Raw genomic sequence first — 53,974 nt, 5'->3', positions numbered from 1 at the left:
GTCTGGCCCGCGGTTTCGGTCTTGCCGACGGCGACGCCCGCGGCCTTGCCGGCGGCTTCCTTCGGAAAGGTCTTGCACGCATCGAGCGCCCAATCGGCCGCCTTTTGCGAACCGCCGCCGGCCAGGCCGCCTCCCCCACAACTCGCCGTGAGGCCCGCCAGCGTCACTGCGGCAAACGAACGCGCAACAATCCCGGTCATCGATGTCCCCCTTTGGCGAGCTTATTTGGTCGCGATATATTTGAACTCGTGCTGGCTATCCCGCACGATCAGCGACGGCTTGCCGCCCTCGCTCCCGACGACGAGCGGGAACAGGAGCAAGGTCGGGTCGAGCATGACGAAGCTGATCGTGCCGTCGTCGTTCTTGCGCGTACCAACGACGCTGGAGAATGTCCGGAAAGCAAACGTCACGCCGCTACCCTTCTTGGTGACGGTCAGCGGGCCGAGATCGGTGCTGTAATATTTGGGTGCCAGCGCCGCCACGGCCGCAGCGTCGGGAACCACCGACACGCGCTCGCGCTCCTTCGCCAGCTCGGCCTTGATCCGCGCGGCGGACGAGGCGACATCCGCCGCCGCCTCGGGCTTGCCGCCGTACATGATCTCGAGCAGCCGCCGCATGAACGGCCGCAACAACAGCTGACCGTTACCGGAATTGGTCAGCAGTACCGCGCCGATCCCAGCCTCGGGAATGACGATGATGTCGCTCTTATACCCGCCCAGGCTGCCGCCATGGTGGACCACCGTCACGCCCCAGGTCTTGTCGACCTCCAGCCCCATGCCATAAGTCTGGTCCTCGCCGATCGGCACGTTGGGCACGCGCCGCTGCAGCAGGTTCTTCGCGGTGACGTATTGCGTGCCGTTGTCGAGCTTGCCCTCGTTCAATTCGAACCGGACGTACTTGATCAAGTCGTTGGCGGTCGACCACGCCCCGCCGGCGCCCGCGTAGCGCGTGAAGGCGTAGTTGAGCTTCATCCCCGTATCGAGGATCGGCGCAGGGTTACCGTCGAGCGCGTCCGAATGCGGCCGCGCCCAATTGCCGCCGGTCACGCGATCGAAGTCGAACGTGGTCGCAGTCATGCCGAGCGGATTCAGGACCTTTTCGTCGATCGAGCGATAGAAGGCCGCGTCGAGCGACAGCTCGGGATGGATCAGATGCCCGCCGATATAGCCCGCCGCTGCGGCCATCAGATTGTTGTACTGGAACACTTCGCCGAACCCGCTGGTCGGTTCGGTCGCCGCGAGCTGCGCGAAGGCATCGGCCGCCGCCGCCTTCGGGTCGCTGTTGAGCAGCACCTGCATATCCTTGCGCGGCAGACCGGTACACGCGCAGATCAGGTGGCGGATCAGCACCTTGCTGGTCGTGGCGGCACTGCCCAGCTTGAACGGCGGATAGGCCTCGGTGACCGGCTCGTCCCAGCGCAACTTGCCCTCATCGGCCAGCTTGGCGAGCATCAGCGTCACCAGCCCCTTGGTATTGGAGGCGATCGCGAATTCGCTGTCGGCATCGACCGGTGTCGGCTGGCCGAGCATGCGCACGCCGAGGCCGGTCGAATAGATGGTGCGCTGACGGTCGGTGAGCGCGAACGACGCGCCGGGAATACCCAGCTTCTTCATCGAATCCTCGACGAAGGCGCGCAGCTCGGCGATCTTCGCGGCATCCATCGGCGCGGCGGCGCGGCCGGCAAAGCTTTCGCGCGCATAACCGGCGGGACGCAGGCTCTGACTGACCAGACTCAACGCCGCGCCGCGCTTTTCCGCGGTACCTTCGAACCCATCGATGATGGCGACGGTCCACACCTTACCCGACCGGAGCGCAACCGCGGTCATGACGCGCTTTTCGTTCGGGCTGGTTTCGTAGTCGACAACCTGGCGTTCCTCCCAACCGTTCCGGGCGGGTCGCGGTGTGACCAGCTTCGGGGGTCGGCTGCGCGAGGGGTTCCACGCGGCCCAGGCAGCCGCCACGGCGGCCTTGGCGTCGGCCGCTTCCCCGATATCGACGAGTACAAGGTGGAGGTCGTTTTCCGCCGGCGTCAATTCGACGACCTTGCCGCTTTTCTTCACCGACCATTCGGCCGGCACGGTGAAGGTCACACCGGAGGCGAGCTTTTCGGGCTGTTCCGCTGCCACGGCTGCCGGCGGCGGTGCGGTCTGCGCGATCGTTTCGACAGGCAAGAGCGCCAACATCAACGCGACAACGGCACGGCTAGCGATCATCTTCATCCCCCCTGTTGAATATTGATCGTCAGCTTAGACATGTCGCGGCCGAGAGCAATCGCTCACGGCCGCAGCGATCACTTCGCGAAACAGGCGTCAGGGCTTTTCGCGATAGAGCGAGCGGTCGATGCGCGCGAGCGCCGCGCGATAATTCCTACTGACCGGCACGCGATCGCCGCTCGTCATGATCAGCACTTGCTCGCCGTTCGGCGTCCTTTGCACCGCGGCGACGCGAGCCGGAGCGACGATATGCGACCGGTGAACGCGCAGCAGATTGCTCTCCGCGAGCGTCTTTTCCATAGCCGACAAGGGCGAACGATGCAGCCAAGTGCGGTCGCCGCTGTAAATCCGCACATATTCCCGTTCGGCAACGATGCGGTCGATGCTGTCGATGGGGATACCGACTTGCTCCTGACCGTGGCGGACCCAGATTCGGTCGGGCTGCCCGTCGTCCCGCAATCGCGGCAGGTTCGCCGTCAGTTCGGCCAGTCGTCGCTGCGCCTCGCGGCCGGCCAGCGCCTGACGCGCCCGCGCGAGCGCTTGATACAGGCGTTCGCGCCTGACCGGCTTGGTCAGAAAATCCACCGCACCGCATTCGAAGGCATCGACGGCAAACCGACTGAACGCGGTCACGAAGATGATCAGCGGGGGGCGTTCGACGGCACCGGTTGCCAGGCGCTCGACGACGCCCGCGCCGTCCAGGCCCGGCATTTCCATGTCGAGCAGCACGACGTCGGGCGACCGTTCCCGGATGAACGCGATCGCCTGGAGACCATCGGGCACCTCGCCCATGATCTCGACATCGTCGGTCTCGGCCAGCAGGCTATTGAGGCGCAGCCGAGCCAGCGGTTCGTCGTCGCATAACAGGACGCTAATCGTCATCGGCGGACGGTCTCGGGATCGTGAAGCTGACCTCGAACCGGTTCATACTATTGAACCCGGCGGCAAAGGAAGCTTGCTCACCGTAAAGCAGTTCGAGACGCCGGCGCACATTGTCGAGACCGATGCGATGGCCGGACGCCGGCGCTTCTTGGGCCTCGGCGTCGTTCGAGACTTTCAGCGATACCCCGGTGGGCTGGTCCTCGACCAAGATGTCGATCCGCGTCAGCCCGCGACCGCGCGCGACCCCGTGCTTGATCGCGTTTTCGACCAGCGGCTGCAGGATCAGGCTGGGAACGGGCGTCGAGACGAGCGTGTCCGGCACGTCGATCCGTGTCGCCAGGCGATCCGGAAAACGCGTCTGCTCGATATCGAGATAGAGCTTTTGCAAACCGACCTCATCGCGGAGCGCGACGAATTCCGACTGCGCGAATTCCAGGGTGGTGCGCATGTAATCGGACAGATTCTCGACCATCGCTTCGGCATCCGTGCTGCGGCCGACATGGATCAGCGCCGCTACCGCGTTCAGCGTATTGAACAGGAAGTGCGGCCGTATCTGATAGCGAAGGGCGTCGAGTTGCGCCGTGCGCGCGAGATCGTGCAGCAGGTCGTTCCGGCGCTCTTCGGCGCGACCCCGCATCAGATAGATCCAGGCGGCCACCAGACTGCCCACGGTCGCATAGGCCCACGCCCAGCCGATGCACGCCATGGCATAGGATTCCACCGTCGCCCCACGGCGATTCTCTTCCCTGAAGAACAGGTCGAACAACAGGAAATTGCCGGCCGCATGCAGCATGGCTGCAACCGGAACCAGGGCCACGATCAGCAGCAGCATCGACCGCCAGCTCTGCGCGCGGCGCAGCACGAGCCAGAATGCGAGCGTGATCAGCACGCCCATCAGCGACGCCAGCGACCGCGGCACGATGAAAAGCAGCGGCGTTTCGGACGCAGCGAACACCGCGCGCTGGGCCGTGGTCGAAAAGAGCTGCAGCAGCCAGAATCCGGCGGCAAGGACGGCGACGTGCCGCCAATCGGCCCTTTCCGCCTTTGCCTGGTTCGCCCCGAGCTGCACATCGACGGCTTAACACAGCCGCGGGGCGCGACGACCCTGATTCGCGACACGGATCGGCCGCTTCGTAGCAAAGACGAAGCGGGCCCACGCGGAATACGTCACCATCCGGGTATGTCTTCTGTGCGTCACATGATCGGATCGCCGCTTATGTATATGGAGCAGCAACAGCCCGGGTCAGCCACGGCCGCACATGCCGTCGTGCAACCGCTTGGTGGCCATGTCTCGTACAAGGCAAGCGTCTCGGCCACCGCGGACGAGGTACAGGAATTGGCGTCCTCGGGCGCGAGCGCCAAGCGCATCGAGGAACGCCTGGCTCTGCTCGATTTTTGCGCGACCGGTCGCAAATCGCGGGGTTGCGGCACGCTCGCGCAGCAAATCCGTCTGTGGTTCGACTCATGCGAACATGCCCGCGCAAGCTCGCTGTCGCGCGGCGCCATTGCCCAGCACATCACGGCGGCCGTGCTCAGGTGCCAGGACCAGCGGACGGCGCTGCCGGTCTAGCGACCCACTTTTCGTCACTCTACGTTTCCGCCGCGACCTCTGCTAGGCACGGCACATGGCCCGCCGTTTTGCCGATATCGAGGATTTGGATCCCGACGCCGACTGGAGCTTGCCCGGCTGGCTCTACACCGATGCCGAGTATTTCGGGGTCGAGACGGAACGCGTGATCCGTCCGTCGTGGCAGATCGTGTGCCACGACAGCCAGATCGCCCGACCAGGCGATTTCCACACGATCGATTATCTCGGCGAGAGCGTCGTCGTCATCCGTGGCGACGACGGCCAGGTGCGCGGCTTCAGCAACGTCTGCCGCCACCGTGCGATGCGGCTGGTCGAAGGGCCGGCGGGATGCGCGAAGAAGCTCGTCTGTCCGTACCACGCCTGGACCTATGCGAGCGACGGGCGGCTGACCGGGGTACCGATGAAGGGCGACTATCCGGCGTTGCGGCTGGAGGACAATGGCCTGGCGCCGGTCGATGTCGAGATCTGGCGCGGGTTCGTCTTTGTCCGGCTGGAGGGCGACGGGCCATCGGTTTCCGCGATGATGGCGCCGTACGATCACGAGATCGCGCCGTATCGGTTCGAGGACATGCGCTGCATCAGCCCGGTTCGCCTGCGCGATCGCGCGGTCAACTGGAAGAATGTCGGCGACAATTATTCGGACAACCTCCACATTCCGGTCGCGCATGACGGGCTCACGCGGCTGTTCGGCAAATCCTATGCGATCGAAGCGCAGCCATGGGTCGACAAAATGTCGGGGCAGATCGTCGATCGCATCTCCGATAATCCGTGGGAGCGCTTCTACCAGAAGCACCTGCCGCGGGTGGATCATCTGCCCGACGCGAACCAGCGGCTGTGGCTCTATTACAAACTCTGGCCGAACATGGCGTTCGACCTCTACGCGGATCAGATCGATTTCATGCAGTGGCTGCCGACCGGCCCGACGACGTGCGTGCTGCGCGAGATGGCGTTCGCGTTGCCCGATGATCGCCGCGAGATGAAGCTGGTGCGCTACGCCAATTGGCGGATCAACCGCGTGGTCAATGCCGAGGACACCTGGCTGATCGAGCGCGTCCAGCAGGGCATGGCCAGCCGCAGTTACACCGCCGGCCCGATCGGGGCGAGCGAGGTGTGCCTGCGCAGCTTCGCCAAGAAGATCCGCGGCCTGATTCCCGAAGCGCGCCAGCACCGTGCCCCCGCGTCGGGCTGGAGCCGCCGACCCCGGCCGATCGATCCCTGATTGCCGTCACCCTGAACTTGTTTCAGGGTCCACCGCACCATCAGCTACGTCGTCGCATGTTGCGCGGTGGATGCTGAAACAAGTTCAGCATGACGGAAGAATGAGAGCGATGACCACCAGATACGACGCGCTGATCATCGGTGGTGGGCATAATGGTTTGGTTTGCGCATTCTACCTCGCGCGCGCGGGCCTGAAGGTCCGCATCCTCGAACGCCGCGACATTATCGGCGGCGCGGCGGTAACCGAGGAATTCGCGCCCGGCTTCCGCAATTCGACCGCGAGCTACACCGTCAGCCTGTTGCGGCCCAAGGTGATCGCCGACATGCGGCTCCACGAGCGCGGCTGGCGGATCGTCGAGCGGACGATCAGCAACTTTTTCCCGCACGAAGACGGCTATCTGAAGCTCGGCGGCGGCACGGCGCGAACGCAGGCCGAGTTTGCGCGCTTTTCGCAGAAGGATGCCGATACCTTCCCGCGCTACGAGGAAGCATTAGAGCGCGTCGCCGAGGTGCTGCGCGACATGGCGCTCAAGACGCCGCCCAATGCCGGCGGTGGATTGCGCGCGCTGCTCGCCGCAGCCGTCCAGGGCAAGCGGCTCGCGGGGATGAACCTCGAAGCGCAGCGCGATGTGATGGACCTGTTCGTCAAGTCGGCGCGCGACTTTCTGGAGGGTTGGTACCAGAACGAGTTCATCCAGGCCGCATTCGGGTTCGATGCGGTGGTCGGCAATTACGCCAGCCCCGACACGCCGGGCTCCGCCTATGTCCTGCTCCACCACGTGTTTGGGGAGATCAACGGCAAGAAAGGCATGTGGGGCCATAGCGTCGGCGGCATGGGCGCCATCACCCGCTACATGGCCGAAGCGTGCGCCGAGATGGGGGTCGAGATCAGCCTGGAGGCGCGGGTCGCTAAGGTGCTGGTCGATGGCGGCAAGGCGGTCGGGGTGCGGCTCGAGAGCGGCGAGGAGATCGCGGCCACTACCGTCATCGCCAATGCCGGGCCGGCGCTCGTGTTCCGCCAGTTGGTCGACCGCGCCGATCTGCCCGCCGACTTCGCCCACCGCATCGACCGCTTCAAGACCGGGTCGGGCACGTTCCGCATGAACGTCGCGCTCAGCGAATTGCCCGACTTCACGGTGCTGCCGGGCAAGGAAAAGGCCGAACACCACACCGCCGGGATCATCATCGCGCCGACGCTCGATTACATGGATCACGCCTACACCGACGCGAAGGCGAACGGCTGGTCGAAGCAACCGATCGTCGAGATGAAGATCCCGAGCACGGTCGACGACAGCCTAGCTCCGTCGGGCCAGCATGTCGCCAGCCTGTTCTGTCAGCAGTTCGATCCGGCGGTCGACTGGGATGCGCACCGCGAAACGGTAGCCGACCTGATCATCGACACCGTCACGCATCACGCGCCCAATTTCAAATCCGCGGTGATCGCGCGCCAGATCCACTCACCCCTCGACCTCGAGCGCAAGTTCGGGCTGATCGGCGGGGATATCTTCCACGGCCATATGAGCCTCGACCAACTCTGGGCCGCGCGGCCGATGCTCGGCCACGGCGATTACCGTAGCCCGATCAAGGGGCTTTATATGTGCGGCTCCGGCACGCATCCCGGCGGCGGCGTCACCGGCGCGCCGGGCCACAACGCCGCGCACGAGATTTTGCGTGACCGCAGCCTATTCGGCCGTTTGTTCGGCTAGCCCGCGCTTCGGCCGGACCAGGTAAAGCGGGATTGCCGTCGCCATCAGCGCGAAGCTCCACGCGAACGCCTTCTCGCCCGCACCGACGAACGCGACGATCGAAAAGGCCAGTCCGACGGCCGCCGTCGGCACCGCGATACGATGCTTGATCGCGGCGACCGCGAGCGCCGCGTAGAGCCACAGCGTCGAACAGGTGGCGAGCGTCGCGACGAAGACGAATACGTTGCCGAGCGACGCGCTGGCGTTGGACAGGACAAGCAGGCTGGCCAGCGCCGACGACACAACCAGCACGCGCACCGGCACGTCGCGCGCCGACACCTTGCCGAACCACCCGGGCAGCAATCCCGCGCGCGCCATGCCGAGCGGCACCTCGCCCTGGATCAGCACCCAGCCGTTAAGCGCGCCGATCGCGGCGATCGCCGCGAACGCAGCGATCGCCAGCGCCGGCCCTGCACTCCAGAACGTCGAGACGAGCAGTTCGAACGGCGCGCCCGACGCGGCGAGCTTCGTCGCCGGCAGGGTCAGGAAGGCAATGCTGACGAGCAGGTACAGCAATCCGGTGCCGGCCGTCCCCGCCATCGACGCGCGCATGACGTTCCTTGCCGGATCGCGCACGCGTTCGGCGGCGACGCCCGCCGCTTCGAACCCGACCAGCGGAAACAGCGTCAGGGTGATCGCGCTCGCGATGCCGCCGACCGCTAATCCGCCGGCCGGGAGCGAAGCGCTGCCCGATATCAGCCCGCCAGCCGCGAGCACTATCACCGTCAGCAGCGGCACCAGCTTCAGAACCGTCGTCACCACCTGGAACCGTCCCGCCGCCTTCGCGCCGCCGAGATTCAGCAAGGTCAGCAGCCAGATCAGCGCGACCGCGGTGAGCGCGCCGTTGAGCGGTGTGGCGCGGATCCACGGCACGAACGATCCGAGATAGCTCGTCGCGGCGATCGCGATGCCGGCATTGGCCGACCACACCGACACCCAATAGCTCCATCCGACCAGCACCCCGGGCAATTCGCCGAGTGCCGCGCCGGTGACCGCCACCGCGCCGCTCGCGTGGGGCATCGCCTGGGCAAGGCGCGACATCGTAAAAGCCAGCGACACGGCGCCGAGGATGCTGATCGCCCACGCCGCGACCGCGGTCCAGCCGAACGGCGCGAGCCCGACCGGCATCAGAAAGATACCCGACCCGATCATCCCGCCGACGACCAAGGCCGTCGCCATCCAGAACCCAAACGGGCGCGTTTCGACTGTGTCCATGTCCGTGCTCCCCCAGCCCCAGCGCATCACAGCACGTTCCGCTGTTGCGCGCCAGCGCCGTGCGCGGCACCATGACGCCATGCCCAGCCCGACCCCCGATGCCCGCCGCGGCATTATCGCCCGCGCCACGCTGATCGCCTTACTCGTCGCGCTCGGGCTGTGGATCGTCGCCGGTTTCCTGCCCGCCCTGATCTGGGCGGTCGTGATCGCCGTCGCGATCGATCCGTTGGTCGATCGTGCCGAAGCACGCTTTCCCACGACATCGCGCAGCCTGATCGCCCTACTCTTCACGCTCGCCTTCGCGCTGATCGTGCTCGTCCCGATCGGATTCGGGATCGCGCAGGGCGCGCGCGAGGCACACGACATTATCGGCTGGATCGCCCAGGCGCGACACGACGGGGTACCGCCGCCGGCGTGGATCGCGGCCTTGCCGTTCGGCAGCAGCGAGCTAACCAATTGGTGGCGCGACCATTTCGCCGATCCGGTCGCGGCGACCGCCTATCTCGACGGGCTCAACCACACGCTGATCGCGACCAACGGCACGCTGATCGGCAAGGGGATCGCGCATCGTTCGGTGATCTTCGGCTTCACGCTGTTGGCCTTGTTCTTCCTGGTCCGCGACCGCGACGCGATCGTCGCACAATGCCGCCGCGCGAGCGAGAAGATGCTCGGCCCGACCGGCGAGCGGATCGGACATCAGGCATTGCTGTCGGTGCGCGGGACGATCGATGGGCTGGTGTTGGTCGGGCTCGGCGTCGGCGTGGTGATGACGGTGGTCTATTTCGTGCTCGGCGTGCCGCACCCGGTCCTGCTCGGCGTGTTCACCGCGCTGGCGGCGATGATCCCGTTCGGCCCGGTCGTCGCCTTCGTCATCGCCGCGTTGCTGTTGCTCGCGCAAGGATCGGTCGGCGGCGCCATCGCGGTCGCCGTGATCGGTTTCGGCGTCGAGTTCGTCGCCGGCCATTTCGTCCGCCCGCTGTTGATCGGGGGCGCGACCAAACTGCCGTTCTTGTGGGTGCTGATCGGCATTCTGGGCGGAGTAGAGACGCTGGGGCTGCTCGGGCTGTTCGTCGGTCCCGCGACGATGGCGGTGCTGGTGATGCTGTGGCGCGAACTGGTCGAGAGCGACGCCACGCCGGTGGCTTGAACCGCGCGCCAAGGGGCGTAGAGGACGCGGCATGACGGACTATCCTGCACAGCTCGGCCTCTACATCGACGGCGAATGGATCAGCGGCGGCGGGCGCGACACGCACCGGCTGCTCAACCCCGCGACCGGTGAAGGCCAGGCCGATCTGCCGCTGGCGACGATCGCCGATCTCGACCGCGCGCTGGCCGCGGCGGAGCGCGGGTTCGCCGAATGGCGCAAGGTCGCACCGGAAGCGCGCGCGGTCATCCTCAACCGGGCGGCGGCGCTGATCCGCGAGCGTGCCGAACACATCGCGCGCGTCGCGACGATGGAACAGGGCAAGCCGTTCGCCGAGGCCAAGGGCGAAGTGCTCGCTTCGGCCGGGCTGATCGAGTTCCACGCCGCCGAGGGCCAGCGCGTCTATGGCCGCGTCCTGATGCGCCCGCCAGGGATGCGCAGCATGGTGCTGCACCAGCCGGTCGGCCCGGTCGCGGCATTCTGCGCGTGGAATTTCCCGGCGCTCAACGTCGTGCGCAAGGTGGCACCGGCGATCGCGGCAGGCTGCTCGATTATCCTCAAGCCGAGCGAGGAGACGCCGGGCAGCGCGGTCGAGGTGATGCGCTGTTTCCAGGACGCCGGGCTGCCCGGCAACATCGCGCAGATCGTGTTCGGCGTGCCCGACCAGATTTCGCGCCATCTGCTCGCGTCGCCGGTGACCAAAAAGCTGAGCTTCACCGGCTCGGTGCCGGTCGGCAAGGCGCTGATGAAGCTCGCCGCAGACAGCGTGATGCGGATGACGATGGAGTTGGGCGGGCACTCGCCGGTGCTGGTGTTCGACGATTGCGATCTGCAGAAGACGCTGGATACGTTGGTCGCGCACAAGTTCAGGAATGCGGGACAGGTCTGCGTGTCGCCGACACGCTTCCACGTGCAGCAGGGAATTTACGACCGCTTCGTCGAGGGGTTCGCCGAACGGACGAAGAAGATGAGCATCGGCAACGGTCTGGATGCCGCGAGCAATATGGGTCCGATGGCGAACTCGCGGCGGCCTGACGCCATCGCCGCGATGGTCGAGGATGCGCGGAGCATCGGCGCGCGCGTGCTGGCGGGCGGTGGGCCGGGCGACGGCGGCGGTTTCTTCTACCAGCCGACCGTGATCGCCGACGTGCCGCTGGAGGCAAAGGCAATGAACGACGAGCCGTTCGGCCCGGTCGCACTAATCCGCCCGTTCGCGACCGACGAAGACGCCGTCGCCGAAGCCAACCGCCTGCCCTACGGCCTCGCCGCCTATTGCTTCACCGAGAACGGGCGACGCCAAAACATGCTGAGCGAGACGGTCGAAGCCGGGATGATAGCGATCAACCAGGTCCGCCTGACCTGGCCCGACGCGCCGTTCGGCGGGGTCAAGGAATCGGGCTTCGGGTCGGAGGACGGCCCCGAAGGCGTCGCCGCGCACATGATCACGAAGGCAGTCCATATCGCATGACCCAGCGCACCGCCGCCCGCATCCTGGTCGATCAACTCGTCGCGCAAGGCGTCGATCGCGCGACGTGCGTGCCGGGCGAAAGCTACCTGCAAGTCCTCGACGCGCTGATCGGATCGGGGATCGACCTGCTGACCTGCCGGGCCGAAGGTGGCGCGGCGATGATGGCGGAGGCGTACGGCAAGCTGACCGGGCGGCCCGGCATCTGCTTCGTGACGCGCGGGCCGGGCGCGACCAATGCCTCGCCGGGGCTGCACATCGCGATGCAGGATTCGACCCCGATGATCCTTTTCGTCGGCCAGATCGAGCGCGGCATGCGCGACCGCGAGGCGTTCCAGGAACTCGATTACCGCGCGACCTTCGGCGCGCTGGCAAAATGGGTGGTCGAGATCGACGATGCCGATCGCATCCCCGAAATCGTCGCGCGCGCGTTCCGGGTCGCGATGCAGGGGCGTCCGGGCCCGGTCGTGATCGCGCTGCCCGAGGACATGCTCGATGACACCGCCGACGTCGCGGATGCGCCTCGGGTCGAGCCGGTCGATGCGGTTCCTGCGCAGGCGGACATCGACACACTCGGCGAACTCCTCGCCGGTGCAAGCAACCCGGTCGCGATCGTCGGCGGTTCGCGCTGGACCCCCGACGCACGCGACGCGATGGTCGCCTTCGCACATGCGCAGGCCCTACCCGTCGCCGCGCAGTTCCGCCGCGCACCGCTGTTCCCGGCGACCGACGACCATTTCATCGGCGACCTTGGCCTGGCGCCCAACCCCAGGCTGATCGAGCGGATCAAGGCGGCCGACCTGATCGTGCTGATCGGCGGGCGGATGTCGGAGATCGCGTCGCAATCCTACACGCTGCTCGGCATTCCGAACCCGGGGCAGAAGCTGGTCCATGTCCATCCCGACCCGATGGAACTCGGCCGCGTCTATCAGCCGACGCTGGCGATCAACGCGACGCCGGGTGCCTTTCTGGAGGCGGCGTCGCGGCTTGCCGCACGCGCTGGCGACGTCGCCACGGCCCGCGCCGATTACCTTTCCTGGTCCAACACGCCGCCAGCAGTTCCCGGCGACTTCCAGTATGGCGACGTCATGACGTGGCTGCGCGATCGCCTCCCGCCCGATGCGGTCATCTGCAACGGCGCGGGCAATTTCGCGAGCTGGATCCACCGTTACTACCGCTTCCGCGACTTCGGCACGCAGTTGGCGCCGACCAGTGGGTCGATGGGTTACGGCCTCCCCGCCGGCGTCATGGCCAAGCGCCAGAAGCCCGACAGCATCGTCCTGACGCTGGCCGGCGACGGCGACTTCCTGATGAACGGCCAAGAGTTCGCGACCGCGGTGCACCACGACATCCCGCTGATCGTCGCGGTGATCGACAACGGCATCTACGGCACGATCCGCATGCATCAGGAGCGGACCTTCCCCGGCCGGATTTCCGCGACCAAGCTGACCAACCCCGATTTCGCCGCGCTCGCTCGCGCCTATGGCGGACATGGCGAGACGGTATCGACCACCGCCGAATTCGCCCCGGCGTTCGAGCGCGCGGTGGCGAGCGGCAAGCCGGCGATCCTGCACTGCCTGCTCGACCCGCAAGCGATCACGCCGACCGCGACGCTCGACGGCATCAGGGCGGCGGCGGAGAAGCGCTAAGGTGGGTGCGACGCTCACCGCGCAACGGCTGTCGAACGCGCACGTCACGCTCGAACCGACCGAAGAGCGCCACCGCGCGGCGCTGGCGGCGGCGGGTGCCGACCCGGCGATCTGGACGCTTCAGCCGTTCAACATCGCCGAAGGGTTCGACGCCTATTTCGACTGGCTGGTCGGCGAACGCGATGCCGGGCGGTGGATTCCGCACGTCGTGATCGATCCGCAGGGCGTGGTGGTCGGACAGAGTTGCTACCTCGACATCCGCGCGCCGCAATGCGGGGTGGAGATCGGGGGTACGTGGTATGCGCGGGCGGCGCAGGGGACGAAGATCAACCCCGCCGCGAAACTGCTGTTGCTCGATCATGCGTTCGCCAGCGGTATGGTGCGCGTGCAGCTCAAGACCGACGTGCGCAACGAGCGGTCGCAGGCGGCGATGCGCAAGCTCGGCGCGACGTACGAAGGGACGTTCCGCAAGCAGCAGCCGCGCCCGGACGGGTCGTGGCGGGATTCAGTGTATTTCTCGATCATCGACGACGATTGGCCGGAGATTCGCGCGCGATTGATCGAGCGGCTGGCGTAGCGGCGTGGCAAAGCCATGCCGTCGACCAGCGCTTTGCGCTGCCGGCCGAGCTTTCACTTGTCACGAATTAGCGCAGCTAATCCGCTGCGAAAGCTGGAGCGGGTGAAGGGAATCGAACCCTCGTCGTAAGCTTGGAAGGCTTCTGCTCTACCATTGAGCTACACCCGCGCCGCCGGCGGCGTCTAACCGCGCCGAGAGGCATGCGCAAGCGGTGCTACTTTGTCCCTACCGGCAGAACCGTTGTCCCCTTAGGCATCCGCCGCTTCGTCTGGGGCACGCCGCTGACCGTGAAGATCGCGTTGGGCTGTAGCGTGATGTAATATTCGCCGTCATCCTCGCAGGTCACGAGCCAGACCGGCCGGTTGTTGTCGCGCGGCTTGGTTTCCACCTTCACGATCTGCGCGCATTCATAGTCGGCGTCGTAGATCGCGCGGAAGAAAGCGGTCTTGCGCTGCCCGTCGTTGAGCGCGTCGATCTTGGCTTCCATCGGATCGACCGACGCCCCCGGTGTCGGCGCGGCGCCATTGCCGCCGGTCGTGCCGCCACCGCCGCATCCCGCCAGCATCGCGCCGAGCGCCACTATCGCCAGTCCAGTTCGCATCGTCGCTCTCCTCCTCGATCCGAACGCACGGATCGCCAATCAGATGCCGTCGCTCACGACCGTCCGGCCATCCGCCTCCAACCGCGCGGTCAGGTCGGCGATCGTCGCATCGACCAGCGCCGCATCGGGACTGCGCACGACGAAGTTCGCGCCGGTGCGGCCCTCGCGGAAGAAGGGGTACGACCCGATCGCGACGCCTTCGTGCGCGCGTTCGGTGTCGCCCAGCAGTTGCGCGACTTCACTCTCCGCCACCCAGCAACCGATCGTGCGGCTGACCACCGGTTGCCCGCCTTCAAGCGTTCCGGTTAGCGCATCGAGCATTCCCGCGGTGATGTGCGGCACGCCCGCCATGATGAAGATGTTGCCGATCCTGATCCCCGGCGCGCCCGACACGCGATTCTCGATCAGGTCCGCACCATCGGGGACCCGCGCCATCCGCAGACGTGCCTCGGTCGTGCCGCCGCGCGTCGCGTAGTAGCGCTCCAGCACCGCCACCGCCTTGGGGTGATGCACCACACCGACCCCCAGCGCCGCCGCGATCGCATCAACCGTGATGTCGTCGTGCGTCGGGCCGATCCCGCCGGTCGTGAACAGGTAATCGTTGCGCGCGCGCAGCGCATTGACCGCCTCGACGATCGCCGCTTCGACGTCGGGGACGACGCGCACTTCGGCCAATCGAATGCCCTGGACATTGAGCCACGCGGCGATCTGCGCGACGTTCTTATCCTGCGTGCGGCCCGACAGGATCTCGTCGCCGATCACGACCAACGCCGCTGTCCAGATGCGCTCGCTCATGCAGACACCGATAGCCTCGCAAAATCGCGCCGTCACCGCTATATGGCGCTCCATGACCGAAATACATGACCGTTACCAGCGACCAGCACCTCGAACGCACCGGCGCGATCAAGCTCTACGGCCCCGACGCGTTTGTCGGCATGCGCAAGGCCGGCCAGCTCGCCGCCGCGACGCTCGACATGCTCGTGCCGCATGTCGTGCCGGGCGCGAGCACCGGCGATCTCGACGACATGATCCGCAACTTCATGGTCGCGGGCGGCGCGGTGCCGGCGACGCTCGGCTATCGCGGCTACACGCATTCGAGCTGCATCTCGATCAACCACGTCGTGTGCCACGGCATTCCCGGCGAGCGCACGCTGAAGGACGGCGACATCGTCAATATCGACGTGACCCCGCTGCTCGACGGGTGGCACGGCGACACCAGCCGGATGTTCCTGGTCGGCGACGTGCCGATCAAGGCACGGCGGCTGGTCGATGTGACCTACGAATGCCTGATGCTCGGGATCGAGCAGGCCAGGCCCGGCAACACGATGGGCGACGTCGCGCACGCGATCCAGCGGCATGCCGAGGCGCATCGCTACGGCGTGGTGCGCGATTTCTGCGGCCACGGTGTCGGCCGCCTGTTCCACGACGCGCCCGAAGTCGTCCATGTCGGCCGCCCTGGGACCGGGCCGGAGCTCAAGCCGGGGATGATCTTCACGATCGAGCCGATGATCAACATCGGCAAGCCCGACGTGAAGCTGCTCGACGACGGCTGGACCGCCGTCACGCGCGACCGCTCGCTATCGGCGCAGTTCGAGCATTCGATCGGTATTACCGAGGACGGGTGCGAGATCTTTACCGGGTCGCCGGCGGGGTTCGATCGCCCTCCCTATTGAGCGTGTCTGCCTGCTAAGGTCACACTCGGGTCACACCAGCGACGGCGCTGCGACCTGCGCGTGTTCCTGCGGACGCAGGAACCCAGGATAGCGCGCACGAAACGGCCCTGGGCTCCTGCTTTCGCAGGAGCACGATGACAGGAGACGGACGATATCAAAGAGCCTGGCAAGGCTGTCAGGCGAAATCCTACATTGCAAGGATTGATCGCCGCCTATGCGCGCAGGATCTTTGCCATCGGTCTCCCCTTGGCAAGTTCGTCGACGAGTTTGTCCATGTAGCGAATTTCGCGCATCAGCGGGTCCTCGATCGCCTCGATCCGCACGCCGCAGATCGTGCCGGTGATCGCCGATCGCGCCGGGTTGAGGGAGGGTGCGCGGGCGAAGAAATCCTCGAACGTCGTTTTGTCCGCCAGCTCTTTCGCCAGCGACGCTGGGCTGTGACCGGTCAGCCAGCAGATGACCTCATCGACCTCGGCCTGGGTGCGGCCCTTCTTCTCGGCCTTGGCGACGTAGTGGACGTACACGCTCGCCACGCTCATCCCGTAAATACGGTGCGCCATCGCCGTTCACTCCCCCTTCGCCGCCTCGGCCGCCTTCTGGCGTCGTACGAACGGGTATGCCAACTGCTTCCAATACCCGTTCGGCACCTTTTCCGGCACGCCATAGCCGCTCGGCCATTTCCCCTTCGGGAAGTAGAACGTCCCGAACAATTTGTCCCACAGCGGAAAGTGGATCGCGAAATTGACGTCGATCGCTTCCTTCTCGATGCCGTGGTGCCAGTGGTGGAAGCGTGGGGTCACCATGACGTGGCCGAAGCGGTCGAAATCGCCCTTCAGGTTGGCGTGAACCAGCCCCGAATAGACGTACACCAGCGCGACATAGGCCTGCATCACTGAGGGCAGGAAGCCGAAGGTCAGGAGTGGCAGCGAGGTCACGCCGCGTAGCAGGATGATCTCGACGAAGTGCATCCGCGCCCCCGCCAGCCAGTCCATCGCCTTCGCCGAATGGTGGACCGCGTGAAAGCCCCACAGGAACGGCACGCGGTGGAACGCGCGGTGAAACCAATATTGCGCGAGGTCGGTCAGGATCATCGCCTCGACGAACTGCAACAGCCAGGGCTGGCCGCCGATCGCGGCGCGAATGCCGGCCAGGCTGCCGGTATTGGCATTGATGATGCTCGACGGCGCCAACGCGAGATAGGTGAAGACCTGCACCAGCATCGAGCTGATCAGATAATAGAACAGATCCTCGCGCCATTCGGTGCGGAACAATCTCTGATCGCGATTGTGCGGCCAGAACCGCTCGATCGGCGCGAAGATCAGCCCCGCCGCGATCAGGTTCACGACGAAGAAATCGACTCCGAAGAAGATGCCCCAATCGTGCGTTTCGCGTGGGCTAACGTTGGCGCCGCCGAGCAACGCCGCAGCCATCCCGATCACGAGTGCGGTGAAACCGATCGCTTTCCGCCGGCGCAGCAACAGGCTGAGCAGAGCCAGCGCGTAGCTCGCGAGCAAGACGAAATGGACGACCGGGCGGAACCAGCTGGTCTTCTCGGCCGACGCCAGTTCGGGCATCGAGAACCAGTCGGGGTAACGCAACGCGACAACCAGTCCGAACCCGGCGCAGGCCAGCAACAGACCGAAGAAGCCGGCAAACCAGCCGCTGCCGAATCGCCGCGCCGATACCGGCGCCTCCAGGTCGTCGATGAATTGCTGCAGCATGCGCCCGTCCCCTCTACAGACGAGGTCACGCTATCATGTCGGTGGAATCCGCGCCACCGCACCGCGTCTGTTTTAGCGTAAGCGCTGATACATTGGCGGCGCCCGCGGGAGGTGTTAGCGCTGGCGATATGACCCCTCCCCATACCGCCGCCAGTTTCGGCGCCGCGCTGCGCCGATTGATCGACCACCTCGATTCCGCGCTCGAGCAAGCGTATCGCGAGGACGGGCTGGATTTCCGCCCGCGCTATACGCCGGTGGTCCGCGCGCTGATGGACGACGGCCCCCAGACGCTCACGATGCTCGCCGAGCGGATCGGCGTGTCGCACTCGGCGACCAGCCAGACCGTGTCGCAGATGAAGCTGGCCGGGCTCGTCGTCGTGACCCCGGGCGAGGACGATGCCCGCCAGCGCGTGGTCGCGCTCAGCCGACTGGCCAAGGCGATGCAGCCGCGGCTGGAGGAGCATTGGCGCGCCGCGCGCGTCGCGACCGCCGCGCTCGATACCGAAACCGGCGGGGTGCTGGTCGAGGTGATCAACCGCGCCAATGCGGCGCTCGCCCGGCGATCGATGGGCGACCGGCTCGCCGATGTCCGCCGCCCCACTGCTTCGCGAACGAGCAATCGAACGCCTGCTGCCTAATTGCTGGGCATTTGCTAAGGCTTTCCGCGACTCCTGCGCGGCCCCGCCCCTCGTGCGGGGAAGCTGGCATGTTTCGTGTAAAGGCGCGGGCTACGGGCGAGGGATTTTTGTGAAAAAGATCGAAGCGATCATCAAGCCGTTCAAGCTGGACGAAGTGAAGGAAGCACTGCACGAGGTCGGCGTCAGCGGCATCACCGTGACCGAGGCAAAGGGGTTCGGCCGGCAGAAGGGCCATACCGAACTGTATCGCGGGGCCGAATATGTCGTCGATTTCCTGCCCAAGGTGAAGCTGGAAGTCGTGGTCGAGGACGCGCTGGCCGAACGCGTGGTCGAGGCGATCGCGACCGCCGCGCAGACCGGGCGGATCGGCGACGGCAAGATCTTCGTCATCCCGGTCGAAACGGTGCTCCGCATCCGCACCGGCGAGCGCGACGAAGCGGCGATTTAGAGAATTCCGTCGCCCCGGCGGAGGCCGGGGCCGCTTAACAACGCAGAGACCCCGGCCTTCGCCGGGGTGACGAAAAAGGAAGAAACATGGCGACGTCGGCGAACGATATCCTGAAGCGGATCAAGGACGAGGAGATCGAGTGGGTCGACCTGCGCTTCACCGATCCCAAGGGCAAGTGGCAGCATCTGACCATGGTGTCAGGCGTGGTCGGCGAGGACGAGCTGACCGACGGCTTCATGTTCGACGGGTCGTCGATCGAAGGCTGGAAGGCGATCAACGAGTCGGACATGATCCTGAAGCCGGATCTGGACGCGGTCTATGTCGATCCGTTCTCGGCGACGCCGATGCTGATCCTGGTGTGCGACATCGTCGAGCCGTCGACCGGCGAACTCTATGCCCGCGACCCGCGCTCGACCGCCAAGCGCGCCGAGGCGTATCTGAAGACGACGGGCATCGGCGACACCGTCTATATCGGGCCGGAAGCCGAATTCTTCATGTTCGACAACGTCCAGTTCGACACCAGCTACAACCAGTCGTTTTACAAGATCGACGATATCGAGCTGCCGACCAACACCGGCACCAGCTATGACGGCGGCAATCTGGGCCATCGCCCGCGCGCCAAGGGCGGGTATTTCCCGGTTGCGCCGGTCGACAGCGCGATCGACATTCGCGGCGAGATGGTCTCGACCATGCTCGAAATGGGCCTGCCCTGCGACAAGCATCACCACGAAGTCGCCGCCGCGCAGCACGAGCTCGGCCTGACCTTCGGCACGCTGACGGTGACTGCCGACCGCATGCAGATCTACAAATATGTCGTGCACCAGGTAGCCCACGCCTATGGCAAGTCGGCGACCTTCATGCCCAAGCCGATCAAGGAAGATAACGGATCGGGCATGCACACCCATTTGTCGATCTGGAACGGCAAGGAGCCGTTGTTCGCCGGGAACGGCTATGCCGGTCTGTCGGATATGTGCCTGTACTTCATCGGCGGCATCATCAAGCATGCCAAGGCGCTGAACGCGTTCACCAACCCGACCACCAACAGCTACAAGCGGCTGGTGCCGGGCTACGAAGCGCCGGTGCTGCTGGCGTACAGCTCGCGTAACCGCTCGGCATCGTGCCGCATCCCGTACGGCACCGGCGCCAAGGCGAAGCGCGTCGAGGTCCGCTTCCCCGACGCGATGGCGAACCCGTATCTGTGCTACGCGGCATTGTTCATGGCCGGCCTGGACGGCATCCAGAACCGGCTCCACCCCGGCGACGCGATGGACAAGAACCTCTACGATCTGCCCCCGGCCGAACTCGCCGAAGTGCCGACCGTGTGCGGTTCGTTGCGCGAAGCACTCGACAGCCTGGAAGCCGATATGGACTTCCTGCTGAAGGGCGACGTGTTCTCGAAGGACCAGATCGAGGCGTATATCGAGATCAAGCGCGCCGACGTCGCGCGGTTCGAGATGACGCCGAGCCCGGTCGAATTCGATATGTACTATTCGGCCTGAGCGCTGGCGGCCGCCGACAAATAAAACGGGCGTCCGGAGCAATCCGGGCGCCCCTTTTCGTCCCTGTCGTTGCCGGTCAGAGCCGATGGCGAAGCGCGAACTTATACCCTTCGTACATCGCGATGCCGAGAAACAGGATGTCCATCACATCCGCCGCCGCCATGAACAGCGACACGCTGCCATCCATGCCGAGCCGGCCGATCGTTTCCGCGAACGACAGATTTTCCAGCTTCGCGAGCATTGCGATATCGGCAAGCAACGTTCCGAGTGCCCACCCCAAGGCTGCGCACACGGCGCCGAGAATGCCGAACTTCTGATCGACCCCCTTGCCGGCGGCGCGAACGGCGTAACCGACCATCGCGCCGACCGCGATCGCCATCAGGCCCAGCGCATAGCCGCTGACATAGACGACCACGGCCCACAGCACCGCGCCCGCGATCGCCGCGACGATCCCCGCGGGTATCGCCAACGCGAAATTCTGTTGGCTGCGCAGCAACGCAATTACATCGTCGTGGCTCATCTCGTCGACTTCGGGAGCGTCTATCGTCGTATCGGTCATTGGATTCCCCCCTGGTTGATCAGCGACCCCAACGTGCTGTCTCGGGCATGGTACAGCGTTGCTTTGAAAGGACAATCGATCCCTTTCGAATTACGCCGCAACATAATCCCGGTTCGGATGTTCAACCTAGTTGAACGATCGCCGCCCACGGCGACGCCAAGGGGAAGTCCGATGCGCCACCTGTCCTATCTCTCGCTGCCGTTGCTGCTGGTCATCGGCGGCTGCGGCGATGGCGGGAGCGGCGGCGGCGGGTCGAGCCCGACGCCCACCCCGACGCCTGCGAACACGGCGCCGACCTTCACCTCGGCGGCCACGGCAAGCGTCGCTGAAAATGCCGCGCTCAGCTATCAGGCGGCGGCGACCGATGCCGAGGGCAATGCGCTGACCTATTCGATTTCGGGCGGCGCCGACGCGGCCAAGTTCACGCTCAGCGGCACCGGCGCGCTGACGTTCAATACCGCGCCCAACTTCGACCTGCCGGGCGATGCCGACGGCAACAACGTCTACGAAGTCCAGCTGCGCGTCAGCGACGGCAGCTTGTCTTCGACGCTCGACTTGCGCGTGACCGTGACCAACAGTCGCGAGGGCATCACTGTGCGCCGCGTGGCCAGCGGGCTGAACCAGCCGATGATGCTGGCGCCCATCCCCGGCGACAATGCGACGATGTTCCTGATCGAGCGCGGCGGCGCGGTCTATCGCCTGACGACGGCGACAGGCGCGAAGACGCTCGTGACAACCGTGCCTGGCGTGACGACCGATGGCGAACGCGGTTTGCTCGGCATCGCGGCGCGGCCGGACTTCGCGACGAGCGGCGGGTTCGTCGTCTACGCGACCGACAGCGCCGGCACGATCCGGATCATCCAGTATACGGTCAACCCGACGAGCTTCGCGGTCACCGGCTCCACCACGTTGCTGACGGTGCCGCATCCCACCAACACCAACCACAATGGCGGCTGGCTCGCGTTCGGGCCCGACGGTCTCCTATACATCGCTACCGGCGACGGCGGCGGTGCGGGCGATCCCGCGGGCAATGCGCAGAACACCAATTCGCGGCTCGGCAAGATCCTGCGCGTCGCGGTCAGCGCGACGGGCTTGGTCACCGTGCCGGCGGGCAATCCGTTCGCGGGCGGCGGCGGCGACGCGTACGTCTACGCGCTCGGCCTGCGCAATCCGTTCCGCAACAGCTTCGACGGCAACCGGCTGATCATCGGCGATGTCGGGCAGGACCGCACCGAGGAAATCGACTTACTCGGCATCACCGATCCCGGCCGCAACTTCGGCTGGAACTTCAAGGAAGGCACCGGCAGCTTCCAGGGCACCGCGCCCGCCGGCCTGACCGATCCGGTCAGCCAATACGGTCACGGCACCGGCGCGCGCCAGGGCAACGCGATCATCGGGGGAGTCGTCTATAATGGCCCGATCGCGTCGCTGAAGGGATCGTACGTCTTCGCCGACGAGGTCAGCGGCAATCTGTGGTCGGTACCCGCCGCGTCGCTGGTCGCCGGCTCGGTGCTCGCCTCGTCCGCCTATGAGCGCCGCAACGAGGATTTCGCGCCCGATGTGGGGACGATCAACCTGATCGTCGATTTCGCGACCGGGAATGACGGCACGATGTATGTCGTCGATCTCGACGGCGAAATCTTCGCGGTCGAGCCGTTCCTGGGCAGTATCTGATCAGCCGTTCTTCGCGCGCACCGCGCCGAAATGCAACGCGAGGTGGACGCCGATCGCGAGCCAGCCGAGCGCCGCGACCGCCGCGCCGATCCGGCAATCCACGGTCGGCAACCGCCACGCCGCGAGCGCAACGCCGCCGAACAGATTGGCCGATCCCCAAGCGAAATTGACGAGCGGCGGCGACTTGCCCCTCCCCCGCGGCTTGGCGAACGGAGTCGGAAACGGCTCGCCGCGCAACCCCGCCGCCAGATGCGGGATGCAGTTGCACAACAACGCGCCGGCTAGAAAGAGCATAACGTAGGTCATGTCGGCCTCCTCTCGCCGGATAGAACGCGCACCTGCTTCGTTCGCCTCCTGGACATAGGAGACCATCATGCCGCTCAAGGCCATCGCACTCAACTGCACGCTCAAGCCCTCGGGTGAATCCTCGACCGATGCGATGATCGCTGTGCTGAAGGACGCGTTCGCCAAGGCCGACGTCGAGCTCACCGAGACCGTCCGCGTCGCCGCGCTCGACATCAAGCCTGGCGTGACGAGCGACGAAGGAGACGGCGACGAATGGCCGGGATTGCGCACCAAAATACTGGCGCACGACATCCTGATCTTCGCCGGCCCGATCTGGATGGGTCAGGTCGGCAGCGTCGCCAAGCGCGTGATGGAGCGGATGGACGCGTTCCTCGACGAAACCGACGATCAGGGCCGCATGCCGAGCTATTCGAAGGTCGCGGTGGCGGCGATCGTCGGGAACGAGGACGGCGCGCATTTCTCCACCGCGCAAATCTTCCAGTCGCTCAACGATGTCGGCTGGACGATCCCGGCGGTGGGCGCGATCTATTGGGTCGGCGAAGCCTATGGCAGCGTCGATTTCAAAGACCTCGACAAGACGCCGAAGATGGTCGCCAAGACCGCGACGATGCTCGCGAACAATGCCGCGCATCTGGCGGGGCTGCTGAAGGACAAACCCTATCCTGGCTGATCGTCACCCCAGCGAAAGCTGGGGTCTCTGGCGAGGGCGCAAACGGCATGAGATTCCAGCTTTCGCTGGAACGACGTAAATCTACTTATGCGATGAACCGCACGATGCGGCATTGCAGCATGTGACGCACAGGCGTAGGCGGCGCGCCGATGCGTGCCGCGTTACATCGCTGGTTGCCCGACCGCCGACGCGCGACGTCGTTCGCGCTGGCGCTCGCGGTCGAATTGGCGTTGCTCGTCATCCTGGCGATCTTCGGACCGCGCGTGACGGTCACGCCAGAGGCGAAGCGACCCGACACCTTCACCCTGATCCCGCCCGACGACAGCGCGTCGACCGAGCCGGATCGCGCCAAGAAGGCCGACAATTCGCCCAAGCCGAAAAGCGCGTCGGCCCCGCCCGCCCCGTTACCGCCCGACGTCGCCCCGCCGCCGAAGACGCCGACCCCGCCGCTGCCCTTGCCGGGTGTCACGCCGCTCAACCTTGGCAATTTCGACATCAGCAAGATCAAGGGATCGGGTCAGGGTGATGCCGCGGGCGACGGCGAGGACAGCAAGCTCGCTTATGGCCCGGGGCTCGGCCCGGGCGGCATGCCGCTGTACCGTGCCGAATGGTATCGCGAGCCGACCAATGCCGAGATCAACGGCTATGTGAAGAACATGCCGCAAGGCGGCGGCTGGGCGATGATCGCGTGCAAGACGGTCGCGAACTATCATGTCGAGAACTGCCAATCGATCGGCGAGTCGCCGTTGGGATCGGGGCTGGGCCGCGACATGCGGCTCGCGGCATGGCAATTCCTCGTCCGCCCCCCGCGCCGCGGCGGCAAGCCGCTAGTCGGATCGTGGGTGAGCATCCGGATCGACTTCCACGTGACCGTGGCGAAGCGGCCGTCTGGCCCACGGATGCCATTTGCCGACGGGCCGAAGGTGGAGCCCGAGGATCCGGCCGACGCGGAGGCGCAGTGAGCCAGCTCCCCTCCCTAGAAGGGAGGGGTTAGGGGTGGGTGGAAGTATCGCAAATTGGCAAGGTGTGGGAGATCGTCGCGTCTCGTCAAGCCTCCACCCACCCCCGACCCCTCCCTTCCAGGGAGGGGAGATTACGGCAACAGCACGGTCGCCCCTTCGGTCGCCCCGGCCTCCAGCGCGTGGTGGGCATCGGCGGCGTCCTCCAGCGCGAAGGTCTGGCCGATTTCCGGCTTGATCGCGCCCTTGCGCAGCATCTCGAACACGCGGGCGAACCCGGCCTCACGGTCCTCGGGCGTGGCATAATAATGAAACATCGTCGGCCGCGTGACGAACAGGGAGCCGTGACTCGACAGCGTCCCGAGCGCGACCCCGGTCACCGGTCCGCTGGCGTTGCCGTAACTGACGATCAACCCGCGCTGCGCCGCGCTCGCCAGCGAGGCTTCCCACGTATCCTTGCCGACGCCGTCGAGGATGACGGGCACGCCCTTGCCGCCGGTAATGTCCTTCACCCGCGCGGCGATGTCGTCCTTCTTATACTCGATGACGTGATCCGCTCCCGCGCGGCGCGCACGCTCGGCCTTGTCGGGCGAGCCCACCGTGCCGATCACCGTAGCACCGATCGCCTTGAGCCAGCCGACCGCGAGATGCCCGACCCCGCCGGCGGCGGCATGGACGAGCACGGTCTGCCCCGCCTGTACCTTGGCGCAACGCTCGATCAGGAATTCGGTCGTGCCGCCCTTGAGCAGGATCGCGGCGGCGGTTTGGTCGTCCACATCTTCGGGTAGCGGAATCAGCGCCTCCGCAGGGACGTTCCGAGCGGTCGCGTAGCTGCCGATCGGGCCGAACGTGCCGACGCGATCGCCGACCTCGAACCCGGTAACGCCGGGACCGATCGCCTCAATCACGCCGGTCCCTTCGCCCCCCAGCCCGCTCGGCAGTTTGAGCGGGTAGAGCCCGGTACGCTGGTAGATTTCGATGAAGTTCAGCCCCACCGCGGTCGCCTTGATCCGGACCTCACCGGGACCGGGATCGGGCAAGTCGATATCGACCCACTTGATCACCTCCGGCCCGCCATGCTGCTCGATCCGTGCGACGCGTGCCATGTCCCGTTCTCCTGCTGCGATCGGCATCAACTGGGGAGTCGCGTTTCGGGTTGCAACCGATGTCGCCGCGCGCCATCTACGCTTCCACGTACCCGATATTCCAAAACGAGCGGAGGCGAGGATGAAGAGCTACCTGAAGCAGTATATCGACGGCGCGTGGGTCGATAGCGACGGCGGCAAGCGCCACGAGGTGATCGACCCGTCCACCGAACAACCGGTCAGCGAGATCACGCTCGGCTCCACGGCCGACGTCGACAAGGCCGTCGCCGCCGCGAAGAAGGCGTTCAAGACTTACAGCCAAACCTCGGTCGCCGACCGCGTCGCGTTGCTCGAGCGCATCATCGAGGAATATAAGGCGCGCATTCCCGACCTCGCCGCCGCAACTTCGGAGGAGATGGGCGCCCCGATCGGCTTCGCGAACATGGCTCAGGCGCCGGCGGGGCTCGGCTATTTCATCGGCACGCTCGCCGCGCTCAAGGAATTCAGCTTCTCCGAACAGGTCGGCAAGAACCGCGTCGTCCACGAACCGGTCGGCGTGGTCGGTATGATCACGCCATGGAACTGGCCGCTCAACCAGATCTGCGCGAAGGTCGCGCCGGCGCTGGCGGCGGGCAACACGATGGTGCTGAAGCCGTCGGAAGAAGCGCCGGGCTGCGCGGTGATATTGGCCGAAATTCTCGACAAGGCGGGCGTACCGGCGGGCGTATTCAACCTGGTCAACGGCGACGGGCCGGGCGTCGGCGCGGCGCTGTCGAGCCATAAGGACGTCGACATGGTGAGCTTTACCGGATCGACCCGCGCGGGCATCGCGGTCGCGCAGGCCGCCGCCGCGACGGTCAAACGCGTCCATCAGGAACTCGGCGGCAAGGCGCCCAACCTGGTGATCGAGGGCGCCGACCTCGCCACCGTCCTGCCGCCGACCGTGCAGGGCGTGCTGGCGAACAGCGGCCAGTCGTGCATCGCGCCGACCCGTATGTTGGTCCACAAGAGCCAGGTCGCCGACGCGACTGCCGTGGTGAAGGGCATCATGGAAGCGACGCAGGTTGATGCCGCGAGCGTCATGGGCGCGCATATCGGCCCGGTCGTCAACAAGGCGCAGTACGAGAAGATCCAGGGCCTGATCCAGTCGGCGATCGACGAGGGCGCGACGCTCGTCACCGGCGGCACCGGTCGTCCGGACGGGCGCAATGCGGGCTTCTTCGTCAAGCCGACCCTGCTCGCCGACGTAACGCCGGAGATGCGCATCTATCGCGAGGAGACGTTCGGCCCGGTCGCGACGATCACCAGCTACGACGATGCCGACCAGGCGGTCGAGATGGCGAACGACACCGATTACGGCCTGTCGGCGACGATCTCCGGCGACCCGGCGGAAGCGTCGAAGATCGCACCGAAGCTGCGCGCGGGGATGGTCACGATCAACGCCTGGAGCGGCGGCGGCGGGACGCCGTTCGGGGGCTATAAGCAGTCGGGCAACGGCCGCGAGGGCGGCAAGTACGGCCTGGCGGACTTCATGGAGTTGAAGGCGATCGTCGGGGAGCCGGCGTAGGAATGAGTTCCGGTCTGGTCGGCACCGCGAAAGATCAGCGCGTGTGCCGACCGGGTCTGGGGTCTTCGTTCTTTTTCAGCCGCTCCGGCTCGGGCGGGCGGGGCGGTTGTGGCGGCGCTGGAGCGGGTTTGTCCGGCGTATCTTCGCTCACGCCGAACGACGCGCCGGTTCGCGCTGCTCCCACACGCGCTTCAACGATGCGCCTTCCCAGACCACCTGATGCTTTGGCGGTTCGGGCTTGCGCTTTTCCGTTTCCCTCGCAGGCCGTTTTTTATCCTGCTCGCTTGCCATCAGTTACTCCTGGCGTCGAAGACCGTCACGAAAACGCTCCTGCGATTAATGTAGTGCCTTCGCACAAAAATGCGAGAAGGAATCCTGCCATAACGAATATCAGCACTTGGCTTCTCGCGAGTGCCTTCGCATTGTTATTTCGGCGGTTGTTCGCCGTCGCTTCCGCTAATTGACGAAGCATGAAGTCGCGGAGATCATTACGAACGGCGAGATCACGGCGCTCATCGCTCATTCGTCGAGACCGATAATATTCGGCTAGCTCCTCTGCGTATGTCAAAACTTGGTCCGGCGGAGGTGGATAGATGTATTCGCGCGGGCGTATCACGATCCAGAACCAATAACCCGAGATCGTAAAACACAGGATGGCGATGGCAAAAACCACCATGGCTGCGATCCACCAAGGCCGATCTGATATCTCCCACGCCGTCCGATAAACGGCTGGAAGCACGGCTATAGCCAAGCCGATTATTGCCGCGAAGAACGGCAGAGAACGCCATACCGCATCATCAGCATCGACCTCTCGTTTGAAGGCGTCAGCGATGATTCCCCCCAAGTACTCACTCGTTTCTGTGCCGCTCATCCACTGATCTTAGCGAACACCCCGCTAATCTCAATGCAGCGGCCAAACCCACAGGATCAGCGGCGTCCCTATCAAGACCACGAGCACCGATAACGGTGCCCCCAACCGTGCATAGTCGCTGAACTTGTAGCCGCCCGGCCCGAACACCAAAGTATTGCACTGGTGCCCGATCGGCGTGAGGAAATCGCACCCCGCGCCCATCGCGGTCGCGATCAGGAACGCCTCCGGCCGATAGCCCAAATCCTTCGCGAACACCGCGGCGATCGGGGCCATGACCAGCACCGTCGCGGCGTTGTTGAGGAACGGCGTCACCGCCATCGCCGCGACCAGGATCAGCGCGACGGCGCCCCATGCGGGCAACGTTGCCGCGACATGCGCGAGCTGCGTCGCCAGGATCTGCGACGCGCCGGTGGTGCGCAGCGTATCGGCGACCGGGATCAGCGATCCGAGCATGATCAGGATCGGCCATTCGACCGCGCCGTACGCCTCCGCCAGCGGCAGCGCGCCGCTCGCGATGATCAGCGCGGCCGCCGCGAAAAACGCGACCGCGACCGGCACGTACCCCGTCGCCGTCGCGATCATCGCCACCGCCAGAATCGCGACGGGCAACAAGCCCTTGCGCGAATTACCCAGTCGCAGCGTCCGCTCGGCAAGCGGCAATGCGCCGAGTTCGGGCAGCCGCTCCGGCAGCAAGGTCAGCGGACCCTGCAACACGATCACGTCGCCCGCGCGCAGGACCGTGCCGCCGAGGCTATGCGTCAGCCGCTCCCCGCCGCGCGACACGGCAATCAGGTTGATGCCGAACCGTTCCTGCAACCGCAAATTGCCTGCGGTGCGGCCGATGAGCGCCGAATTGGTGCCGATCACCGCTTCGATCACGCCGATTTCTTCGCCCTTGCGGTCCTCGGGAACCTCGCGCTCCTCGCCCGCCAACGCGAACTTGTTGGTGGAGATCACGCGTTCGAGCACGTCGGGTTCGCCGCCCAGGATCAGCGTGTCGCCTTCGCGCAGGGTCAGGTCGCCGCGCGGCATCGCGCGCATCCCGGCGCGCATGATGCTGGTGATGGTGACGTCGTCGTCGTGCCGTTTGACGAAATCGGCGATGGTCTCGTCGATGGCCGGCGATCCTTTCTCGATCGTCGCCTCGGTCACATAGCCCTTGATGTCGAGCGCATCGCCCATCGTCGGCGCCGCCCGCCGGTCGCGCGGCAACAGGCGATAGCCGAACCGCAGGAAGATCAGCCCCATCACCAGCAGCCCGAACCCGGTCGGGAAGTAATCGAACATCTTGAACGGCACGCCCGTCATGTCTTGGCGCACGCGGCTGACGATGATGTTGGGCGACGTGCCGACCAGCGTCATCAGCCCGCCGAGCAGCGACGCGAACGACATGGGCATCAGGAAGACCGACGGCGAGGCCTTGTTCTTCTTTGCCATCTGGAACGCGGCGGGCATCAGCATCGCGAGCGCACCGACATTCTTGACCAGCGCAGACGTCAGCCCGACCGACGCGGTCAGCACGAGCAGTTGCGAGCGGATCCGCGTCACGCGTTTCGACACGAACGCCAGCGCCTGTTCGATCAACCCCGATCGCTGCACCGCCGCCGAGATGACCAGCGCCGACCCGACGATGATGACGATGTCGTCGGCGAACCCGGTAAAGGCTTCCTTGGGATGGACGATGCCGAGCGCGAGCCCGGCGAGCAGCGCCAGCATCGCGGTCACGTCGTAGCGAAACTTACCCCAGATGAAGAACGCCATCATCACGAACAACAGCGCGATGGATAGTATCTGTGGGGTCGTCATTCAGCCTCGCGTCGCACGTTGCGGTACGGGCTAAACTCACGGGAGCGAAACAATCTCCCAGGGAAAGTGCCTGATCGCGATCAGTGCACCGTTCCCACCGCGCGGCCGACCGACATCACCACGATCAGCCGTTCGATCTGGCGCCAGCGGCAGAAGTTGACGTGGTTGCCGAGGTCGCGGCTCTTGTCCGCCCGCGCCGCCGCTTCGAACCCCGCATCGTCCCCGAACGCCGCGATAAGCTCCTGCGCGGCGGTGACGGACGAACGATCGGCGAGGTAGAGGTGCATGCGATACTCCGGACGGGCGCCTGGGGGTGGCGCGGCACGCACGCGTTACAAGGCGCGTGCCAGTGAGCGAGGATCGACGGCGACCTGCGGGTCGCAATGGTAAACGCGTTTTCGCAGGCTGTTCCACCGATCCCGTCGCGGGACACTGGCGTCCCGGAACGGAACATGGCAGGCGCGACGGCATGAACCGCCCGTCGCATTCAAAGACCCCCGCTGCCGGCGGATTTCCGATCGCGATCGGGCTGACCGTCGGCGCCGTGCTGGGGATGACGCGGGGGAACGCGTTGCTGTGGTTGCTGGCCGGCGGACTGGTCGGGGTCGGTATCGCAGTGGTGATCTGGCTGGTCGATCGGAAAAACTAAATTCCCCTCCCTGGAAGGGAGGGATTAGGGGTGGGTGGAAGTATCGCGATACGTAGAGGCGCCAGCCTTTGCTCGCGTATCCCTACGCCTCGACCCACCCCCGGCCCCTCCCTTTCAGGGAGGGGAGAAGTCACTTCAGCGACCGCGCCAGCCTAACCACGCGCCCGATAATCTCCGCCCGGTCGGCGCGCACCGGGGCGATCGGCGGCGTCGCGGGATTGTCGCTGGTGATACGCAGCTCGAACCCGATCCGCGCGACGCGCTTCACCAGCAGCACGCCGTCTAGCCGCAGCACGAACAGCCCGGGCCGCGACGACAATCGCCGGTCGCCGCTATCGACGAACAAGGCATCGCCGTCGTGGATCAGCGGCTCCATCGATTGCCCGCGCGCGGTGATCATCGTCAGCGCCCCCGCCGCGACGCCGAGCCGCGCGGCGACACGCGGGTCGACCCGCTCCTCGCCGACCACGCGATCGTCCTCGACCAGCCCGCCCGGCCCGGCCGCCGCGTGCGCATCGATCCGTCGCACCGCGACCATCCCCGCCTCGCGAGGGGGCGCGCCGAGCTCGCTTTCGTCGATCCCGAAGAATGCCGCGAGCCGCGCTCGCGCCGCCTCGTCGAGCCGCTTGGGTGAACCGCGCTGGACGAACTGCTGCAGATAGGCCGGATTGCGACCGATCATCCGCGACAGGGCCGCCAGGCTCGCGCCCCTGCTCTCCGCCATCGCCGCGATCGTCGTCCGTACATCCATATCGAACCTATAGCGTAGGAAATTTCCTAGACAAGTTGGATTTGAGAACAGATCATGAACATTATACAGCGAGTCGGAGGATGCGGGTTCATGCATGTGGGACAGGAAGTAGAGAAATTCTTGCGGCGGACGGGGATGCCCGCGACCAAGTTCGGGCGGCTTGCGGTCAACGACCCGCGCTTCGTGCTCGACCTGCGCATGGGGCGCGAGCCGCGCTCGCACACCGCCGCGCGCGTGATCCGCTTCATTGCCGCGCAGGAGCGGCCGCAATGACCAGAATAGAGCGCGATTGCCTGCGCGTTTTGCGGACAAGTGCGTCGAACTGTTCAACGCCACTCTCGGCAACGTTGATTGATACGCGGCGCTGGGCGTCGGTCTTGTTCGCCGGTTATCGCTTCAAGGTGGCAATCGATAGCGGGGACGACGCCCGGCTCGACGATTGGCTGGCCGCGCTACCGGAGGCTGACCTCGCCTGGTCCAGTCATTTCGTCGCGAGCGCCGAGGTGATCGAGCGCGGCACCAATACTGCGGTCATCGAATTGCTGGCGGTGGAGGCTTAGCCGACTCGGCGAGCGAGCGCGCGGAGCGCGTCGAGCGTTTCCTCGAGCGTCTGCTCGCGCGGTGTTTCGGGTTCGGGCTGGCGCTTGGCGACGCCGCGTTCGAGGCGCGCAAGCAGATCGTGGATCGTCGCTTGCGGCAGCGGGGTCGAGGGCTCGTCGTCGGCCAGCGGCGCCAGACCGAACGTCTCGATCCGCTCGTGCGGGGCGAAACGGGGGGGCGGACACCGGCGTGAGTACCGGCGGAACGACGGCATCGGCTTCGGGCACGTGGATCGGCGCAAAGGCCGGCTCCGGATCCAGATCGGGCAACGGCACGTCGTCCGGCGTCCGATATTCCGCGATCGGCGTGTCGAGATCTGCCGGCACGTGGCGCGCGGCGACGACTTCGGGTTCGACCGGCGCTTCCACGATCGGGTCGGCCTTTACGTCGAGGAACGGCGTGCCGAGGTCGCTGTTGGCGAAGACCGGGCGGCGCGGCGGGGCGTCGGGATGGGCATCGGCACGGCGCAGCACGGGGACGCCGTCCTCGGCACCGCCACGGCGAATCAGCATCGTGCGCGCGCCGACCACCAGGAACATGCCGAACCACGTCACGCTACCGGCGGCGAGTGCCGCGAAGAACGCGACGGCCAGCCGGGCCGTGAAGCCCAACGGCGGCGCGGCGGCAGTCAGAATCGACGCGATGCCGCTATCGACCGCCATGTCCTCGATCACCGCGATCGGCATGACGAGGAAAGCGATCGCGACGAGCGCGGCGACCGCGAGGCTCGCGACCGACGCGATCGGCAACGCGATCCGCGCGCGATTGTCGAAGAGGGAGCCGAAGGGATTCATACGCTGGCTACCGACTGTGGCAAACATTTCTGGTCCGATTCCCGTGCGGCAACAAGCCTTTGGTAAACGGGGACGTAACGCGAAATGTTTGACGACCAGTTACGATGTTCCTCGACGAACGCGCGGCCGCGGGTCCGGCGTGCATCCCAGCCGCTGCGATCGGCGAACAAGACGGCAAGCGCGTCGGCGATTGCGGAGGGGCTGTCGGGCGCGAAGAGCGTGCCGGTGTCGCCGTCGCGGATCAGTTCGCGATGCCCGCCGACGTCGGACGCCGCGACCAGCCGCCGCTGCGCCATCGCCTCCAGCGGTTTCAGCGGCGTGACGAGATCGGTCAGCCGCATCTTCTTGCGCGGGTAGGCGAGCACATCGACCAGGCTGTAGTAGCGCTCGACCTCGGTATGCGGCACGCGCCCGACGAAGCGGATCGCGCCGGCAACCGGCGATGCGGCGGCTTGCGCGCGCAACGCGCCTTCCATCGGGCCGCCGCCGACCAGCAGCAGTTTGGCGTTCGGACGATTGGCGACCAGCGGCGGCATCGCTGCGATCAGACCGTCCAGGCCCTCGTAATCGTAGAAGCTGCCGATGAACCCGACGACATCATCGCCGTCGGCCAGCCCGAGCTCGGCGGCGAGCGCAGCGTCGTGCGGCTGCGGCTCGCCGAACAGCGTGAGATCGACGCCATTGGGCGACACCATGATCTTGTCGGCATCGATCCCGCGCGACACGAGATCGCCCTTCAACCCTTCGCAGATCACCGCGACCGCATCGGCCCGGCGCACCGCGCGCGTTTCCAGCCATTTGATGGCGTTGTATTTGAGCGAGCCTTCGGTGCCGGTGCCGTTGCCGACCGCCGCATCCTCCCAGAAGGCGCGGATTTCGTAGAGCACCGGCACGCCGATCGCCTTGCCGACGCGCAGTGCCGCCATGGCGTCGAGCACCGGCGAATGCGCGTGGATGACATCGGGCCGGAAATCGCGCGCGACCTCCGCCACCCGCCTCGCCAGCGCCCCGATCTCGCGCACCTCCCCGATCACCGGCAGCGACTTGGCGGGCGGCACGGTGCGATGGAAATCGATGCCGTCGATCGTTTCTTCGGCCACGTCGCTCGCGCCCTGTCGCGCCCCCGTCACCGCCGCGACTTGCCACCCGCGCGCGATCTGCGCGGTCAGAATGGCGCGGGTGCGAAACGTGTAGCCGCTCTGCAACGGCAGGCCGTGATCGAGGACGTGGAGGATGCGCATCGCGACCGACTCTCTGCCACGCCAGTGTTTAACGCAGCGTCAACCCGGGGTCAGTAGGTCATTCCCACGTCCGTTCGTCCTGAGTTTGTCGAAGGACGTGCGCGACACCCGTGCTTCGACAGGCTCAGCACGAACGGTTTGAGGACGGCGAGGATGATCGACAATTTCGCGCTGGCCGTAAGCCATGGACTGATGCTGCTCGCGGCATGGGTGCTGCTGACGCGCCGCGAGCTCGACGACGAGCGGCCCGAGCCGCCGAAGAAGCCGCTAAAGCGCCAATGATCCACGATCTCGCCTTCGTCGGTTTCCTTGCCGCGCTGATGGGGCTCGCGCTGCGCCGGCCGTTCATGTTCATTCTGGTGTATGTCTATATCGACATCGTCTCGCCGCAGCGGCTGACCTACACCTTGCTCAATTCGGTGCCGATCTCACTGATCGCGGTGGCGCTGGCGGTCGGATCGTGGATGCTGGTCGACCGCAAGGAGGACAGCCGCGTCGCGCCGCGCCAGTTGCTGATCCTGCTGCTGCTCGCCTGGTGCGCGGTCACGACGATGAAGGCGGATTTCCCCGCCGACGCGCTCGATAAGTGGGATTGGGTGTGGAAGGCGCTGGCCTTCGCTGCTTTCCTGCCGCTGACGCTGCGCACGCGGCTCAGGATCGAATCCCTGCTGACCTTCATGTGCCTGTCGGCGGCGTCGATCATCATCGTCGGCGGGATCAAGACCGCGGCAGGCGGTGGTGGCTACGGCTCGCTCGACCTGATGGTGACCAACAATTCGGGCCTCTACGAAGGCTCGACCATTTCGACCGTCGCGATCGCGATCATCCCGACGATCCTGTGGCTGGGCAAATACGGCACGATCTTCAAGCGCGACTGGAAGGTTAAACTGTTCGTCGCGGCGCTCGTCTTCGCCTGCCTGCTCATTCCGATCGGCACGTCGACCCGCACCGGCCTGCTGTGCATCGGCCTGCTCGCCTTGCTCAAGCTGCGCGATTCGAAGCGCAAGGTACTGTACCTCGGCATGATCGGCGCGCTCGGGCTCGCGGCGATACCCTTCCTCCCGACGTCGTTCACCGACCGCATGTCGACGATCAAGACCTACCAGCAGGACGAATCCGCCGCGACCCGCGTCGCGGTGTGGAAATGGACCTGGGAGTACGTCCAGCAGCATCCGCTGGGTGGCGGGTTCGAAATGTATCGCCAGAACCAGATCCGCTACGACATCGTGAAGGCGGACGGGACCAAGGACAATGCCAAGCTCGACAGCACGCTAACCACCGACCATGCCCGCGCCTATCATTCGGCCTATTTCGAGATGCTCGGCGAACAGGGCTGGCCGGGGATCATCCTATGGGGGTTGATCTGCCTGGGCGGGCTGTTCCGCATGGAAGTGATCCGCCAGCGCTACAAGAAGGCCGAGGGCGACGACGCGTGGATTGCCCCGCTCGCCAGTGCGCTCCAGGCCGGACAATTGCTCTATATGCTCGGCGCGTGTTTCATCGCGATCGCGTTCCAGCCGTTCATGTTCATGCTGATCGGCGCGCAGATCGGGCTCGATACGTACCTGAAACGCAAGCGGGCGGAGATCTCGTTCGCGCCGATGATCAAGCGGCCCAAGCCCACCGATCCGCAGCCCGCGCTGGCATGACGGACAACCGCGAGCTCCGCGCGCTGACCAGCGTCCGCGGTATCGCGGCGTGGATGGTCGTGCTCTATCACATCCGCCTGTCGATCGCGGGCCTGCCCCCGGCGTGGGTGCAGTTTTTCGCCAAGGGTTATCTGGCTGTCGATTTCTTCTTCCTGCTGTCGGGATTCGTTATCTGGCTGAGCTGGGGCTCACGCCTGCGCGAGGGCGGCTGGCGCGAGGCGTCGCGGTTCCTGCAGAAACGCGTCGCGCGGATCTGGCCGCTTCACCTGGTCGTACTCGGCGGCGCGGTCGCGCTGGCGGTGCTACTGGCGGCGATGGGACGTCACGATCCGGCCGAGTTCCCGTTCGGCGAACTGCCGCTGCACGTCGTCCTGCTGCAGAATTGGGGCTTCACCGACAGGTTGGCGTGGAACGACCCGGCGTGGTCGATCAGTTGCGAACTGGCGGCGTATCTCGCCTTCCCGCTGCTCGTCCGCGCGGTCGATTGGCGGACCTTGCCGAGCTGGCTTGTCGCGAGTGCGGCGGCGGCGTTCCTTGTCATCTTGGCGGCGGCGATGAGCAGCCAGCCGACGCTCGGGCACGACATTGCGCGGTTCGGGCTGGTCCGCTGTCTGACCGAATTCGCCGCGGGCAGCGCGATCTGCGCTTTATGGCTGCGGTGGAAGTCCGCACCGCGCCTGCCCGCTCTGCTGGCGTTCGGTGTCAGCGCAGCCGCGTTCGCCGGCTGGGCGATCGGCGTGCCTGAAACGCTCGCCATTCCTTTCGCGTTTGCCAGTCTGTTGCTCGGCCTCGCCCTGACCTCGGGCCTGCGCGGCAACCCGCTCGACGCCGCACCGCTGCACTATCTCGGCGAGGTCAGCTATGCGACCTACCTGTCGCACTTCATGCTGTTCGTGGTGTTCAAGCTCGCCTTCGTTGACGACGCGCATGCGGTCCCGCCGATGCTGGTGGCGCTCTACCTCGCGATGGTCCTCGCCTGTTCGGTCGCGCTCTATCACTTGGTCGAGCGGCCGGCGCAGAAGTGGGTGAACGGCTTCACCCTTCCGCGCCGACGCACGCGCGCACTACGCGTCGGCTAGCTCTTCCGTCAGCGCGGCGATGATCGCCTGATTGAACGCGGGAATGTCGTCGGGCTTGCGACTGGTGATCAGCTTGCCGTCGACCACGACCTCCTCATCGACCACATTGGCACCGGCATTTTCCAGATCCGTGCGGATCGACGGCCAGCTCGTCACCCTGCGCTCGTCGACCACGTCGGCCTCGACCAGCAGCCACGGGCCGTGACAGATCGCGGCGACGATCTTGTCGTCGTCCATGAACTCCTCGACGATCTGCACCGCGCGGTCCTGCATCCGCATCTTGTCGGGATTGCCGACCCCGCCGGGGATGACGAGCGCGTCGAATTCCTCGGTATCGACGTCGCCGAGCACGAGATCGGGCGTGATCGTGTCGGCCTTCTCCCCGCCCTTCTCGCCTTGGATCGGGTCGGTCGTTATCGACGCGAGCGTGACCGTCGCGCCAGCATCGATCAGCGCCTGGCGCGGTTTGAACAGTTCGTCGTTCTCGAAGCCATCGGTCGCGATCATCAGCACGCGGGCATTGTTCAAGTCGGCCATCGATAGTCTCCTCAGTTCACCTTCCCCCAACCCGTGCCTCGCCCGCCCGTTCCGGAACGAAGCGGCGAGCCGCGCATTTCGAAAGGCCTAGCGAACGGAGCCCCATGACCCGGATAGTCTATTGCGACGACAGCCAGCCCGGCATCACGCGGCGGAAGGTGCGGCACGGCTGGGGCTATTGGGGCGCCGACTGCAAACGCATCACCGACCGCGACGAGATCGACCGGCTGAACGGCGTGGGCCTGCCGCCCGCCTACAGTGACGCATGGTATTGCCCGAAGCCGAACGGCCACATCCAGGCGGTCGGCTGGGACGATAAGGGCCGCAAGCAATATCGCTACCATCCCGATTTCCGCGCCAAGCAGGAGGGCGAGAAGTACGAACGCTGCTCGGTATTCGGGCTCGCGCTGCCCAAACTGCGCGCGCGGGTCGCGGCCGACATGCGCAAGCGCGGGCACAGCAAGGAGCGGACGGTCGCGGCGATCGTGAAGCTGCTCGACATCGGCCATCTGCGCGTCGGTAACGAAAGCTACGCCAAGGCCAACAAGAGTTTCGGCGCGACCACGCTGCGCAATCGCCACGCCAAGATCAGCGGCGGCACGATCAAGCTCCAGTACCGCGCCAAATCGGGCAAGATGCGCGAACTCGCGATCACCGACCGCAGCCTCGCGCGCTTCGTCAAGCAATGTCAGGACCTGCCCGGCCAGCAGCTGTTCCAATATGTCGATGCGGAGGGCGAAACGCATCCGGTCACCTCGTCCGACGTCAACGACTATATCCGCGAGGCGACCGGCTGCGATTTCACCGCCAAGCACTTTCGCACTTGGGGCGCGAGCGTCATCGCGTTCGAGACGCTGGCCGACGCCGACCATGATATCGGGCTGAAGACGATGCTCGAGCCGGTCACCGAAGCGCTCGGCAACACCCCCGCCATCGCGCGCAAATCCTATGTCCATCCCGCGCTGATCGAGCTGACCAAGACCGGACAGGAAGCGTTTCGGAAGAAACTCGCGCTGCCGCGTGCGACACGCTATCTCGATCGTTACGAACGCGGACTGATCGCGTTCCTCCAGCGTGGTGCCAAGCCGCGCCGCACGGTAGCCTGAAGAGAGATTTATGAGTAATACGACTGCGGCCGCGCCCGCTGCGCCCAAGACCGACCTGCAGGCGCAGGCCCGCGACTTCGCCGACGCCTCCTACGGATGGTTCGCGACCCACTGGCTGCAGATCCTGATCGCGGTCGGCGCAGGCATCGTCCTGTTCGTGGCGCTGCATTTCGTGAAGGGCCTGGGCAAGCGGCTGTGCGCGCGCGACGCGACGCACACCGGCTGGGGCACGATCTTCGGTCGCGCGCTGTCCAAGACCGGCAACTTCTTCATCGCAATGGCGGCGGCGCAGATCGTCGTCAGCTTCGCACAGTTCGCGCAGGCACCCGCCGGCGTCGTCTCGGTGGTCCATTTCCTCTTCACCATCGCCGCGGTGTTCCAGGGCGCGATCTGGGCGCGCGAGATCATCCTCGGCGCGATCGAGCACCGCACGACCGCGGAGGACTATCACGGTGAGGCGCTGGTCAACGCGATGGGGCTGATCCGCGTGCTGGTCAGCTTCACCCTGTTCGCGATCGCTTTGGTGCTGGTGCTCGGCAATCTGGGCGTCAACGTCACCGGTCTGATCGCCGGTCTGGGCGTCGGCGGCATCGCCATCGGCCTGGCCGCACAAAGCATCTTCGCCGACCTGTTCGCGGCGATCGCGATCATCTTCGACCGCCCATTCAAGAAGGGCGACGCGATCACGTTCGACAAATCGGCGGGCACGGTCGAGCGGATCGGGATGCGCTCCACCCGCATCCGCGGCACCGCTGGCGAAGCGCGGATCATCGGTAACAAGAAGCTGCTCGACAACGAGATCATCAACAACACGCAACGCGAGTTCCGCCGCATCATCTTCACGTTGGGCGTCGTCCAGACCACGCCGGTCGACGTGATGGAGCAGCTGCCGCATCTGTTGAAAGACATTGTCGAAGATCACGAGGGCACGTTCATCCGCGCCGGGTTCGTCGCGTTCGGCGCACAGAGCTACGACTTCGAAGTACAGTTCGATTCGGCGAGCGCGACGATGCAGGACATGTTCGACCTCCGCCACTCGGTCGGTCTCGCCATCGTCCAGCGCTTTAACGAGGACGGCATCGGCCTCGCTTACCCGACCCAGGTCGGGCTGACAGCGGAAGAGGCCGGGCTGGTGCAGCCCAAGCGCGCCAAGAAGATCAAGGAGTCGAACGAGACGATCGCCAAGCCGCCCTCATCGGGCGACACATCGGCGGCAGACCAGGAAGGCGGGGCCTAGCCCTACCCTTCCAGCGTATCGCTCTTACGCCCGAACAAGCGCCCGACGAATCCCTTGAACGCACCCCAAAGCGCAAGCGCACCGACCGCGATCCATTTGAGGAACGGCAGCAGCAGCGCGAGCAGTCCGACCTTCTTGGCGACGGCCACACCGACGCCGAGCCCGACTAGCCCGGCCAAGCCGTAACCCGCCGCCTTGTCGGTGCTCGAATTGTACTCGGCATAGGTCGATCCGCTGGCGAATGTCGCAACCTTGCCGAAATCCTGCGCGGCGGTGCGCACCTCGGCCAAATGCGGCATGTCCCATAGCATGTTCATGCTCAGCACGCCTTTGCGGCCCAATATGCGGACGTCGTAATTGAGCGAATCCGCCTTGTCCCCGACGATCGAGAAATCGCGCGCCCAGACCAAAGAGTGCGTCGCCTTGTCGTAGGACGGCGGCTGCGCCCAGCCGACCATGTGCATCAGGGGATAGCCGGCCTTCTGGCGCTCTTCGTTGGTCGCGCCCTCGCCCGCCTTCATGTCGGCCATGATTTTGTCGTAGTCCGCGCTGTCGGCATCGTCGTCGGTGACGTAGCCGCTATCGTCCCAGGTGATGACCGCGCCCCAGCTGTTTTCCAGCACCGATTTGTCGGCGGGCATCACCAGCCCGAGCACGTCGCTGACCGAACTCGGCGGATTGCCCCACAGATCGACCAGCACCTTCTTCGCCTCATCGGGGCCGAGGAAATAATATTTGTTGCCGAGATGAAGCACCGCGTTCGCCGTCGGAATCGTGACGTCGCCGGTCTGCTTGTGCAGGGTCTTCACGAACGCCGCCTGATCGGCTGGCGACGCGGTGGCGGCGGCCGGCACCGGATCGGCCAGCACGACGCCCGCCGGAATGGCGGATGCAGCGAGCAACAACGCGCCCGCGGCGACGATCTTCTTCATACTTTCCAGCCCCCTGGCGAATCGAACGATCCCGCTGGGCAATGGGCCGTCAAATCATGCCGTGGTCAAGCTTGGGCGGAGACGAAATGCCGTGCGCGGCGAAGTATTGATCGGGCGGCGGTGATCTGACAAGATAACACACCGACCATTGGGGGAATGTTCGATGCGCATCTTGATCGTCGTTGCCGTTGCGATGTCGTTTCCGACCGCGACCCTTGCCCAGGACGCCAAGCCGGTCGATCCCAACAAGAAGATCTGTCGCGATCTAAGCGAGACCGGCTCGCTGTTCACCAAGCGAGTCTGCAATACCCAAGCCGATTGGGAAAAGATCGACGAGCGCGACCGCAAGAATGCGAAGGCGTTCGACGACTATCGCAGCGACAACGGCGCGTTCCGCAGATAGTGCCGCGTATGCCGGTCTAGTGCCGGCACAACCTGGCATCGACAAAGCGTTGAACATGCCGCAGTGATCTGACAGAATAACACACCGACACTTGGGGAAATGTTCAATGCGTGTTTTGATTGTCGTTGCCGTTGCGATGTTGCTTCCCACCGCGGCGCTGGCCGACGATGCCAAACCGGCTGCCGAAAAGAAGATCTGCCGCCAGCAGGAGAATACGGGTTCGCTGTTCAGCAAGCGCATCTGCCACACGGTGAGCGAATGGGCCAAGATCGACGCGCGCGACCGCGAGGATGCGCGTAACTTCAGCGATGCCGCTCGCGACAAACCCAACCTTCCCCGGTAACCGCCGCGAGGCGGGCGGGACCCGCTAAATCCCGCCCTCGTCGAGCGACAGCAACGTCGCGTTGCCGCCCGCCGAGGTCGTATCGACCGACACCGCGCGTTCGGCGACGAAGCGATACAGGTAATGCGGCCCGCCCGCCTTGGGGCCGGTACCCGATAGCCCCTCGCCGCCGAACGGTTGCGAGCCGACCACGGCGCCGATCATGCTGCGGTTGACGTAGAGGTTGCCGACCGCCGCCTCCGCTTCGACCACGTCGCCGGCGCGCGCGATGCGGCTGTGTAGTCCCATGGTCAGACCGTAGCCCTTGGCGTTCACCCGGGCGATCGTCTCCGACAACTTGCCCGCTGGCCACGTCGCGACGTGGAGGATCGGGCCGAACCATTCGGCGCTAAGGTCCTCGATAGCGTCGAGCCGGATCAGCGTCGGCGGTACGAAGAGACCCTGCTCGGGTGCGTCGAGCGTCTTGAGCACTTGGCCGTTGGGCGCGGCGCGATAGGTCATCAGTTTGTCGTATGCGGTCTGATCGATCACCGGGCCGACATCGGTCTTCGGGTTTGCGGGATCGCCGAGCACGAGCAAGTCCATGGCGCCCTTGAGCATCTCTATGACACCGTCGGCGATCTCTTCCTGGAGCAGCAGGAGCCGCAGCGCCGAGCAACGCTGGCCCGCCGAGCGGAACGACGAGGTGACGACATCGGCCACGACCTGTTCGGGCAGCGCGGTCAGAATCGACGATCATCGCGTTGATCCCGCCGGTCTCGGCGATCAGCGGGACGATCGGGCGGTCGTCGTCGGCGAGCAGGCTGCGCGCGATCTTCTTGGCAGTGGCGGTCGATCCGGTGAACGCGACGCCCATGATGCGCGGGTCGTCCGTCAACGCGGCGCCGACCTCCGGCCCGCCCGGGACGAGGATCAACGCGTCGGCCGGTATGCCCGCCTCGTGGGCGAGTTCGACGGCGCGCGCGGCGATCTTCGGCGTTTGCGGCGCCGGCTTGGCGACGACCGTGTTGCCGGTGACCAACGCCGCGACGGTCTGGCCGAGGAAGATCGCGAGCGGGAAGTTCCACGGCGCGATCGTCGCCCATACGCCGCGGCCGTCGAGATGGAGCGTGTTGCGCTCCCCGGTCGGTCCGGGGAGTTCGATCGGCTGTAATCCGTCGCACGCCTGTTGCGCGTAATAGCGGCAGAAATCGGCGGCCTCGCGCACTTCGCCGATCGCGTCGGGGATCGTCTTGAACGCCTCCTGCACGCAGATCGCCATCAATTCGTCGCGATTGGCTTCGAGACTGTCGGCGAGGCGTTCGAGGGCGGCGGCACGCTGTTCCACCGGCGTGGCGGACCACGTCGGGAACGCGGCATGCGCGCGGTCTATCGCGGCGGCGACATCGGCGACTGGGAGTTGGATAGCCGGGAGCTTGGCGACCGTCTCCGCCGTCTTCGCCAGCACGTCCCGATCGCTCAGATCGATCCCGCTCGAATTCTTGCGGTCGCCGAACAGATCGATCGGCAGCGGGATGCTCGGGTGCCGCGCACCGCCGACCGCGGCGATCTTCTCGACCGGATCGGCGAGGATCTCGTCCTCGCTCAATCGTTCGTCGGCCAGCTGGTGCACGAAGCTCGAATTGGCCCCGTTCTCCAGCAACCGCCGCACGAGATACGCGAGCAGATCGCGATGGCCACCGACCGGCGCGTAGATGCGGCAGTGATAGCCTTGCTCGCGGACCAGTCGCTCGTAGAGCCCGTCGCCCATGCCGTGGAGCCGCTGGAACTCGAAGTCGCGGCTGTTGCCGGCCCACTCCATCAAGGTCGCGACGGTCAGCGCATTGTGGCTGGCGAAGGCCGGCCGGATGTTCTGCGCGTCGAGCATGTCGCGCGCCACCGCCAGGTACGACACGTCGGTCGCCGCCTTGCGCGTGAACAGCGGGTAATCCGAAAGTCCCTCGACCTGCGTTCGCTTGATCTCGCTGTCCCAATAGGCGCCCTTGACCAGCCGCACGTTCATCAGCCGGTCGAGGTTGTTCGCCCATTCGATCACCGGTCGCGCGCGCTTGCCGTATGCCTGCACGGCCATGCCGAACCCGTCCCAGCCCTTGAGGCTCGGCAGCGCCGCGACCGCGCCGATGATGTCGAGGCTCATCTCGAGCCGCTCCGACTCCTCGGCATCGACGGTTAGCGCGATGCCCCTGCCGGCTGCCTGCACCGCCAGCGCCTCGAGGATTTCGGTCAGCGCAGGCACGCACCGGTCGTATTGCGCGACCTCGTAGCGCGGATGGAGCGCCGACAGCTTGACCGAAATCGAATGGCCGGCCGCGGGATCGCGCCCGACCGCGTCGATCGCGCCGGTATAGGCGTTGAAGTAGCGCGCGGCGTCCTCGATCGTCCGCGCCGCTTCGCCGAGCATGTCGAAGCTGGCGGTAAAGCCTTTGTTCTCGCCCTTCCGCATCCGCGACATCGCTTCGTCGATGGTCCGCCCCATCACGAAGATCTCACCCATCATCCGCATCGCCGCGCCGACCGCCTGGCGCACGAACGGCTCGCCAGCGCGGGAGATCAGGCGGCGCAAAGGACCGCGCTCGCCTTCGCCGACCAGCGCACGGCCGACCACCAGGCCCCACGTCGCGACGTTGACCAGGCTCGAATTGCTCTCCCCCGTATGCGCGCGCCAATCGGCATCGCCGAGCTTGTCGGCGATCAACAGGTCGGCGGTCTCCGGGTCCGGCACGCGCAGGAATGCCTCGGCCAGCGACAACAGCGCCACGCCTTCCGACGAGTTCAGCCGGTATTCCTGCAGGAACTGGTTGACCCACCCCTTGTTCTGCGCCGCGCGCAGGTCCGCGAGCAGGCCGGACGCATATCCCATCACGCGGGCGCGCGAGTCGGGCGTGAGTGCAGCGCGCGTCAAAAGCGGCTTTAGAATATCGGGTTCGGGCGCACGATACTGTGCGGCCATGGCGTTGCGGGCGGAAGACGTAGCGTCAGCGGTCATTTTCAAAATCTCGGTTTCGTCGGGCTTGCGCCGCACGCGCGGGCGCGCCACAGGGATGCCGACGGCCTTAGCGCCGAAACGGGTCGAAGGGGAATGTCGTGGCGAACACCATCACCATCCAGGAACGCGCGACGCAGATCGGCAGCGAGAACGTCTCCGACTGGGTCGAGGTCACGCAGGAGATGATCAACAAGTTCGCCGACGCGACCGGCGACCATCAGTTCATCCACGTGAATCCCGAAATGGCCAAGATGACCCCGTTCGGCGGGACGATCGCGCACGGTTTCCTGACGCTGTCGCTGATGCCGTTGCTGTCGTCGAAAGTGTCCGACGCGCCGAATATCGAAGGCGTGAAGATGGGCGTCAATTACGGCGGCAACAAAACCCGCTTCCTGACGCCCGTACCCTCGGGCAGCCGCGTGCGCGGCCGCTTCAAGCTGCTCGAACTGGTCGAAAAGCGTCCGGGCCAGTGGCAGCAGACCAACGAATTCACCGTCGAGATCGAGGGCAGGGACAAGCCGGCCCTGATCGCCGAATGGATCAGCCAGATTTTCGTTTGACGTAACGCGTCGCCCCGGCGGAGGCCGGGCCGCCGGGTGGCTCTAGCGACACCGGCAGCGCTCTCTAACTCAGCGGTCCCGGCCTCCGCCGGGACGACGAAAGGATCAACATGCGCTCCGCCGTCATCGTTTCCACCGCCCGCACTCCCATCGGCCGCGCCTATCGCGGCGGGTTCAACAACACGCCGTCGCCGACGCTCGCCGGCCATTCGATCAAGGCCGCCGTCGAGCGCGCCAAGATCGACCCGGCCGAGGTGCAGGACGTCGTGTTTGGCGCTGCGCTCCAGCAGGGCGTCCAGGCCGGCAACATCGCCCGCCTCGCGTTGCTCCGCGCCGGCCTTCCCGTCACCGTCTCCGGCATGTCGCTCGATCGCCAGTGCGCGTCGGGCCTGATGGCGATCGCCACCGCGGCCAAGGAGATCATCGTCGACAACATGGATGTCGCGATCGGCGGGGGCGTCGAATCGATCTCGATGGTGCAGACCCCGCAGATGCGCGTCGGCCGCGACGACGAATTGCTGGCCATGCACAAGGACGTGTACATGCCGATGTTGCAGACCGCCGAGGTCGTGGCCAAGCGCTACAACATCGACCGCGAGGCGATGGACCAATATTCGCTCCAGTCGCAGCAGCGCACCGCCGCCGCACAGCAGGCGGGCAAGTTCGACGACGAGATCGTGCCGGTCAAAGCCGTGATGGCGATGACCAACAAGGAGACCAAGGAGGTCACCCACCACGAGGTCGAGGTGACCAAGGACGAGGGCAACCGCCCCGAAACCTCGATCGAGGGCCTGCGCGGGCTACAGCCGGTGCTGGGACCGGACTTCACGATCACCGCCGGCAACGCGTCGCAGCTGTCGGACGGCTCGTCGGCGAGCGTGCTGATGGAGGAATCGCTCGCGTCGAAGCGCGGCCTGACGCCGCTCGGCCGCTATGTCGGCATGGCGGTCGCGGGTACCGAGCCCGACGAGATGGGCATCGGCCCGGTCTTCGCGATCCCGAAGCTGCTCGAGCGCAACGGCCTGAAGATGGATGATATCGGTCTGTGGGAGCTCAACGAGGCGTTCGCGGTGCAGGTGCTCTATTGCCGCGACAAACTCGGCATTCCGGACGAGCTGCTCAACGTCAATGGCGGGTCGATCTCGATCGGTCACCCCTATGGCATGACCGGCGCGCGCTGCACCGGCCATGCGCTGATCGAGGGCAAGCGTCGCGGGGCGAAATACGTCGTCGTGACGATGTGCGTCGGCGGTGGTATGGGTGCAGCGGGGCTGTTCGAGGTCCTGTAAGGGGGAGCCTATAGTCGGGGGGTCGGCTAGCGGGAACAAGGCGCCAGTCGTCGTGGGAATCACGACGCTGCCGAGCCGGATCGGGCTGATCCGGCCGTGCCTCGAATCCTTGCTCGGCGGCGATCGCCGGCCCGACCGCATCGTGCTCACGCTGCCCGACGCCTTGCTGCGCGAAGCGGAGGGGTATCGTGTCCCGGATTTCCTGACCGACCGCGACTGGCATGGTGGTCTGGTGGAGATCATCCGGCCGCCGCGTGACTGCGGGCCGGGATCGAAGTTGCTCGGCGCGCTCGCGACGATCGACGAGCCCAGCGTCCTCATCCTTGCGGACGACGACGTGCGGTATCGCCGCGATTTCGTCGCGCGCTTCGCCGCTGCACAGGCCGAACGGCCCGAGGGCGCGCTGAGCGGCTGGACTTACCGCTGCAACGGCCTGACGATCGGCCAGGGGTGCGACGGTTTCGCCTTGTGGACGCCGCAGCTCGACGGCGCTCGAGCGTTCTTCGATCGCTGCGTCGCGGGCACGCGCTTCGTCTATCACGACGATTTATGGATCTCATTCTATCTCGCGCTGAACGACATCCGCGTGACCGAATTCCCCGCGACCGAGGGAAGCTGGTACGACCAGGTGCACCAGGTCGGCGCCTTGCGTAACCTTGATGGCGAATTGGAGCGCACGACACTCACGCGCGACGGACTGGATCATTTGATCGCCGCCGCCGACATGCCTGCCGCGCGCCGCGCTCGCATGCAGGTCCGGCGGCATGCGGGGCAGTTCGTCGCCAGGCCGGCACGGCGCGTGGCGGGTCGATTGCAGCGGCTGATCGACAACAATTGACAAGCGCCGGCGATCAGTCGATCGGCAGAGCCTGGCCCGTTTTGACGCGACTGAGAACGACCGACGTCCGAAAGCGCCGCACATTGTCGTCGGCGAAGAACAATCGCTGCGTGAGCGCTTCGAACTCGGCGAGGTCCCGCGCTACGCAAATCAGCGCGAAGTCCGCTTCGCCGGTGATGTAATAGCTTTGCTGCACGTGGGGCTCGCACAGCACTCGCCGACGGAAAGCGTCGAGCTGATCGAGCCGTTCCCGCTCTAGCTCGACCATGACCACGAACGTCATCGCGAAGCCGAGCGCTTCCTGACCCAGTACGACCACCTTCCCAACGATGGCACCGGCATCGCGCAGCCGCCGCAGGCGCCGCTGTACCGTTGGCACCGACAGCTCGCAGCTATCGGCGACGTCCTGGAGCGACGTGTCCCCGTCCTGTTGCAAGAGCCGTAGGATCCCGAGGTCGGCGGCGTCAAATGTCAGGGCCATGAGCGAGATGTTCCAAAATTCCCGATCTTCATGATCGTATCAGATCAACTTTTCGCAAGCCATGCCAGCACTCGCATCATGCTACCGCGCTACACTGCCGGGATGCTTCGCGCGGACGTCCATCCTGGCTTCCATCCCGACCTGGCCGATGTTCGCGCCGTACTGACGGCTGTGCCGGGCTATCGGCCTACGTCGTTGCGGCGGCAGGTGATCGACGGCCGCGGCGTGATGATCAAGGACGAGCGCGCGCGTTTCGGCCTTGGCTCGTTCAAGCCGCTTGGCGGCCTCTATGCCGTCACGCGTCTCGCAAGGTCCGGCGCGCGGATCGTCTGCGCGAGCGCCGGCAATCACGGCATCGGCGTTGCGGCCGGCGCGGCACGGATCGGCGCACACGCTTGCATCTATCTGCCTGCCGGTACCCCGGTTTCGTTCGCCGAACGCATCGCGGACCTCGGCGGGGAAGTCCGCTGGTCGTCCGGCGACTACGACGTCGCCTGCACCGAAGCGCGATGGGCAGCCGAGACGACGGGCGCGATCTGGCTGCCCGATGGCGATCCATCGCCCGACGCCGCTGCTCCATCGATGGTCATGGCCGGCTACCAACTCCTCGCCGAAGAGATATCCGATGCTTGCGAGCGAACGGCGACATGGCCCGCGCACGTATTCCTGCAGGCCGGAGTCGGCGGGCTCGCGGCGGCGATCGCTCACCACGTCCGCGCGCACTGGCCCGTCCAGCCGCGGATAACCGTCGTCGAAGCCGCCGCCACGCCGTGCCTGGCGGCGAGCAATGCGGCCGGGCGGCCGATGACCGTCACCGGACCGCCGTCCACGATGCAGCGCCTGGACTGTCCGGTACCGTCGCACATCGCATAGAAAATTCTGTCGGTGCTCGACGTCGACTACGTGACGGTCACCGACACGCAGGCCGATGCCGCCTGCACCGACCTCGCTGCGCGCGCGCTCGCCACCACGCCGTCCGGTGCCGCCGGTTACGCCGCGTGGCGCGCCGCGTCGGTGGGCGGGCCGGCGCTCGTCATCCTTACCGAGGCCCCCCCTTCCGCCACCTACAAAGGAATAACCGACCATGATCGATCACCTCGAAGTCTATAGCGACAACGTTCCCGCGATGGTCGCGTTCTACACGCGCGCGCTGCGTGGCCTCGGCTACACCCAGCAGGTGAACAGCCATACCAACGGCTTCGGCAACGGCAGCGATCTCGACTTTTTCGTCGCCGAGGGATCGCCCGGCCAGCACGTCCATTTCGCCTTCGCCGCACCCGACCGCGCATCGGTGGACCGCATCTATGCCGACGCGCAGGACGCCGGCTTCACGCTCGACCGCGCGCCCGCGCTCGCGCCGCATATCCACCCCAATTACTATGCGGGCTATCTGCGCGACCCCGACGGCCGCCTCGTCGAATTCGTCTGTCAGAAGCCGGAGTAAGGCGGGCTTGGGAAACCCTGCGGCGTCCGATCGTTACATGTGTCGATCGACAGGAGACACACGATGGCCGACACGCAGGAAATCAAGCAGCATTTCTGGAAGAACCTCGCCGACAGCCCGTTCGTGATGATCGGGCTCGACAGCGGCGGGCATCACGAACCGCTGACCGCGCAGCTCGACGAGGATCAGGTCGATACGATCTTCTTCTTCATCGGCAAGGACAACCGCCTCGCCGGCGGCGGCAAGGCGATGGCGCAGTTCGTGTCGAAGGGGCACGATTTCTTCGCATGCCTGTCCGGCACCACCCGGATCGACAACGATTTCGGCATGATCGACAAATTGTGGAACAAGCAGGTCGAGGCCTGGTTTCCGGGCGGCAAGGACGACCCCAACCTCGCGCTGCTGCGCTTCGACGTTGATGACGCAGAAATGTGGGAAACGGACATGTCGCTGGCCGGCAAGGTCAAGATGCTGTTCGGCGGCGAGATCAAGGCCGGCGATGCGGGCAGCCACGCCAAGGTCGGCACCACAGCGGAGTCGAGCGGCGGCTGATCCGGCGCGCGCCGATTGTCACGTGGCGGCGAACGCGGCATGGGCGGCAGCATGAAGATGCTTGCCGCCCTTGCCGTTCTGGCCGTTGCCGTCCCGTCCGCCGATGCTGTCGCAGCGCCAGCCGCGCGGAAGGCGCCCGTGAAGGCGGACTGGACCAAACGCGTAATGGTGACGCCGGACGGCGGTTTCCTGGTCGGCAACCCCGCCGCGAAGGCAAAGCTGGTCGAATACGGCTCGCTCAGTTGCCCGTATTGCCAGCGGTTTCATCAGGAGGCGATCGCGGGTCTGCGCGCGCGGATCGCGACGGGCGACGTGAATTTCGAATTCCATCCGTTCGCGGTGCACAGCGCCGACCCGATCCTCCACGCGCTGCTGCGCTGTGCCGGCCCGGCGCGCTTCAACAAATTCTCCGACGATTTCTATGACGGCCAGGCGACGTTGGCGGCGGCGTACGAAAAGTGGGCGGAGGCCAATCCCACGGCCGATCCCAGCGCGACGGCGGCGGACCGCATCGCCTATGCCGACGCCTGGGGTTTCACCGCCTTCGCCGCCACGCACGGCCTGACCCGCACTCAGCTCACGAAGTGCCTGTCGAACGCGAGCGCGATCCAGCAGCAACGCGACCGAGAGAGCCAGGCCAACAAGGATCTCGGCGTCAGCAGTACGCCGACGTTCCTCCTCAACGGCCAGAAGCTGGTGATCTACGCCTGGCCGGATATCGACCAGGCGATCACGACCGCATTGAGTAGCTGACCACCTTCACGCGTCGTGCGCGGCGATCCACTTTTCCAGCACGGGCGCGATCTTGGTACGCCACTTGCTGCCGTTGAAGATACCGTAATGGCCGGCGTCCACCGCGAAATACTTCTTGTCGGCGGCAGGCAGGTTCTTGGCGATGGTCAGCGCCGCCTTGGTCTGGCCGAGCCCTGAAATATCGTCGCGCTCGCCCTCGATCGCCAGCAACCCGATATCGGTGATCGCACCCGGATCGACCTTGCGCCCGCGATGCGTCATCTCGCCCTTGGGCAAGGCGTGCTTCTGGAACACGACTTCGATCGTCTGGAGATAGAATTCGGCGGTCATGTCGCAGACCGAGCGATATTCCTCGTAGAAATCCTTGGTCGCCTCGGCCTCGATGTCCTCGCCCTGGACGAGATGTTTGAACATCTCCCAATGCGAAACCATGTGGTTGCCCAGATTCATTGTCATGAAGCCGGCCAGCTGCAGGAAGCCCGGATAGACCCGCCGCCCCGCGCCGGGATAGTTCAGCGGCACGGTCGCGATGACATTCTGTTCGAACCAGGCGAACGGCCGCTCGGTCGCGAGCGTGTTGACCGCCGTCGGCGCCTCGCGCGTGTCGATCGGCCCGCCCATCAGCGTTAGCGTCCTAGGCCGGCAGGGATTCTTGTCCGCACTCATCAGGCAGGCGGCAGCATAAGCCGGGACCGAGGGCTGACAGACCGCGAGCATGTGTGCGCCGGGGCCAATCAACTCCATGAACTCGATCAGGTAATCGATATAATCGTCGAGATCGAAGCTGCCGTCGGACAGCGGCACCGAGCGCGCGTCGCGCCAGTCGATGATGTAGACGTCGGCGAAGGGCAGCATCCGCTCGACCGTCCCGCGCAGCAGCGTCGCATAGTGACCCGACATCGGCGCGACGATCAGCAGGCGCGGGCTATTTTCGACGCCGTGTCGCACGAAGCGCTTGAGCTGGCCGAACGGCTTACGCAGGACGATCGTCTCGGTGACGTCGATTTCCTTGCCGTCGATCACCGTACGGTCGAGCCCGAATTCAGGCTTACCACGCGGTGCCGCCGCGTGCGCGAACACCTCCAGCGCTGACGCCAGCACCGGCCCGCCGCCAAAATAGGCGAACGGATTGGCGGGATTGCTCAACAGTTCGGCACTGAAGTTTGCCAGCGCGCTGGCGCCCGCCAGCATCGACCGCTGCATTTCATAAGCGTTGTAAAGCATCTGCCCCCGATACACTGAAACCGTTTACCTGGGTTAACTTAGGCGCGTGTTGCAATGCACACAACGCCTTTGCGGATCGATCGTTGCAGGGGCGCAACACGCGGACTAGGGCGTAACGATTATGGCCGACCCCATTTCCGACGCGCCGAAGCCGGGCCGCAAGCTCAGCAGTCTCAACATGGTGTGGCGCGCGGTAGGCCGATATCCCGGCCATCTGGCGATCGCGCTGGCGGCGTTGCTGACCACGACCGCGACCACGCTGAGCCTCACCTACGTCCTGCGCATGGCGATCGACGGCAAGGCGGGGATCGGACACGCCTATGCGTTCAATCTGCTGTTCGTGTTGGTCGCGGTACTGGCGATCGCCACCGCAATCCGTTTCTATTTCGTGTCGTGGCTGGGCGAACGAACCGTCGCCGACGTGCGCGTGCTGGTGCAGGCGAACCTGTTACGGCTCGAGCCGGGCTGGTTCGAGGAGAACCGCCCGTCCGAAATCGCGTCGCGCCTGACCGCCGACACCGCGCAGATCGAAATGGCGGTCGGCACGACCGTGTCGGTCGCGTTGCGCAACGCGCTGACCGGGATCGGCGGGCTGGGATTGCTGTTCTACTACGACTCCTCGCTCGCCGGCTTGCTGGTGGTCGGCATCCCGGTCGTCGTGCTGCCGATCGTCCTGCTCGGCCGCCGCGTCCGCGCCACGTCGCGATCGAGCCAGGACCGCATCGCCGATATCGGCGCGATGGCGGTCGAGACGTTGTCGGCGATGAAGGTCGTCCAGGCCTTCTCGCAGGAACAACGCGAATCCGATCGTTTCGCGCTGGCGGTCGATCATGGGTTCGTCGCGGCCAAGCGCCGTATTCTAATACGTGCCGTCATGACGTCGCTGGTCATCGGATTGCTGTTCGGGGGCCTAGCGCTGCTGCTGCGCACGATGCTCGGCGCGGTGTCGGTCGGGACGATTTCGGCGGGCACCTTGCTCGCGTTCGTTACCACCAGCGTACTCGTCGCGGGGGCGTTCGGGGCACTGACCGAAGTCTATGGTGACCTGCTCCGCGCGGCCGGCGCGGCCGAGCGATTGAGCGAATTGCTCGCCGAACAACCCAAGATCGCCGCCCCCGCCACTCCGGTCGTCCTGCCCGAACCGGCCCGCGGCGCGATCCGTTTCGACCATGTCGAGTTCCGCTACCCGACGCGGCCCGACGTCTCTGCTTTGCACGATTTCTCGCTCGACATCGCGCCCGGTGAGACGCTGGCGGTTGTCGGGCCGTCCGGTGCCGGCAAATCGACGCTCTTCCAGTTGATCCAGCGCTTTTACGACCCGCAGGCCGGGCAGATCACGATCGACGGCGTGGCCCTGCCCGACGCCGACCCGGCCGACATCCGTCGCCGCATCGCGATGGTGCCGCAGGAAACAGTGATCTTCGGCGCGACCGCGCGCGACAATGTCCGCTACGGCGAATGGGGCGCGAGCGACGACGCGATCTGGGCCGCCGCCGAAGCCGCCAACGCCGCAGAATTCCTGCGCAAGCTGCCCGACGGGCTGGACACCTTCATGGGCGAAGGCGGCGCGCGACTGTCGGGTGGACAACGCCAGCGGCTCGCGATCGCGCGCGCGCTGCTTCGCGACGCGCCGATCCTGCTACTCGACGAAGCGACCAGCGCGCTCGACGCCGAAAGCGAGCGGCTGGTGCAGCAAGCACTCGAACGGCTGATGGACGGGCGCACCACGCTCGTCATCGCCCACCGCCTCGCCACCGTGCGCGCGGCCGGGCGGATCATCGTGATGGACGACGGCCGCATCGTCGAGGAAGGCACGCATGCCAGCCTGAATGCGCGCGGCGGATTATATGCTAGGCTGGCGGCGCTGCAGTTCAGCGAGGCTGCCTAAATTCCCCTCCCGCTTGCGGGAGGGGTTAGGGGTGGGCATGGTGTTGCGACACCGTTGCCGGACAGGCCCACCCCCGGCCCCTCCCGCAAGCGGGAGGGGAGAACTGACATGGCGCGCGAATTCGATATCATCGTCTATGGCGCGACCGGATTTACCGGGCGGCTGGTCGCCGAATATCTGGTCGAGACGTATCCCAGCGGCGTCACCTGGGCGATGGCCGGACGGTCCCTGACCAAGCTGGAGGAGGTCCGCGACCTGATCGGCGCACCTGCCGACACCACGCTGATCAACGCCAATTCGGACGATCCCGCCAGCCTGAAAGCGATGTGCGAGCGCGCGACCGTCGTCATCTCGACGGTCGGGCCGTATCAACTCTACGGCAGCGACCTGGTGGCCGCATGCGCAGCGACCGGCACCGCGTATGTCGATTTGTGCGGCGAGCCTGCCTGGATGCGGCAGATGATCGACGCGCATCACGACCAGGCCAAGGCTAGCGGCGCGCGAATCGTGTTCAGTTGTGGATTCGATTCGATCCCGTTCGATCTAGGGGTGCTCACGCTCCAGCAATGCGCCACCGCCAAGCACGGTAAGCCCGCGCCGCGTGTCAAGGGCCGCGTGCGCGTGATGAAGGGCGGCTTCTCCGGCGGCACCGCGGCGAGCCTGAAGGCAACGCTCGCCGCCGCCGCGCGCGACCCGCGGATCGTCGCGCTGCTGACGAGCCCCTTCGCGCTCACGCCCGGCTTCAAGGGGCCGCACCAGCCGACCGGGCTCATCCCCGAATACGATTCCGCGGTCGGCGCGTGGGTCGCGCCGTTCATCATGGCGCCGATCAACACCAAGAACGTCCACCGCACCAACTTTCTGC

At 65.8% G+C, this 53,974-nt stretch carries 59 protein-coding genes, 1 tRNA gene and 1 pseudogene (2 of these 61 only partly in view); 36 read left to right on the top strand and 25 right to left on the bottom strand.

Annotated elements, in window-relative coordinates; translation table 11 throughout:
* The 4 genes from FPZ24_RS03090 to FPZ24_RS03075 all read right to left on the bottom strand — a co-directional run.
* Window positions 1–200 carry the beginning of a hypothetical protein gene (locus FPZ24_RS03090; RefSeq protein WP_146569667.1) on the bottom strand. The gene continues 346 nt to the left of window position 1, outside the view, so the window shows 200 of its 546 coding nt (coding positions 1–200); the start codon lies at window positions 198–200; its stop codon lies off the left edge, out of view.
* Between the two features lie 21 nt (window positions 201–221).
* Window positions 222–2,219 carry a serine hydrolase domain-containing protein gene (locus FPZ24_RS03085; RefSeq protein ID WP_205012859.1) on the bottom strand — a complete coding sequence of 666 codons (1,998 nt, stop codon included), beginning with the start codon at window positions 2,217–2,219 and terminating at the stop codon, window positions 222–224.
* 90 nt (window positions 2,220–2,309) lie between these two features.
* The gene (locus FPZ24_RS03080; RefSeq protein ID WP_146569666.1) at window positions 2,310–3,095 is read right to left on the bottom strand and encodes a LytR/AlgR family response regulator transcription factor; all 786 of its coding nucleotides are present in this window, start codon (window positions 3,093–3,095) and stop codon (window positions 2,310–2,312) included.
* Window positions 3,085–4,164, bottom strand: a complete 1,080-nt coding sequence (locus FPZ24_RS03075; RefSeq protein ID WP_146569665.1) for a sensor histidine kinase — start codon at window positions 4,162–4,164, stop codon at window positions 3,085–3,087. The genes FPZ24_RS03080 and FPZ24_RS03075 overlap by 11 nt, the downstream gene beginning before the upstream one ends.
* Window positions 4,165–4,284: 120 nt before the next feature.
* Between FPZ24_RS03075 and FPZ24_RS03070 the strand changes: the two genes are divergently transcribed.
* The 3 genes from FPZ24_RS03070 to FPZ24_RS03060 all read left to right on the top strand — a co-directional run bounded on the left by FPZ24_RS03070 (window position 4,285) and on the right by FPZ24_RS03060 (window position 7,607).
* A complete protein-coding gene (locus FPZ24_RS03070) occupies window positions 4,285–4,665 on the top strand; it encodes a hypothetical protein (RefSeq protein WP_205012858.1) in 381 nt (126 codons plus the stop codon).
* 55 nt (window positions 4,666–4,720) lie between these two features.
* Window positions 4,721–5,902, top strand: coding sequence for an aromatic ring-hydroxylating oxygenase subunit alpha (locus FPZ24_RS03065; RefSeq protein WP_146569663.1), 1,182 nt, complete (start codon window positions 4,721–4,723; stop codon window positions 5,900–5,902).
* A gap of 109 nt (window positions 5,903–6,011) precedes the next feature.
* Window positions 6,012–7,607, top strand: coding sequence for a phytoene desaturase family protein (locus FPZ24_RS03060; RefSeq protein ID WP_146569662.1), 1,596 nt, complete (start codon window positions 6,012–6,014; stop codon window positions 7,605–7,607).
* Here the strand turns inward: FPZ24_RS03060 and FPZ24_RS03055 are convergent.
* Complete coding sequence (locus FPZ24_RS03055) at window positions 7,584–8,861, bottom strand: APC family permease (protein WP_186729017.1); 1,278 nt, start codon at window positions 8,859–8,861, stop codon at window positions 7,584–7,586. The two genes, FPZ24_RS03060 and FPZ24_RS03055, sit on opposite strands and share 24 nt — an antisense overlap.
* A gap of 79 nt (window positions 8,862–8,940) precedes the next feature.
* On the opposite strand from FPZ24_RS03055, the gene FPZ24_RS03050 reads away from it, so the two are divergent.
* Genes FPZ24_RS03050 through FPZ24_RS03035 form a run of 4 tightly spaced genes read left to right on the top strand, consistent with a single transcriptional unit; the run spans window position 8,941 to window position 13,696 of the window.
* On the top strand, window positions 8,941–10,008 hold the full coding sequence (locus FPZ24_RS03050) for an AI-2E family transporter (RefSeq protein WP_146569660.1): 1,068 nt from the start codon (window positions 8,941–8,943) through the stop codon (window positions 10,006–10,008).
* Window positions 10,009–10,039: 31 nt separating this feature from the next.
* The gene (locus FPZ24_RS03045; protein ID WP_146569659.1) at window positions 10,040–11,473 is read left to right on the top strand and encodes an NAD-dependent succinate-semialdehyde dehydrogenase; all 1,434 of its coding nucleotides are present in this window, start codon (window positions 10,040–10,042) and stop codon (window positions 11,471–11,473) included.
* Window positions 11,470–13,119 (top strand): thiamine pyrophosphate-binding protein, encoded by a 1,650-nt coding sequence (locus FPZ24_RS03040; RefSeq protein WP_146569658.1) that lies wholly within the window; start codon window positions 11,470–11,472, stop codon window positions 13,117–13,119. The genes FPZ24_RS03045 and FPZ24_RS03040 overlap by 4 nt, the downstream gene beginning before the upstream one ends.
* Window position 13,120: 1 nt before the next feature.
* On the top strand, window positions 13,121–13,696 hold the full coding sequence (locus FPZ24_RS03035) for a GNAT family N-acetyltransferase (RefSeq protein ID WP_205012857.1): 576 nt from the start codon (window positions 13,121–13,123) through the stop codon (window positions 13,694–13,696).
* Window positions 13,697–13,790: 94 nt separating this feature from the next.
* On the opposite strand, the gene FPZ24_RS03030 is transcribed toward FPZ24_RS03035, so the two are convergent.
* The 3 genes from FPZ24_RS03030 to FPZ24_RS03020 all read right to left on the bottom strand — a co-directional run bounded on the left by FPZ24_RS03030 (window position 13,791) and on the right by FPZ24_RS03020 (window position 15,092).
* Window positions 13,791–13,864: transfer RNA gene (locus tag FPZ24_RS03030), tRNA-Gly, on the bottom strand.
* Between the two features lie 46 nt (window positions 13,865–13,910).
* Window positions 13,911–14,297, bottom strand: coding sequence for a hypothetical protein (locus tag FPZ24_RS03025; protein WP_146569657.1), 387 nt, complete (start codon window positions 14,295–14,297; stop codon window positions 13,911–13,913).
* Window positions 14,298–14,336: 39 nt separating this feature from the next.
* The gene (locus FPZ24_RS03020; protein ID WP_146569656.1) at window positions 14,337–15,092 is read right to left on the bottom strand and encodes a competence/damage-inducible protein A; all 756 of its coding nucleotides are present in this window, start codon (window positions 15,090–15,092) and stop codon (window positions 14,337–14,339) included.
* Window positions 15,093–15,157: 65 nt separating this feature from the next.
* Here FPZ24_RS03020 and map point away from each other — a divergent pair, with 65 nt between their 5' ends.
* A complete protein-coding gene (map, locus tag FPZ24_RS03015) occupies window positions 15,158–15,970 on the top strand; it encodes a type I methionyl aminopeptidase (RefSeq protein ID WP_146569655.1) in 813 nt (270 codons plus the stop codon).
* A gap of 212 nt (window positions 15,971–16,182) precedes the next feature.
* Here the strand turns inward: map and FPZ24_RS03010 are convergent, their stop codons facing one another.
* On the bottom strand, window positions 16,183–16,530 hold the full coding sequence (locus FPZ24_RS03010; protein ID WP_146569654.1) for a DUF2200 domain-containing protein: 348 nt from the start codon (window positions 16,528–16,530) through the stop codon (window positions 16,183–16,185).
* A gap of 6 nt (window positions 16,531–16,536) precedes the next feature.
* The gene (locus FPZ24_RS03005; protein ID WP_146569653.1) at window positions 16,537–17,691 is read right to left on the bottom strand and encodes a sterol desaturase family protein; all 1,155 of its coding nucleotides are present in this window, start codon (window positions 17,689–17,691) and stop codon (window positions 16,537–16,539) included.
* Between the two features lie 128 nt (window positions 17,692–17,819).
* Here FPZ24_RS03005 and FPZ24_RS03000 point away from each other — a divergent pair, with 128 nt between their 5' ends.
* The 3 genes from FPZ24_RS03000 to glnA all read left to right on the top strand — a co-directional run bounded on the left by FPZ24_RS03000 (window position 17,820) and on the right by glnA (window position 20,276).
* A complete protein-coding gene (locus FPZ24_RS03000; protein ID WP_146569652.1) occupies window positions 17,820–18,329 on the top strand; it encodes a MarR family winged helix-turn-helix transcriptional regulator in 510 nt (169 codons plus the stop codon).
* 109 nt (window positions 18,330–18,438) lie between these two features.
* The gene (locus FPZ24_RS02995; RefSeq protein ID WP_146569651.1) at window positions 18,439–18,777 is read left to right on the top strand and encodes a P-II family nitrogen regulator; all 339 of its coding nucleotides are present in this window, start codon (window positions 18,439–18,441) and stop codon (window positions 18,775–18,777) included.
* Between the two features lie 86 nt (window positions 18,778–18,863).
* On the top strand, window positions 18,864–20,276 hold the full coding sequence (gene glnA / locus FPZ24_RS02990) for a type I glutamate--ammonia ligase (protein WP_146569650.1): 1,413 nt from the start codon (window positions 18,864–18,866) through the stop codon (window positions 20,274–20,276).
* Window positions 20,277–20,352: 76 nt separating this feature from the next.
* Here glnA and FPZ24_RS17025 read toward each other — a convergent pair whose 3' ends face one another.
* On the bottom strand, window positions 20,353–20,835 hold the full coding sequence (locus FPZ24_RS17025; protein ID WP_186729015.1) for a hypothetical protein: 483 nt from the start codon (window positions 20,833–20,835) through the stop codon (window positions 20,353–20,355).
* A gap of 171 nt (window positions 20,836–21,006) precedes the next feature.
* Here FPZ24_RS17025 and FPZ24_RS02985 point away from each other — a divergent pair, with 171 nt between their 5' ends.
* On the top strand, window positions 21,007–22,509 hold the full coding sequence (locus FPZ24_RS02985) for a PQQ-dependent sugar dehydrogenase (protein ID WP_186729013.1): 1,503 nt from the start codon (window positions 21,007–21,009) through the stop codon (window positions 22,507–22,509).
* On the opposite strand, the gene FPZ24_RS02980 is transcribed toward FPZ24_RS02985, so the two are convergent.
* Window positions 22,510–22,815 (bottom strand): hypothetical protein, encoded by a 306-nt coding sequence (locus FPZ24_RS02980; RefSeq protein WP_146569648.1) that lies wholly within the window; start codon window positions 22,813–22,815, stop codon window positions 22,510–22,512.
* A gap of 67 nt (window positions 22,816–22,882) precedes the next feature.
* On the opposite strand from FPZ24_RS02980, the gene FPZ24_RS02975 reads away from it, so the two are divergent.
* Window positions 22,883–23,485: a flavodoxin family protein gene (locus FPZ24_RS02975; RefSeq protein ID WP_146569647.1), complete on the top strand. Its 603-nt coding sequence runs from the start codon at window positions 22,883–22,885 to the stop codon at window positions 23,483–23,485.
* 149 nt (window positions 23,486–23,634) lie between these two features.
* A complete protein-coding gene (locus FPZ24_RS02970) occupies window positions 23,635–24,447 on the top strand; it encodes a hypothetical protein (RefSeq protein WP_146569646.1) in 813 nt (270 codons plus the stop codon).
* Between the two features lie 131 nt (window positions 24,448–24,578).
* On the opposite strand, the gene FPZ24_RS02965 is transcribed toward FPZ24_RS02970, so the two are convergent.
* Complete coding sequence (locus FPZ24_RS02965) at window positions 24,579–25,550, bottom strand: quinone oxidoreductase family protein (protein ID WP_146569645.1); 972 nt, start codon at window positions 25,548–25,550, stop codon at window positions 24,579–24,581.
* A 121-nt stretch (window positions 25,551–25,671) separates the two neighbouring features.
* On the opposite strand from FPZ24_RS02965, the gene FPZ24_RS02960 reads away from it, so the two are divergent.
* Entirely contained in the window at window positions 25,672–27,096 is a 1,425-nt protein-coding gene (locus FPZ24_RS02960; protein ID WP_146569644.1) for an aldehyde dehydrogenase family protein, read from the top strand.
* Between the two features lie 147 nt (window positions 27,097–27,243).
* On the opposite strand, the gene FPZ24_RS17020 is transcribed toward FPZ24_RS02960, so the two are convergent.
* The 4 genes from FPZ24_RS17020 to FPZ24_RS02945 all read right to left on the bottom strand — a co-directional run bounded on the left by FPZ24_RS17020 (window position 27,244) and on the right by FPZ24_RS02945 (window position 30,060).
* On the bottom strand, window positions 27,244–27,387 hold the full coding sequence (locus FPZ24_RS17020) for a hypothetical protein (RefSeq protein WP_186729011.1): 144 nt from the start codon (window positions 27,385–27,387) through the stop codon (window positions 27,244–27,246).
* A 25-nt stretch (window positions 27,388–27,412) separates the two neighbouring features.
* The gene (locus FPZ24_RS02955; protein WP_146569643.1) at window positions 27,413–27,967 is read right to left on the bottom strand and encodes a hypothetical protein; all 555 of its coding nucleotides are present in this window, start codon (window positions 27,965–27,967) and stop codon (window positions 27,413–27,415) included.
* A 30-nt stretch (window positions 27,968–27,997) separates the two neighbouring features.
* The gene (locus FPZ24_RS02950) at window positions 27,998–29,773 is read right to left on the bottom strand and encodes an SLC13 family permease (RefSeq protein ID WP_146569642.1); all 1,776 of its coding nucleotides are present in this window, start codon (window positions 29,771–29,773) and stop codon (window positions 27,998–28,000) included.
* Window positions 29,774–29,853: 80 nt separating this feature from the next.
* Complete coding sequence (locus FPZ24_RS02945; RefSeq protein WP_146569641.1) at window positions 29,854–30,060, bottom strand: hypothetical protein; 207 nt, start codon at window positions 30,058–30,060, stop codon at window positions 29,854–29,856.
* A gap of 182 nt (window positions 30,061–30,242) precedes the next feature.
* On the opposite strand from FPZ24_RS02945, the gene FPZ24_RS02940 reads away from it, so the two are divergent.
* Window positions 30,243–30,422 carry a hypothetical protein gene (locus tag FPZ24_RS02940; protein WP_146569640.1) on the top strand — a complete coding sequence of 60 codons (180 nt, stop codon included), beginning with the start codon at window positions 30,243–30,245 and terminating at the stop codon, window positions 30,420–30,422.
* Between the two features lie 130 nt (window positions 30,423–30,552).
* Here FPZ24_RS02940 and FPZ24_RS02935 read toward each other — a convergent pair whose 3' ends face one another.
* Window positions 30,553–31,173, bottom strand: a complete 621-nt coding sequence (locus tag FPZ24_RS02935; RefSeq protein ID WP_146569639.1) for a S24 family peptidase — start codon at window positions 31,171–31,173, stop codon at window positions 30,553–30,555.
* 120 nt (window positions 31,174–31,293) lie between these two features.
* On the opposite strand from FPZ24_RS02935, the gene FPZ24_RS02930 reads away from it, so the two are divergent.
* Both FPZ24_RS02930 and FPZ24_RS17015 read left to right on the top strand, forming a co-directional pair.
* A complete protein-coding gene (locus FPZ24_RS02930; RefSeq protein WP_338061669.1) occupies window positions 31,294–31,446 on the top strand; it encodes a hypothetical protein in 153 nt (50 codons plus the stop codon).
* A complete protein-coding gene (locus FPZ24_RS17015) occupies window positions 31,443–31,733 on the top strand; it encodes a hypothetical protein (RefSeq protein WP_186729009.1) in 291 nt (96 codons plus the stop codon). Before FPZ24_RS02930 ends, FPZ24_RS17015 begins: the two co-directional genes overlap by 4 nt.
* Here FPZ24_RS17015 and FPZ24_RS02920 read toward each other — a convergent pair.
* Entirely contained in the window at window positions 31,730–32,014 is a 285-nt protein-coding gene (locus FPZ24_RS02920) for a hypothetical protein (RefSeq protein WP_146569636.1), read from the bottom strand. The two genes, FPZ24_RS17015 and FPZ24_RS02920, sit on opposite strands and share 4 nt — an antisense overlap.
* Between FPZ24_RS02920 and FPZ24_RS02915 the strand changes: the two genes are divergently transcribed.
* Window positions 32,001–32,633, top strand: a complete 633-nt coding sequence (locus tag FPZ24_RS02915; protein ID WP_146569635.1) for a hypothetical protein — start codon at window positions 32,001–32,003, stop codon at window positions 32,631–32,633. The two genes, FPZ24_RS02920 and FPZ24_RS02915, sit on opposite strands and share 14 nt — an antisense overlap.
* Here FPZ24_RS02915 and FPZ24_RS02910 read toward each other — a convergent pair.
* Window positions 32,564–33,808: a TIGR04063 family PEP-CTERM/XrtA system glycosyltransferase gene (locus tag FPZ24_RS02910; protein WP_146569634.1), complete on the bottom strand. Its 1,245-nt coding sequence runs from the start codon at window positions 33,806–33,808 to the stop codon at window positions 32,564–32,566. The two genes, FPZ24_RS02915 and FPZ24_RS02910, sit on opposite strands and share 70 nt — an antisense overlap.
* Window positions 33,809–33,961: 153 nt before the next feature.
* On the opposite strand from FPZ24_RS02910, the gene FPZ24_RS17720 reads away from it, so the two are divergent.
* The 3 genes from FPZ24_RS17720 to FPZ24_RS02900 are packed head-to-tail and all read left to right on the top strand — an operon-like array spanning window position 33,962 to window position 36,536.
* A complete protein-coding gene (locus tag FPZ24_RS17720; protein WP_275669354.1) occupies window positions 33,962–34,090 on the top strand; it encodes a hypothetical protein in 129 nt (42 codons plus the stop codon).
* A complete protein-coding gene (locus FPZ24_RS02905; RefSeq protein WP_146574119.1) occupies window positions 34,090–35,457 on the top strand; it encodes a putative O-glycosylation ligase, exosortase A system-associated in 1,368 nt (455 codons plus the stop codon). The genes FPZ24_RS17720 and FPZ24_RS02905 overlap by 1 nt, the downstream gene beginning before the upstream one ends.
* On the top strand, window positions 35,454–36,536 hold the full coding sequence (locus FPZ24_RS02900) for an acyltransferase family protein (RefSeq protein WP_146569633.1): 1,083 nt from the start codon (window positions 35,454–35,456) through the stop codon (window positions 36,534–36,536). Before FPZ24_RS02905 ends, FPZ24_RS02900 begins: the two co-directional genes overlap by 4 nt.
* Here the strand turns inward: FPZ24_RS02900 and FPZ24_RS02895 are convergent.
* Window positions 36,522–37,073, bottom strand: coding sequence for a type 1 glutamine amidotransferase domain-containing protein (locus FPZ24_RS02895; RefSeq protein WP_146569632.1), 552 nt, complete (start codon window positions 37,071–37,073; stop codon window positions 36,522–36,524). The two genes, FPZ24_RS02900 and FPZ24_RS02895, sit on opposite strands and share 15 nt — an antisense overlap.
* A gap of 104 nt (window positions 37,074–37,177) precedes the next feature.
* Between FPZ24_RS02895 and FPZ24_RS02890 the strand changes: the two genes are divergently transcribed.
* Window positions 37,178–38,179: a DNA topoisomerase IB gene (locus FPZ24_RS02890; RefSeq protein ID WP_146569631.1), complete on the top strand. Its 1,002-nt coding sequence runs from the start codon at window positions 37,178–37,180 to the stop codon at window positions 38,177–38,179.
* Between the two features lie 10 nt (window positions 38,180–38,189).
* A complete protein-coding gene (locus FPZ24_RS02885; protein WP_146569630.1) occupies window positions 38,190–39,416 on the top strand; it encodes a mechanosensitive ion channel family protein in 1,227 nt (408 codons plus the stop codon).
* A 2-nt stretch (window positions 39,417–39,418) separates the two neighbouring features.
* Here FPZ24_RS02885 and FPZ24_RS02880 read toward each other — a convergent pair whose 3' ends face one another.
* Window positions 39,419–40,348 (bottom strand): DUF2167 domain-containing protein, encoded by a 930-nt coding sequence (locus FPZ24_RS02880; RefSeq protein WP_146569629.1) that lies wholly within the window; start codon window positions 40,346–40,348, stop codon window positions 39,419–39,421.
* 163 nt (window positions 40,349–40,511) lie between these two features.
* Here FPZ24_RS02880 and FPZ24_RS02875 point away from each other — a divergent pair, with 163 nt between their 5' ends.
* Window positions 40,512–40,751 carry a hypothetical protein gene (locus FPZ24_RS02875; protein WP_146569628.1) on the top strand — a complete coding sequence of 80 codons (240 nt, stop codon included), beginning with the start codon at window positions 40,512–40,514 and terminating at the stop codon, window positions 40,749–40,751.
* A gap of 106 nt (window positions 40,752–40,857) precedes the next feature.
* The gene (locus FPZ24_RS02870) at window positions 40,858–41,094 is read left to right on the top strand and encodes a hypothetical protein (protein WP_146569627.1); all 237 of its coding nucleotides are present in this window, start codon (window positions 40,858–40,860) and stop codon (window positions 41,092–41,094) included.
* A gap of 24 nt (window positions 41,095–41,118) precedes the next feature.
* Here FPZ24_RS02870 and FPZ24_RS02865 read toward each other — a convergent pair.
* Window positions 41,119–44,044, bottom strand: a pseudogene (locus tag FPZ24_RS02865) (L-glutamate gamma-semialdehyde dehydrogenase).
* 218 nt (window positions 44,045–44,262) lie between these two features.
* Here FPZ24_RS02865 and FPZ24_RS02860 point away from each other — a divergent pair.
* The 3 genes from FPZ24_RS02860 to FPZ24_RS02850 all read left to right on the top strand — a co-directional run bounded on the left by FPZ24_RS02860 (window position 44,263) and on the right by FPZ24_RS02850 (window position 46,767).
* The gene (locus FPZ24_RS02860; RefSeq protein ID WP_240047676.1) at window positions 44,263–44,640 is read left to right on the top strand and encodes a MaoC family dehydratase; all 378 of its coding nucleotides are present in this window, start codon (window positions 44,263–44,265) and stop codon (window positions 44,638–44,640) included.
* A gap of 110 nt (window positions 44,641–44,750) precedes the next feature.
* Complete coding sequence (locus FPZ24_RS02855; protein ID WP_146569625.1) at window positions 44,751–45,929, top strand: acetyl-CoA C-acyltransferase; 1,179 nt, start codon at window positions 44,751–44,753, stop codon at window positions 45,927–45,929.
* 52 nt (window positions 45,930–45,981) lie between these two features.
* Complete coding sequence (locus FPZ24_RS02850) at window positions 45,982–46,767, top strand: hypothetical protein (RefSeq protein ID WP_146569624.1); 786 nt, start codon at window positions 45,982–45,984, stop codon at window positions 46,765–46,767.
* A gap of 13 nt (window positions 46,768–46,780) precedes the next feature.
* On the opposite strand, the gene FPZ24_RS02845 is transcribed toward FPZ24_RS02850, so the two are convergent.
* Entirely contained in the window at window positions 46,781–47,248 is a 468-nt protein-coding gene (locus tag FPZ24_RS02845) for an Lrp/AsnC family transcriptional regulator (RefSeq protein WP_146569623.1), read from the bottom strand.
* 78 nt (window positions 47,249–47,326) lie between these two features.
* Here FPZ24_RS02845 and FPZ24_RS02840 point away from each other — a divergent pair, with 78 nt between their 5' ends.
* From FPZ24_RS02840 to FPZ24_RS02820, 5 genes are all read left to right on the top strand, one after another.
* Window positions 47,327–48,121, top strand: coding sequence for a pyridoxal-phosphate dependent enzyme (locus FPZ24_RS02840; protein WP_186729007.1), 795 nt, complete (start codon window positions 47,327–47,329; stop codon window positions 48,119–48,121).
* A gap of 12 nt (window positions 48,122–48,133) precedes the next feature.
* Window positions 48,134–48,358, top strand: coding sequence for a hypothetical protein (locus FPZ24_RS02835; protein ID WP_146569621.1), 225 nt, complete (start codon window positions 48,134–48,136; stop codon window positions 48,356–48,358).
* Window positions 48,333–48,692: a VOC family protein gene (locus FPZ24_RS02830; RefSeq protein ID WP_146569620.1), complete on the top strand. Its 360-nt coding sequence runs from the start codon at window positions 48,333–48,335 to the stop codon at window positions 48,690–48,692. Before FPZ24_RS02835 ends, FPZ24_RS02830 begins: the two co-directional genes overlap by 26 nt.
* A gap of 63 nt (window positions 48,693–48,755) precedes the next feature.
* Window positions 48,756–49,244 carry a pyridoxamine 5'-phosphate oxidase family protein gene (locus tag FPZ24_RS02825; protein ID WP_146569619.1) on the top strand — a complete coding sequence of 163 codons (489 nt, stop codon included), beginning with the start codon at window positions 48,756–48,758 and terminating at the stop codon, window positions 49,242–49,244.
* Between the two features lie 51 nt (window positions 49,245–49,295).
* Window positions 49,296–49,997 (top strand): DsbA family protein, encoded by a 702-nt coding sequence (locus FPZ24_RS02820; protein ID WP_186729005.1) that lies wholly within the window; start codon window positions 49,296–49,298, stop codon window positions 49,995–49,997.
* A 6-nt stretch (window positions 49,998–50,003) separates the two neighbouring features.
* On the opposite strand, the gene FPZ24_RS02815 is transcribed toward FPZ24_RS02820, so the two are convergent.
* Window positions 50,004–51,221 carry a polyhydroxyalkanoate depolymerase gene (locus tag FPZ24_RS02815; RefSeq protein ID WP_146569617.1) on the bottom strand — a complete coding sequence of 406 codons (1,218 nt, stop codon included), beginning with the start codon at window positions 51,219–51,221 and terminating at the stop codon, window positions 50,004–50,006.
* A 121-nt stretch (window positions 51,222–51,342) separates the two neighbouring features.
* On the opposite strand from FPZ24_RS02815, the gene FPZ24_RS02810 reads away from it, so the two are divergent.
* Window positions 51,343–53,109, top strand: coding sequence for an ATP-binding cassette domain-containing protein (locus FPZ24_RS02810; protein ID WP_146569616.1), 1,767 nt, complete (start codon window positions 51,343–51,345; stop codon window positions 53,107–53,109).
* Window positions 53,110–53,217: 108 nt separating this feature from the next.
* Window positions 53,218–53,974, top strand: partial view of a saccharopine dehydrogenase family protein gene (locus FPZ24_RS02800; protein ID WP_146569615.1) — the 5' portion only. It continues 404 nt past the right edge of the window; the window shows 757 of its 1,161 coding nt (coding positions 1–757); it begins with the start codon at window positions 53,218–53,220; the stop codon falls past the right edge of the window.

Source organism: Sphingomonas panacisoli, from assembly GCF_007859635.1.
Classification (GTDB): domain Bacteria; phylum Pseudomonadota; class Alphaproteobacteria; order Sphingomonadales; family Sphingomonadaceae; genus Sphingomonas; species Sphingomonas panacisoli.
Note: the sequence above shows the minus strand (reverse complement) of the source record. Positions and strands in the feature narration are given on the sequence as shown.

What these genes read in the sequence shown, in the direction of transcription:
- FPZ24_RS03000 (WP_146569652.1), top strand. Translation starts at nt 17,820, where the DNA reads ATGACCCCTCCCCATACCGCCGCCAGTTTCGGCGCCGCGCTGCGCCGA.
- FPZ24_RS02815 (WP_146569617.1), bottom strand. Translation starts at nt 51,221, where the DNA reads ATGCTTTACAACGCTTATGAAATGCAGCGGTCGATGCTGGCGGGCGCC.
- FPZ24_RS02970 (WP_146569646.1), top strand. Translation starts at nt 23,635, where the DNA reads ATGCGTGCCGCGTTACATCGCTGGTTGCCCGACCGCCGACGCGCGACG.
- FPZ24_RS02975 (WP_146569647.1), top strand. Translation starts at nt 22,883, where the DNA reads ATGCCGCTCAAGGCCATCGCACTCAACTGCACGCTCAAGCCCTCGGGT.
- FPZ24_RS17015 (WP_186729009.1), top strand. Translation starts at nt 31,443, where the DNA reads ATGACCAGAATAGAGCGCGATTGCCTGCGCGTTTTGCGGACAAGTGCG.
- FPZ24_RS02895 (WP_146569632.1), bottom strand. Translation starts at nt 37,073, where the DNA reads ATGGCCGACTTGAACAATGCCCGCGTGCTGATGATCGCGACCGATGGC.
- FPZ24_RS02840 (WP_186729007.1), top strand. Translation starts at nt 47,327, where the DNA reads ATGCTACCGCGCTACACTGCCGGGATGCTTCGCGCGGACGTCCATCCT.
- FPZ24_RS03060 (WP_146569662.1), top strand. Translation starts at nt 6,012, where the DNA reads ATGACCACCAGATACGACGCGCTGATCATCGGTGGTGGGCATAATGGT.
- FPZ24_RS02910 (WP_146569634.1), bottom strand. Translation starts at nt 33,808, where the DNA reads ATGCGCATCCTCCACGTCCTCGATCACGGCCTGCCGTTGCAGAGCGGC.
- FPZ24_RS02950 (WP_146569642.1), bottom strand. Translation starts at nt 29,773, where the DNA reads ATGACGACCCCACAGATACTATCCATCGCGCTGTTGTTCGTGATGATG.
- FPZ24_RS02810 (WP_146569616.1), top strand. Translation starts at nt 51,343, where the DNA reads ATGGCCGACCCCATTTCCGACGCGCCGAAGCCGGGCCGCAAGCTCAGC.
- FPZ24_RS02825 (WP_146569619.1), top strand. Translation starts at nt 48,756, where the DNA reads ATGGCCGACACGCAGGAAATCAAGCAGCATTTCTGGAAGAACCTCGCC.
- FPZ24_RS03055 (WP_186729017.1), bottom strand. Translation starts at nt 8,861, where the DNA reads ATGGACACAGTCGAAACGCGCCCGTTTGGGTTCTGGATGGCGACGGCC.
- FPZ24_RS02980 (WP_146569648.1), bottom strand. Translation starts at nt 22,815, where the DNA reads ATGACCTACGTTATGCTCTTTCTAGCCGGCGCGTTGTTGTGCAACTGC.
- FPZ24_RS17020 (WP_186729011.1), bottom strand. Translation starts at nt 27,387, where the DNA reads ATGGCAAGCGAGCAGGATAAAAAACGGCCTGCGAGGGAAACGGAAAAG.
- FPZ24_RS02960 (WP_146569644.1), top strand. Translation starts at nt 25,672, where the DNA reads ATGAAGAGCTACCTGAAGCAGTATATCGACGGCGCGTGGGTCGATAGC.
- FPZ24_RS02935 (WP_146569639.1), bottom strand. Translation starts at nt 31,173, where the DNA reads ATGGATGTACGGACGACGATCGCGGCGATGGCGGAGAGCAGGGGCGCG.
- FPZ24_RS03080 (WP_146569666.1), bottom strand. Translation starts at nt 3,095, where the DNA reads ATGACGATTAGCGTCCTGTTATGCGACGACGAACCGCTGGCTCGGCTG.
- FPZ24_RS02820 (WP_186729005.1), top strand. Translation starts at nt 49,296, where the DNA reads ATGAAGATGCTTGCCGCCCTTGCCGTTCTGGCCGTTGCCGTCCCGTCC.
- FPZ24_RS02845 (WP_146569623.1), bottom strand. Translation starts at nt 47,248, where the DNA reads ATGGCCCTGACATTTGACGCCGCCGACCTCGGGATCCTACGGCTCTTG.
- map (WP_146569655.1), top strand. Translation starts at nt 15,158, where the DNA reads ATGACCGTTACCAGCGACCAGCACCTCGAACGCACCGGCGCGATCAAG.
- FPZ24_RS17025 (WP_186729015.1), bottom strand. Translation starts at nt 20,835, where the DNA reads ATGACCGATACGACGATAGACGCTCCCGAAGTCGACGAGATGAGCCAC.
- FPZ24_RS03040 (WP_146569658.1), top strand. Translation starts at nt 11,470, where the DNA reads ATGACCCAGCGCACCGCCGCCCGCATCCTGGTCGATCAACTCGTCGCG.
- FPZ24_RS03005 (WP_146569653.1), bottom strand. Translation starts at nt 17,691, where the DNA reads ATGCTGCAGCAATTCATCGACGACCTGGAGGCGCCGGTATCGGCGCGG.
- glnA (WP_146569650.1), top strand. Translation starts at nt 18,864, where the DNA reads ATGGCGACGTCGGCGAACGATATCCTGAAGCGGATCAAGGACGAGGAG.
- FPZ24_RS17720 (WP_275669354.1), top strand. Translation starts at nt 33,962, where the DNA reads ATGATCGACAATTTCGCGCTGGCCGTAAGCCATGGACTGATGCTGCTC.
- FPZ24_RS02885 (WP_146569630.1), top strand. Translation starts at nt 38,190, where the DNA reads ATGAGTAATACGACTGCGGCCGCGCCCGCTGCGCCCAAGACCGACCTG.
- FPZ24_RS03020 (WP_146569656.1), bottom strand. Translation starts at nt 15,092, where the DNA reads ATGAGCGAGCGCATCTGGACAGCGGCGTTGGTCGTGATCGGCGACGAG.
- FPZ24_RS02875 (WP_146569628.1), top strand. Translation starts at nt 40,512, where the DNA reads ATGCGCATCTTGATCGTCGTTGCCGTTGCGATGTCGTTTCCGACCGCG.
- FPZ24_RS02955 (WP_146569643.1), bottom strand. Translation starts at nt 27,967, where the DNA reads ATGAGCGGCACAGAAACGAGTGAGTACTTGGGGGGAATCATCGCTGAC.
- FPZ24_RS02880 (WP_146569629.1), bottom strand. Translation starts at nt 40,348, where the DNA reads ATGAAGAAGATCGTCGCCGCGGGCGCGTTGTTGCTCGCTGCATCCGCC.
- FPZ24_RS02940 (WP_146569640.1), top strand. Translation starts at nt 30,243, where the DNA reads ATGAACCGCCCGTCGCATTCAAAGACCCCCGCTGCCGGCGGATTTCCG.
- FPZ24_RS03045 (WP_146569659.1), top strand. Translation starts at nt 10,040, where the DNA reads ATGACGGACTATCCTGCACAGCTCGGCCTCTACATCGACGGCGAATGG.
- FPZ24_RS03065 (WP_146569663.1), top strand. Translation starts at nt 4,721, where the DNA reads ATGGCCCGCCGTTTTGCCGATATCGAGGATTTGGATCCCGACGCCGAC.
- FPZ24_RS02900 (WP_146569633.1), top strand. Translation starts at nt 35,454, where the DNA reads ATGACGGACAACCGCGAGCTCCGCGCGCTGACCAGCGTCCGCGGTATC.
- FPZ24_RS03085 (WP_205012859.1), bottom strand. Translation starts at nt 2,219, where the DNA reads ATGAAGATGATCGCTAGCCGTGCCGTTGTCGCGTTGATGTTGGCGCTC.
- FPZ24_RS03050 (WP_146569660.1), top strand. Translation starts at nt 8,941, where the DNA reads ATGCCCAGCCCGACCCCCGATGCCCGCCGCGGCATTATCGCCCGCGCC.
- FPZ24_RS02965 (WP_146569645.1), bottom strand. Translation starts at nt 25,550, where the DNA reads ATGGCACGCGTCGCACGGATCGAGCAGCATGGCGGGCCGGAGGTGATC.
- FPZ24_RS03010 (WP_146569654.1), bottom strand. Translation starts at nt 16,530, where the DNA reads ATGGCGCACCGTATTTACGGGATGAGCGTGGCGAGCGTGTACGTCCAC.
- FPZ24_RS02890 (WP_146569631.1), top strand. Translation starts at nt 37,178, where the DNA reads ATGACCCGGATAGTCTATTGCGACGACAGCCAGCCCGGCATCACGCGG.
- FPZ24_RS02945 (WP_146569641.1), bottom strand. Translation starts at nt 30,060, where the DNA reads ATGCACCTCTACCTCGCCGATCGTTCGTCCGTCACCGCCGCGCAGGAG.
- FPZ24_RS03025 (WP_146569657.1), bottom strand. Translation starts at nt 14,297, where the DNA reads ATGCGAACTGGACTGGCGATAGTGGCGCTCGGCGCGATGCTGGCGGGA.
- FPZ24_RS02985 (WP_186729013.1), top strand. Translation starts at nt 21,007, where the DNA reads ATGCGCCACCTGTCCTATCTCTCGCTGCCGTTGCTGCTGGTCATCGGC.
- FPZ24_RS02870 (WP_146569627.1), top strand. Translation starts at nt 40,858, where the DNA reads ATGCGTGTTTTGATTGTCGTTGCCGTTGCGATGTTGCTTCCCACCGCG.
- FPZ24_RS02855 (WP_146569625.1), top strand. Translation starts at nt 44,751, where the DNA reads ATGCGCTCCGCCGTCATCGTTTCCACCGCCCGCACTCCCATCGGCCGC.
- FPZ24_RS02830 (WP_146569620.1), top strand. Translation starts at nt 48,333, where the DNA reads ATGATCGATCACCTCGAAGTCTATAGCGACAACGTTCCCGCGATGGTC.
- FPZ24_RS02860 (WP_240047676.1), top strand. Translation starts at nt 44,263, where the DNA reads ATGATCAACAAGTTCGCCGACGCGACCGGCGACCATCAGTTCATCCAC.